43 protein-coding genes and 2 pseudogenes (2 of these 45 only partly in view) are annotated in these 57,671 nt (G+C 48.2%); 19 read left to right on the forward strand and 26 right to left on the reverse strand.

The window, feature by feature from the left end; genetic code table 11:
* From metF to C7Y71_RS05895, 10 genes are all read right to left on the reverse strand, one after another.
* Positions 1-895: the 5' portion of a methylenetetrahydrofolate reductase [NAD(P)H] gene (metF, locus tag C7Y71_RS05850; RefSeq protein ID WP_111899377.1), read on the reverse strand. The gene continues 65 nt to the left of window position 1, outside the view; 895 of the gene's 960 nt are visible here — the first part of the coding sequence; its start codon is at positions 893-895; its stop codon lies off the left edge, out of view.
* A gap of 94 nt (positions 896-989) precedes the next feature.
* The gene (locus tag C7Y71_RS05855) at positions 990-2,726 is read right to left on the reverse strand and encodes a hypothetical protein (RefSeq protein ID WP_111899376.1); all 1,737 of its coding nucleotides are present in this window, start codon (positions 2,724-2,726) and stop codon (positions 990-992) included.
* A 72-nt stretch (positions 2,727-2,798) separates the two neighbouring features.
* Entirely contained in the window at positions 2,799-4,967 is a 2,169-nt protein-coding gene (locus C7Y71_RS05860; RefSeq protein ID WP_111899375.1) for an alpha-N-acetylglucosaminidase, read from the reverse strand.
* A gap of 34 nt (positions 4,968-5,001) precedes the next feature.
* Positions 5,002-5,958, reverse strand: a complete 957-nt coding sequence (locus C7Y71_RS05865) for a YqiA/YcfP family alpha/beta fold hydrolase (RefSeq protein ID WP_111899374.1) — start codon at positions 5,956-5,958, stop codon at positions 5,002-5,004.
* A gap of 242 nt (positions 5,959-6,200) precedes the next feature.
* Positions 6,201-6,401, reverse strand: a complete 201-nt coding sequence (locus C7Y71_RS05870) for a hypothetical protein (protein ID WP_151908885.1) — start codon at positions 6,399-6,401, stop codon at positions 6,201-6,203.
* Positions 6,402-6,421: 20 nt separating this feature from the next.
* Positions 6,422-10,069, reverse strand: coding sequence for a GLUG motif-containing protein (locus tag C7Y71_RS05875; protein WP_151908886.1), 3,648 nt, complete (start codon positions 10,067-10,069; stop codon positions 6,422-6,424).
* A 666-nt stretch (positions 10,070-10,735) separates the two neighbouring features.
* Entirely contained in the window at positions 10,736-10,969 is a 234-nt protein-coding gene (locus tag C7Y71_RS05880) for a hypothetical protein (RefSeq protein WP_151908887.1), read from the reverse strand.
* 20 nt (positions 10,970-10,989) lie between these two features.
* On the reverse strand, positions 10,990-14,385 hold the full coding sequence (locus C7Y71_RS05885) for a hypothetical protein (RefSeq protein WP_146739484.1): 3,396 nt from the start codon (positions 14,383-14,385) through the stop codon (positions 10,990-10,992).
* Between the two features lie 402 nt (positions 14,386-14,787).
* The gene (locus C7Y71_RS05890) at positions 14,788-16,950 is read right to left on the reverse strand and encodes a S9 family peptidase (RefSeq protein ID WP_111899196.1); all 2,163 of its coding nucleotides are present in this window, start codon (positions 16,948-16,950) and stop codon (positions 14,788-14,790) included.
* A 246-nt stretch (positions 16,951-17,196) separates the two neighbouring features.
* The gene (locus tag C7Y71_RS05895; protein WP_111899195.1) at positions 17,197-18,702 is read right to left on the reverse strand and encodes a THUMP domain-containing class I SAM-dependent RNA methyltransferase; all 1,506 of its coding nucleotides are present in this window, start codon (positions 18,700-18,702) and stop codon (positions 17,197-17,199) included.
* Between the two features lie 272 nt (positions 18,703-18,974).
* Between C7Y71_RS05895 and C7Y71_RS05900 the strand changes: the two genes are divergently transcribed.
* A complete protein-coding gene (locus C7Y71_RS05900) occupies positions 18,975-20,525 on the forward strand; it encodes a serine/threonine protein kinase (protein WP_193215853.1) in 1,551 nt (516 codons plus the stop codon).
* Positions 20,526-20,619: 94 nt separating this feature from the next.
* Here C7Y71_RS05900 and C7Y71_RS05905 read toward each other — a convergent pair whose 3' ends face one another.
* Both C7Y71_RS05905 and C7Y71_RS05910 read right to left on the reverse strand, forming a co-directional pair.
* A complete protein-coding gene (locus C7Y71_RS05905) occupies positions 20,620-21,750 on the reverse strand; it encodes an ATP-binding protein (RefSeq protein ID WP_111899193.1) in 1,131 nt (376 codons plus the stop codon).
* 137 nt (positions 21,751-21,887) lie between these two features.
* On the reverse strand, positions 21,888-22,526 hold the full coding sequence (locus C7Y71_RS05910) for a hypothetical protein (protein WP_111899192.1): 639 nt from the start codon (positions 22,524-22,526) through the stop codon (positions 21,888-21,890).
* 148 nt (positions 22,527-22,674) lie between these two features.
* Between C7Y71_RS05910 and C7Y71_RS05915 the strand changes: the two are divergent.
* The 3 genes and pseudogenes from C7Y71_RS05915 to C7Y71_RS05925 form a co-directional block, all read left to right on the forward strand.
* A pseudogene (locus C7Y71_RS05915) lies at positions 22,675-22,866 on the forward strand (helix-turn-helix transcriptional regulator); the annotation flags it as partial.
* Positions 22,867-23,001: 135 nt separating this feature from the next.
* Entirely contained in the window at positions 23,002-24,510 is a 1,509-nt protein-coding gene (locus C7Y71_RS05920; RefSeq protein WP_151908888.1) for a thioredoxin family protein, read from the forward strand.
* 28 nt (positions 24,511-24,538) lie between these two features.
* Positions 24,539-25,702 (forward strand): retropepsin-like aspartic protease, encoded by a 1,164-nt coding sequence (locus tag C7Y71_RS05925; RefSeq protein WP_111899191.1) that lies wholly within the window; start codon positions 24,539-24,541, stop codon positions 25,700-25,702.
* Positions 25,703-25,784: 82 nt separating this feature from the next.
* Here the strand turns inward: C7Y71_RS05925 and C7Y71_RS05930 are convergent, their stop codons facing one another.
* The 8 genes from C7Y71_RS05930 to rplS all read right to left on the reverse strand — a co-directional run bounded on the left by C7Y71_RS05930 (position 25,785) and on the right by rplS (position 33,448).
* The gene (locus C7Y71_RS05930) at positions 25,785-26,507 is read right to left on the reverse strand and encodes a hypothetical protein (protein ID WP_111899190.1); all 723 of its coding nucleotides are present in this window, start codon (positions 26,505-26,507) and stop codon (positions 25,785-25,787) included.
* A gap of 598 nt (positions 26,508-27,105) precedes the next feature.
* A complete protein-coding gene (locus C7Y71_RS05935) occupies positions 27,106-27,627 on the reverse strand; it encodes an NUDIX hydrolase (RefSeq protein ID WP_111899189.1) in 522 nt (173 codons plus the stop codon).
* An 11-nt stretch (positions 27,628-27,638) separates the two neighbouring features.
* On the reverse strand, positions 27,639-28,913 hold the full coding sequence (locus C7Y71_RS05940; protein WP_111899188.1) for a M16 family metallopeptidase: 1,275 nt from the start codon (positions 28,911-28,913) through the stop codon (positions 27,639-27,641).
* 12 nt (positions 28,914-28,925) lie between these two features.
* On the reverse strand, positions 28,926-30,389 hold the full coding sequence (locus tag C7Y71_RS05945; RefSeq protein ID WP_111899187.1) for a lipopolysaccharide biosynthesis protein: 1,464 nt from the start codon (positions 30,387-30,389) through the stop codon (positions 28,926-28,928).
* Between the two features lie 32 nt (positions 30,390-30,421).
* Positions 30,422-31,654 (reverse strand): nucleoside recognition domain-containing protein, encoded by a 1,233-nt coding sequence (locus C7Y71_RS05950; RefSeq protein ID WP_111899186.1) that lies wholly within the window; start codon positions 31,652-31,654, stop codon positions 30,422-30,424.
* A 4-nt stretch (positions 31,655-31,658) separates the two neighbouring features.
* Positions 31,659-32,240 carry an LOG family protein gene (locus C7Y71_RS05955; RefSeq protein ID WP_111899185.1) on the reverse strand — a complete coding sequence of 194 codons (582 nt, stop codon included), beginning with the start codon at positions 32,238-32,240 and terminating at the stop codon, positions 31,659-31,661.
* 194 nt (positions 32,241-32,434) lie between these two features.
* Positions 32,435-32,809, reverse strand: coding sequence for a RidA family protein (locus tag C7Y71_RS05960; RefSeq protein ID WP_111899184.1), 375 nt, complete (start codon positions 32,807-32,809; stop codon positions 32,435-32,437).
* 270 nt (positions 32,810-33,079) lie between these two features.
* A complete protein-coding gene (gene rplS, locus C7Y71_RS05965) occupies positions 33,080-33,448 on the reverse strand; it encodes a 50S ribosomal protein L19 (protein WP_111899200.1) in 369 nt (122 codons plus the stop codon).
* 382 nt (positions 33,449-33,830) lie between these two features.
* On the opposite strand from rplS, the gene C7Y71_RS05970 reads away from it, so the two are divergent.
* Complete coding sequence (locus C7Y71_RS05970) at positions 33,831-36,344, forward strand: TonB-dependent receptor domain-containing protein (protein ID WP_111899183.1); 2,514 nt, start codon at positions 33,831-33,833, stop codon at positions 36,342-36,344.
* Positions 36,345-36,692: 348 nt separating this feature from the next.
* Here C7Y71_RS05970 and C7Y71_RS05975 read toward each other — a convergent pair whose 3' ends face one another.
* Together C7Y71_RS05975 and C7Y71_RS12245 are read right to left on the reverse strand one after the other, a co-directional pair.
* The gene (locus C7Y71_RS05975; protein ID WP_111899182.1) at positions 36,693-37,451 is read right to left on the reverse strand and encodes a hypothetical protein; all 759 of its coding nucleotides are present in this window, start codon (positions 37,449-37,451) and stop codon (positions 36,693-36,695) included.
* Between the two features lie 402 nt (positions 37,452-37,853).
* A pseudogene (locus C7Y71_RS12245) lies at positions 37,854-38,792 on the reverse strand (IS256 family transposase, variant Zn-binding type); the annotation flags it as partial.
* 459 nt (positions 38,793-39,251) lie between these two features.
* Here C7Y71_RS12245 and C7Y71_RS05985 point away from each other — a divergent pair.
* A complete protein-coding gene (locus tag C7Y71_RS05985; RefSeq protein WP_111899181.1) occupies positions 39,252-39,473 on the forward strand; it encodes a DUF2795 domain-containing protein in 222 nt (73 codons plus the stop codon).
* Positions 39,474-39,607: 134 nt separating this feature from the next.
* On the opposite strand, the gene C7Y71_RS05990 is transcribed toward C7Y71_RS05985, so the two are convergent.
* Positions 39,608-40,972, reverse strand: a complete 1,365-nt coding sequence (locus tag C7Y71_RS05990) for a DUF4419 domain-containing protein (protein ID WP_193215854.1) — start codon at positions 40,970-40,972, stop codon at positions 39,608-39,610.
* A gap of 303 nt (positions 40,973-41,275) precedes the next feature.
* Here C7Y71_RS05990 and C7Y71_RS05995 point away from each other — a divergent pair, with 303 nt between their 5' ends.
* From C7Y71_RS05995 to C7Y71_RS06055, 13 genes are all read left to right on the forward strand, one after another.
* Positions 41,276-41,911 carry a GNAT family N-acetyltransferase gene (locus tag C7Y71_RS05995; protein ID WP_111899179.1) on the forward strand — a complete coding sequence of 212 codons (636 nt, stop codon included), beginning with the start codon at positions 41,276-41,278 and terminating at the stop codon, positions 41,909-41,911.
* 81 nt (positions 41,912-41,992) lie between these two features.
* On the forward strand, positions 41,993-43,192 hold the full coding sequence (locus tag C7Y71_RS06000; protein ID WP_111899178.1) for an argininosuccinate synthase: 1,200 nt from the start codon (positions 41,993-41,995) through the stop codon (positions 43,190-43,192).
* Positions 43,176-44,150: an N-acetyl-gamma-glutamyl-phosphate reductase gene (gene argC, locus C7Y71_RS06005; RefSeq protein ID WP_111899177.1), complete on the forward strand. Its 975-nt coding sequence runs from the start codon at positions 43,176-43,178 to the stop codon at positions 44,148-44,150. Before C7Y71_RS06000 ends, argC begins: the two co-directional genes overlap by 17 nt.
* Before the next feature lie 113 nt (positions 44,151-44,263).
* Positions 44,264-44,500 carry a hypothetical protein gene (locus tag C7Y71_RS06010; RefSeq protein WP_111899176.1) on the forward strand — a complete coding sequence of 79 codons (237 nt, stop codon included), beginning with the start codon at positions 44,264-44,266 and terminating at the stop codon, positions 44,498-44,500.
* Positions 44,497-44,775: a Txe/YoeB family addiction module toxin gene (locus C7Y71_RS06015; RefSeq protein ID WP_111899175.1), complete on the forward strand. Its 279-nt coding sequence runs from the start codon at positions 44,497-44,499 to the stop codon at positions 44,773-44,775. The genes C7Y71_RS06010 and C7Y71_RS06015 overlap by 4 nt, the downstream gene beginning before the upstream one ends.
* A gap of 36 nt (positions 44,776-44,811) precedes the next feature.
* A complete protein-coding gene (locus tag C7Y71_RS06020; RefSeq protein WP_111899174.1) occupies positions 44,812-45,939 on the forward strand; it encodes an aspartate aminotransferase family protein in 1,128 nt (375 codons plus the stop codon).
* A 37-nt stretch (positions 45,940-45,976) separates the two neighbouring features.
* Positions 45,977-46,930, forward strand: a complete 954-nt coding sequence (locus C7Y71_RS06025; protein ID WP_111899173.1) for an N-acetylornithine carbamoyltransferase — start codon at positions 45,977-45,979, stop codon at positions 46,928-46,930.
* Between the two features lie 18 nt (positions 46,931-46,948).
* The gene (gene argB / locus C7Y71_RS06030) at positions 46,949-47,719 is read left to right on the forward strand and encodes an acetylglutamate kinase (RefSeq protein ID WP_111899172.1); all 771 of its coding nucleotides are present in this window, start codon (positions 46,949-46,951) and stop codon (positions 47,717-47,719) included.
* The gene (locus tag C7Y71_RS06035; protein WP_111899171.1) at positions 47,716-48,783 is read left to right on the forward strand and encodes a M20 family metallo-hydrolase; all 1,068 of its coding nucleotides are present in this window, start codon (positions 47,716-47,718) and stop codon (positions 48,781-48,783) included. Before argB ends, C7Y71_RS06035 begins: the two co-directional genes overlap by 4 nt.
* A 43-nt stretch (positions 48,784-48,826) precedes the next feature.
* A complete protein-coding gene (gene argH, locus C7Y71_RS06040; RefSeq protein WP_111899170.1) occupies positions 48,827-50,122 on the forward strand; it encodes an argininosuccinate lyase in 1,296 nt (431 codons plus the stop codon).
* A 276-nt stretch (positions 50,123-50,398) separates the two neighbouring features.
* Positions 50,399-50,947 (forward strand): NADH peroxidase, encoded by a 549-nt coding sequence (locus C7Y71_RS06045; protein WP_111899169.1) that lies wholly within the window; start codon positions 50,399-50,401, stop codon positions 50,945-50,947.
* A 152-nt stretch (positions 50,948-51,099) separates the two neighbouring features.
* Positions 51,100-51,657: a TonB family protein gene (locus C7Y71_RS06050; protein WP_193215855.1), complete on the forward strand. Its 558-nt coding sequence runs from the start codon at positions 51,100-51,102 to the stop codon at positions 51,655-51,657.
* A 29-nt stretch (positions 51,658-51,686) separates the two neighbouring features.
* Positions 51,687-53,924, forward strand: a complete 2,238-nt coding sequence (locus tag C7Y71_RS06055) for a glycoside hydrolase family 95 protein (protein WP_111899167.1) — start codon at positions 51,687-51,689, stop codon at positions 53,922-53,924.
* 552 nt (positions 53,925-54,476) lie between these two features.
* On the opposite strand, the gene ypfJ is transcribed toward C7Y71_RS06055, so the two are convergent.
* The 3 genes from ypfJ to C7Y71_RS06070 form a co-directional block, all read right to left on the reverse strand.
* Positions 54,477-55,349 (reverse strand): KPN_02809 family neutral zinc metallopeptidase, encoded by an 873-nt coding sequence (gene ypfJ / locus C7Y71_RS06060; RefSeq protein WP_111899166.1) that lies wholly within the window; start codon positions 55,347-55,349, stop codon positions 54,477-54,479.
* A 313-nt stretch (positions 55,350-55,662) separates the two neighbouring features.
* Positions 55,663-56,049 carry a (deoxy)nucleoside triphosphate pyrophosphohydrolase gene (locus C7Y71_RS06065; protein ID WP_111899165.1) on the reverse strand — a complete coding sequence of 129 codons (387 nt, stop codon included), beginning with the start codon at positions 56,047-56,049 and terminating at the stop codon, positions 55,663-55,665.
* Positions 56,046-57,671, reverse strand: the 3' portion of a protein-coding gene (locus C7Y71_RS06070) for a DNA/RNA helicase domain-containing protein (RefSeq protein WP_111899164.1). 495 nt of this gene lie beyond the right edge of the window; the window shows 1,626 of its 2,121 coding nt (coding positions 496-2,121); the start codon falls outside the window, past its right edge — the gene reads right to left on this strand; it ends in the stop codon at positions 56,046-56,048. Before C7Y71_RS06070 ends, C7Y71_RS06065 begins: the two co-directional genes overlap by 4 nt.

Here is a 57,671-nt window from a genome sequence, read left to right on the forward strand (position 1 = left end):
TGGGCACACCGTGCGCAATGAGTTCCTTACACTGTGCTATACCCCACTCCACTCCAAGATGATAGGCGTCTTCATCAGTTTTGCACTTATAAGCCTCCTTCGTCAACGCTTCGGGCATCTCTACCCGGAAGGTCTTCGGTATAGACGTGAGTTGCGAGAGTTTGGAGAAGGGCTTAATGCCAGGAATAATGGGAACGTCAACACCCATGGCGCGCACCTGACCGACAAAATCGAAATAGGCGGCATTGTTGTAGAAGAGTTGCGTTACACCATAGTCCGCACCGAGTTCCACCTTCCGCTTGAACCAATGCATGTCGCTCTCCATGTTCGGCGCTTCCTCATGCCTTTCGGGATAACATGCCACACCGTAACTGAACGGCACACCTTGTTCTTTCATTGCCGTACCATCGATGAAACGGCCGTTGTTGAAGTCGTTGATCTGCTCAATGAGGTCGGTAGCATGTTCATTCACCTCACCCTCCTGCAGCGGCTTGGAGAGATTGGGCATCTTGGGCTTGTCACCACGCATGGCGAGGATATTCGTCATGCCAAGAAACTGCAAGTCGAGCAACACGTATTCCGTCTCCTCGCGCGTAAAGCCCTGACAGAGCACATGCGGCACTACGGGTATGCCGTATTCATATTGCAATGCTGCCGCCACAGCCACCGTTCCGGGTCTGCGACGCACCGCGTGACGCTGCATCAGCCCATCAGCGCGTTCCTCATACACATATTCTGCGCTATGCGTGGTAATGTTAATATATTTCGGGTCGAATTCGCGCAGTTTGTCCACCACAGTCCTGAGCCGGTCGAGCCCTGTCCCTTTCATGGGCGGCAGCACCTCAAACGAAAAGGCGGTGCGTTCTTCCTGCGCTATCAATTCAATAATCCTCATTCCTTTTGTCCTATCATTAAAGGGCTTTAATACACCCTTAAACGTTTAAAAGGCAAAGTTATGAAAATCTTGCGAAATATGAGGATAATTTCTTTTACCTCTTTTGGCTTTTCTTCACCATTTTCTCGTACTCCTTTTCTCTCTTTTCCGCAACCTTTTCGTACTTCTTGTTCACCTTTTTCTTAAGTTTCTCATCGAGCGGCATCTCGGTATAGGATTTTAATTCTCCCAAAGAAAGAACCTTATAGTCTTTCATCTTTTCTTCTACCATTTCGTTGAGGACGGAGGTAATGTTGTAACTGTACTCGCTGTTGGGGTATTTCTGCAGGAAGTCGTTGCAGTCCTTCGGAGTGGCGGTGTTGGCTTTGAGCTTGTCGCTCAGGATGCCGTGGTCTGCCTTACAGCAGAGGTTCTGGGCTGTCTTGTTGTCTTTGTCTATCTCTAAAACGGCTTTTGCCAGATTCAAGCCCTTAGCATATCTTTGTTCATCTATCGCTTGCAAGGATTCTTTCAGGAGTTCGTTTATCTTGTTCTGCCGAAGAGTCTCTTTCTTCTCGCTGATACGCTTTTGGTAGGCATCGTCGAACACGGCCTTTCCTGTTCCTGAATAGTTGAAAGTACGGTTTTTGACATCGTATGCCAGTTTTCTGTACTGATCCACTTTCGTGAAGTCGGTCTGTGCATCGATGAGTTCTCTGTATTTCATTTCGCACATTTGGATCCAACCATTCTTTGCCACTTCTTCGTATGCCATGGGCGATGTGCTGATGTATGCGTAGAAATCGGCACTCTTTTTCTTTGCCGCCTCTTGCCACGAAAGGTTGTTCCAGCGCGTGCGGATGGACTTCTTGTTGGCTTCGGAAGTCAGAGGATTGTTGTGCAGGTTTTCTAAAACGTAGAGGTCTTCGCTGTTTTTGTATTGTTCCATCTTGGTTTCATTCCACAGCGCTTTCGCCTTGTCCTTTTGCTCTGCCGATGGGAAACTGTTCTTGATGTAATCTTCCAAGCCTTTGATATTCTTCGAAGCGGTAAGTTCCTCAAGTCGCAACTCGCTCCAGCGCGCTGCGGCAGCCTGACGGATTGAGTCGGGGCTGTCACTGTCTAATGCAATTTCATAAACTTCTGCAGCCGTGCCTTCCTGCAGGATATTTGCCCTATGCTGTTCTTCCAACCATTCTTCGTCGTATGTTATCTTTTGCTTTTCGATATTTCCATTCTGATCCTTGCGCTCAGTCCAATTACCGTATTTATCGAACTGGGTGTAAGTGTATGTGTAATTGTCGCTACATGTAGACTGTTCTTTCCATGGGCCACCATAAATCCCCCCTTGATAGCCGCTCCATTCTTCTTTATATACAAAAATATCTTTTTTTACATGATTCTTATTATATTCAAAGGTACATGTTTCTGATGTACAAACACCTGTACCAGTTGGACATTGATACGGTCCGCCATTTAGTGAAATAGATTCTGAATAAAGTTTCCCTTTTTTGAAAAGTAAAGAACTTTTTACATCTACGTTTTGTAACTCGAGACTCTCAGAACAAATCGGTTTGTAGGAATAATAATCGCTAAAATATGCTTTTTCTGTTATGCTATTCCCACTCCGAGTCCAATCATCAGAAGAAATGTTAATCAAATAACCATTATAGGAAGTCAGTTTCCCATTCTCATCAAACTGTATCTCTATTCTCGTGTTATCTTCATCGTCCGTCATAGTAGCCGTCCGCACCTTGCCCTTCAGCCCAAAAAGCGAATAATCCTGAGCAGAAGCAGTGGCTTGGAATGCGAAAATCAGAATAAAAATGTAGAAAAAAGTATGCTTTTTCATGGTTCAAATGTTTTGATGTCTATAATAGGTTAGTGTAGTATTTAGTTCTGTTTTAGGAGGTAATGATTCATTTCATTCCACATAGCCATAATACTTCGAAAATATGCGGTGCGCCACCATAACGGGGTTGCCTGATGGGCGGTCGGGGTAGGAGATGGAAAAGTCGTTGACCCATTTGCTCTCCATTTCGTAGAGTTCGTGGTTGGTGCGCGGTGTCTCGCCGTTGATGAGCCGCCCGAAGAAGTCCTGCCATCGCGGTTTGTAGTAGTCCTTGACGAGTCCGCCCCATGTGCGGTGGCTGTAGTCGTACAGTCGCCCTGCATTGCAATTCTGTTCGTTGCCCCACGTGGTGATGAGCATGCGGGCGTTCCATTCCATCCAGTTTTGATCATCGATAGTAGTGCCAGGCTTGTTGGCTGCCACGCTGCGTGCGCTCCCCGTCCATGTGCCGAGCATGAATGCCGGGTGGCTGTTGAGCAAGGTGTTGATGTCGTCGAAATAATCGAGGAACTTTTTGGCAGTTGACCTGAAGTCATCGCCCACGGGTGTGGAATAGTAGGCGTTTGCCATTTCGAGGAGGGTGCCCATATCGTTGACGAGCGACTGCCTGACGAGGTCCACCACGTCGTACCGGTAGTTGGCATTGGCTGCCAGTTTTTGGCGCTGCGAGAGGAGTAGTGCTGCAGCACGACGCACATGGCGCACCTCATAATACTGCTCACCGGTGCCCCACGTGGAGACGGACTTCACCTCCAGCCCCGGGCGGGCACAGAGTATGGCTTCCGACGGACCTTGCTGGCTCGTCTTGCAGTGGAGCGGTCCTTTCCGCAGCAACTGCCACGCCTCGCGCAGGGTGTCGTTCGTCATGCCGTAGCGCGACAGGACCATCTCGTCCGTCCAGTCGCTTGGACTCTGAATCTTTGCCCAAGGTAATTCAAACAATGCCTCGTAGAGCACAGGGTTGGTCTCTATGCCTTCGGGTGTGGCGCCTACGCCCTTGCACGTTTGCGGATACTGCGCAAGGGCGTTATAGTAGCGCGTTATGGTGCTGTCGAGCCTGCCATGTATGCCGTTGCGACCGCCGAAGTTGTTGAGCATGCAATAAACGAACTCATGCCCCTCGTAACCGCTCTGCCAGTTGGGTCTGCCGTCGCTGAAGAGGTCGAGGACGATCAGTCCGCCCTTGGGTACGCTTTCGAGGCATTCGTGGCGCGGATTGTCGCCCCAGGCCTGAATGACCCATTTGCTGCCGGGCACGGCTTTTTGCATGGCTTGGTATGCCCCCGAGAAAGCCGCTTTCAGGTCGATGCCAACCGTAGTACCGCCTTCATGGAAGAGGTCCATGCTGTAGTATCCGGACGTGCCCATCACCTCAGCCAGTTTCTCATAGTAGAGTGCTGCCATCTCGGCGAATTTGCTGTCGGTGGGTACGAGCAGTCCCGGGCGCTGGAATCTGTGCCATTGCCCGGATTTTTGTTTGGGCAGCCCCATACGCTCGAAATAATCGTGCGGCACCATGCCCGAATAGCCGGGCAATACCGGTTCCATGCCGAACTCCCGCTCACGCTCCAAGATCTGCTTGCCGAGGCGTTCCTGCCGTGCGTACCACCATGGGCGGTTCGGTCCGCCCCAACCCTCGAGGTTACCCATCATGAACCACGCCATAAAGGCCGGTCCCGCTACGAACCTGTTGATTTCTTCCTCGTTGTAGCCCAGGCTTTGCAGCACTTTCTGCCACACCACCTCTGCACCCACGATGGCGAGTGGCATATTGATGCCGTGAAGAGCCATCCAGTCGATTTCCTGCTGCCAGCGCTCCCACGACCAGAATGCCATGGAGTAGGAGAAAGTGCAGTAGTTGAGGTAGTATCTGTAGTCGGCAGTAGAGACGTGGCGTTCTTCTTTCTGCGGCACAGGCAGGGAGGCTTTCGTGAGGTTCACCTTCATGTTGTGCCACGTCAGTTGGATGTGGGCATAGTGGTTGAGGTACCAATTGATACCCGTCGTTAAGGCAAGGATGGACGACCCGCTGATTTTAGGCTTGCCATGCTCTGCACCTATCACAAAGACTTCCTTTGCATCATCTCCTGCAAGCGCGGCATCCACTTCTGTTTCAAACCGCTCCGCCGCGCCGTTGCCGCCGATGCGGTTGAGCATGTCTGCTACCACCTTCGGGTTGCGCAGGGCAGAAGCGGAGATGGCGAGCATGATGCAGAATACGGAGAGGAGAAGTCTTTGCATTTATTTTAATGAGTGGTCGTTATGGTATGTGGCGTCATTGTCCGCCGAGGCGTTCAAAGTAGGTCAGCACGTCCTCCCATGTGCGGAACGTATCGTCGCCGTAGGTCAGCGAGGTGCCGAGGAAACGCGGGTCGGGTGCAGGCGTGATATAATAGTCGCCGTAGAGGAGATGGGCATGGTTGCAGAAGACCAGTCTGTCGTAGGCAGGCACACCGAGATAGTCTTCCACCCACAGCCTGTCTGCCTGCATCTTCTCGGGCGAAATCCAAGGGCAGGATGCCACGACGCGGACGTCGTAAATGGCGGCTAACTGCTCAAAGGCATTCACACTGCTGCCCAGCGGTTTGCCGTCCGCCTTGCGCAAGGCTCCGTCGAGGGCGATGTAGAGAATAGGTCGCTGTCGCCCTTGCTGTCTGTCGTCTATCCACCGCACCACGGGCATCAGGGCATGTGTGCGGACATGGTCGTCGAGGCGGTGCCCACCCTTGAAGCGGATGGCATGACGGTAGTGCCGGCAGAAGAGGGGGTAGGTGTGTACGAGGTCGTCGTCCGTGCCGAAAAGCCCATATACCCTTTCCTGCTCCTCCTCGTCCGTTTTCTCGAAACAATGGCTTGTTACTTCGCGGAAGGCTTCGAGCGTTTTCTTCGTAACAAGGAATTCCTTCTGTCCGTCCTGCCGCGCGTTGAAGAAGGTGTGCATGCCAAGACCGATGTTGGTGCGCAGTGTTTCGGCTATCTCAAAGGCAGGATTGACCAGAATGCGGTCGAAACCGTGCAACTGCTCTGCCAGCATACCGCCCATAGAAGTGCCGATGACAAGGTCGGGTTGTTCGTCCGCTGCCACACGGCGGAGCAATTCTATCGCCTTGAGTGGCTCGGTAGGAATATCAGGGGCAACCACTGTAGTACCCTGCAAATGGTCGCGCAGCCACTTCACGGTGCCCGATGCACCGGAAGAAGCAAAACCATGTACGTAAAGCACCTTGTTCATATTGCAAAAATACAAAAAATATCTTTCTGAAGAATGTTGTTCTTCTTTCACACATAAAGAAAGTGTATCAGAACGAATGGAGTGCGCTATCGCGCAGAAATACTACAAATCTGTTCAAATCTGACAAATCGATTTTCAGACGATAATGTTTAATTTGAGCAAGATTTCTCGCCTTCAGGCGACTCCTTCAATTTTGATACACTTTCAATTAGGTGTAGTAAACGTGGTTTTTTTGGATACTGTTAGTCGTTGTCGTCGTTTACGCCCCACATGTCAGATGATGACCAGAGTTCAAGACCACGACTGCGCTGGGGCACACCGCTGCCCGCACCGCCGCCGCCACTGATGCCGGTGTTGCTGTTGACGTTGCTGACTGCCATAATGTTTGCAGGAATGCACACTGTTGTGAAAATCTCCGGGGATATATATGTTTTCTTTGTCATGGCTGAATTGTATTATAGGGTTAATAGACCACTTTCTTTCCGTTGATGATATAGATACCACCCTTCTGAGGCTGTGCCACACGGCGACCCTGGAGGTCATAGATGGCAGACTGCTTGGTATCGCCCTTCAAGGGTTCAGCACCGTTAATGCCTGTTACAGACTGGTTGCCGTTATCAAAGTCGAGGCTGAAGCCGCGCACGTTGTTTGCTATGCTCCCGTCCACAACGAACCATGCACGGAATGGCATCAGGCGGCGTTCTTCGGTCGGATAGACGAGTTTGTCGCCGGTCGTGAGGAAGAGTTGTGTCTTGTCGTAGGCGCTTACCCATGGGAACATGTATGTGCCCTTGAAGGTTACAGCCCCGTAGCCGGCACTTTGTGCCGTTACTTCTGCGGGTTGTGCCGCGTTGACGGTTACGCCTTTGAAGACAGGGTCGGTAATGTCCGTTCCGCTTGTCCACTTGATGATGTAGGGCTTGCCTGCCGCTATGGCTGTTGTGTCCTTGAACGTCAGGTGCAGCGTACCTGTTGCAGGGTCGAGACCGTTTGTGCCGTCAGTGTCGAGTTCCATGATTGTCGCACCTTCGAGCGGAGTGCCCGTGAGGTCGTCAATGGCGAATGGCAGGCAGAGCGTGTTCCACTCGCCGTCCTTGTAGAGCGTGCGGCCATCAATCGTTACGTCGCGCTGCTCGCCGTCTGCTGCGGCAATATAGCCTGCGTTGTCTAAATTGACCATCTTGTCATAAAGCGTGAGTGTGAGACCGACTGGCGCGATGTGCACCGGCGCGGCAGTCATGGTCAGTTCGTAGTAGTCGTCACCGTAGTTATCGTCATAACCAGCCACAGCGAGCGGTGTGCCGTTGGCAGTGTAGTTGATACCGCCGTAGAGCACGAAGCGCAGTGTTTCGCCTGCACCCACATAGTAGTAGTTGTTCGTGCCGTCATCGTAGTATGTACCGACGATGTTGTCCGAAGCGTCAGGGATAGGTGAGAAATAGATAGCATCGCTGGTGCTGATGGGCCAGCCGCGCATGGCCTGGGTTGTCACGTCGGTGCTAACGTCGTTGTTTTCGTTGCCTAAGCCTTTGAACTTACAGTTACCGATGTAGTAGTTGCTTGTCAGGGTGCCATCGTTCCGTCCGGCGATGGCGCCCTTGCTGGTGCCTACCACCACTGCCGTCATCAGGTCGTTGCTGAGGCTGTATTCCACAATACCCTCAGCAAAGTTGTCTCCTACGATACCACCGCAATGACCGTAACTGTTCGTGCAGTTCACACTTCCTAAGTGTTGGCCGGAAATAGTTCCACTTTCGTTCTCACCCACGATGCCGCCACAATAAGCATAGCCTGTAATGGTGGCATAATTCATTCCGTTTATCGTCCCGTTATTCGAATTGAGGCCTGCAATGCCGCCGGCGCATTTGGCTGTTACGTTTGCACGGTTGTCGGAAACGTTAATGGTGCCGTAATTAGCACCCACGATGCCGCCACCGAAGTCGGCTGCACTTACGCTGACATTGGCACCTGTCTGCATATTGCACCATTCAATGGTGCCGGAATTCCTGCCCGCAATGCTGCCAGCCACATAATCTCCGCTGAAACTGTTGGTGCCTGTGAGTGAGACGTGGCGGACGGTGCCTTGACTCCCTACATGGCCGAACACACCTACATAGTTGCCTCCGCTCACGTTGATGCCGGTCATAGTGCGGAAGTCGCCGTTGTATGTACCCTGGAAAGGCCTGTTGTCGGCATTTCCTACAGGTGTATAGGTCTTGCCCGTGAAGTCGAGATCGTTGACCTGGCGGAAGTAAACGCCCTCGTAGGTCTTGCCGCCGTTCACGAGTGTGGCAAGGCGGTTCATGTCGTCCGTGGTCTTGATGAGGAAGGGCTCGTTGTATGTACCCATGCCTTCCCACGGATGGCAGACGGTGTAGGTGGCGGTGAGCGTGTCGGTGTAGTTGCCCACGCCCCATACCTTGATGGTATAGACGCCTAAGTCCGTGAAGCCCTGGTTAGGCAGGTCGGTCTGGTATTCCGTGCCTACGGCAAGTGTCTTATTGCCCGCCTTCACGGTGAGTGCAGGCTTATGTGCCGCACCGTCGTGATAGACTGACGTTTCGTTCAGCGTGAGATTGGTGAGCGGTGCACGTTCTATGACGAAAGTGTCGGTGCGCAGGCCGCCGTAGGCGCCGATGCCCCAGATACGGAAGGGGTGCTTGCCCACTTCCTTGAAGCCCTCCGCAGGGATGTCGGTGACGAAGTCCGTGCCTTCGGTCAGGTCTCTTGAGCGGCACGTGACGCCTACCGTGGGTTTCTGACTCGTGCCTGTGTAGGAAGCGGAGGCGGGGGTGAGTTTGACGCGCGTGTAGTTGGGAGAGTCTTCATACCTGATGTCCTTCACGCCTTGAGAAACGATGGACACGTTGGCTGCCGGCATGGTGAACCTCCATGTGCCGTCTTCCTGCGGCATCACTTCCACGTAGTTGTTGACGTCAATGTAGGCCTGAAAGTTCCACATCGTGCCCTTGTTGTAACCGTCAACCACAGGTGTGCCGGAGGTGTAGAGCCCGGTGAGCGTGATGGGTGTGCCTGCAGCATAGTAGTTTGTGCCGCCGATGGTCTTGGTGGGCTGTGAGGCTATCTCGCCGTCAATATAACTAAGGAAGTGAACCGTGTAGAGGTGCGTCACGTCGATGCCTGTGTCAGTGCCTTGCGTTGAATTTTCCACGCCAAGCGCGCCGATGGTACAGGCGCCGCCCACGGCATTTCCCGTCAAAGTCGCATTGCCATCAAGCATTCCTACAACGCCGCCTGCATATAGATTACCCGTCACAGAGGCCACGTTGACATTATTCTTTATATTTAAATCTGTCCCTTTTCCATTATCGATTTTTCCCACTATACCTCCCACAGCGTAGTTGCCCGAGACAGATCCGGAATTGACGCAATTTTCAATCCTTGCTTTCCCATATATTCTGCCGACTATACCTCCCACAAAATGCGAAAGTTCATCGTGGGCTGTCACTGTGGCTGCGCTTGTGCAGTTTTCAATTATGCAACAATTGCCCCATCCCACAATGCCGCCGATGTTTTCATTGTTATATGGCTCGCTCGGCTCAATTGTGACACCGCTCTCCACATGACAATTACCAATATAAATCCATGAAGTCTCACTTCCGTCCGCAGAACCCACGATTCCTCCCACGTCCTTACGCGCTTTGAAGGTACTCGTGCCGCCAAGTGTTAGGTTTTTGATTTCTGCGCTGGGGCCTACGTTGCCAAATAAGGCGATGTAGGCATTGTCATCAGCCCATGATCCCGCACCGGCATCGATAGTCACGTTGCGAATGGTATGTCCTCCTCCATCAAAGATGCCTTGGAAATAATAAGAAGCCCCACCCGTTTCCATTTTAACATAACGACCTATCACATTGTAAGTCTTGCCCGCGTAGTCAAGGTCGTTGGCAAGGAGGAAGTATTTATTTCTATAAGTATAGCCGGCATTCACTTGCGTTGCCAGGTAGTCCATGTGGTCGGTGGTGGAGATGATGTAGGGGCTTTCCGCCCTTCCAGATCCGCCGCCGAACTGCGCCCATGCCGCCGAGGGCAGAGCCGCCGCGAGCACTGTCAGTATCAGTGTTCGCATAAGGTTGTGTAGTCTTGTCATGTCCATAATCGTTATTTTTTATTGTTTTTTTCTGTTTACCTAAAATCCGCAAGATGTTTATAAATTAACGGCACGCCTGCATCCCCTTGTCGTAGGAATTGCAGGCGTGCCGTGATGTATGACTTAGCGGTGGTCTGTCGCAAGGCTCCTGCGTGGGCGTCTCTCTCATATACGGGGAGGGATGGAGACGCGGGCGTCTTGTGTGATCATCGGGAAGACGATTTGTCTGCAAATTTACATATTATTATTGAAAAAGAAAAGATAAAATATCTATTTTTGAACTGTTCGTGAGATTTGTTGTTGGTGGCACGGGTGGCGCATTGTTAAAGTAAAGCGCCTTCAGCGCTTATGTTTCCTGACTTGGACAGCACACACCATTCGTCTTGATATACTTCCGACAAGACTACAAGCAGAGGCTTCGCTTCATGAACAACGTTCATTACGCGAACCCCCTGCCTGTAATCTTTTCCGCCCACTTGGGCTTTTTGTTTAATTCAACTTTATGAAGTGACTCTTTCTCAAGAATTTAAGAATTTGAGAATTATTATTCTCTGTACAATCAACTTCTTCTATTCATGACGTTTTATATAATCATGTAGTGAAATAAATTCTTTAATTCACAAATTCTTGAAGATAAAAAATATCTGACAACTTGCGAAACTTGAATCATTCATCTCCAAAAGACGCAAAACTTTCGTCTGTGGATGTGTTGTCGCCAAAGGGCGAGAAGTCTTTTCCGAACCAGTCGCCGGTTCCACGGCTGCGCTGGGGCACACCGCTGCCCGCACCGCCGCCGCCACTGATGCCGGTGTTGCTGTTGACGTTGCTGACTGCCATAATGTTTGCAGGAATGCACACTGTTGTGAAAATCTCCGGGGATATATATGTTTTCTTTGTCATGGCTGAATTGTATTATAGGGTTAATAGACCACTTTCTTTCCGTTGATGATATAGATACCACCCTTCTGAGGCTGTGCCACACGGCGACCCTGGAGGTCATAGATGGCAGAAGGGGTTGCGGAAGGCGCAACGTTCGTAGCTCCAATACCTGTGATGGATGGATTGCCGTTATCAAAGTCGAGGCTGAAGCCGCGCACGTTGTTTGCTATGCTCTCGTCCACAACGAACCATGCACGGAATGGCAGCAGGCGGCGTTCTTCGGTCGGATAGACGAGTTTGTCGCCGGTTGTGAGGAAGAGTTGTGTCTTGTCGTAGGCGCTTACCCATGGGAACATGTATGTGCCCTTGAAGGTTACAGCCCCGTAGCCGGCACTTTGTGCCGTTACTTCTGCGGGTTGTGCCGCGTTGACGGTTACGCCTTTGAAGACAGGGTCGGTAATGTCCGTTCCGCTTGTCCACTTGATGATGTAGGGCTTGCCTGCCGCTATGGCTGTCGTGTCCTTGAACGTCAGGTGCAACGTACCTGTTGCAGGGTCGAGACCGTTTATGCCGTCAGTGTCGAGTTCCATGATTGTCGCACCTTCGAGCGGAGTGCCCGTGAGGTCGTCAATGGCGAATGGCAGGCAGAGCGTGTTCCACTCGCCGTCCTTGTAGAACGTGCGGCCATCTATGATTACGTCGCGCTGCTCGCCGTCTGCTGCGGCAATATAGCCTGCGTTGTCGAAATTGACCATCTTGTCATAAAGCGTGAGTGTGAGACCGACTGGCGCGATGTACACCGCCTTGGCGGGCATGGTCAGTTCGTAGTAGTCTTCACCGTAGTCATCGTCATGACCAGCCACAGCGAGCGATGTGCCGTTGGCGGTGTAGTTGATACCGCCGTAGAGCACGAAGCGCAGTGTTTCGCCTGCACCCACATAGTAGTAGTTGTTCGTGCCGTCATCGTAGTATGTACCGATGATGTTGTCCGAAGCGTCAGGGATAGGTGAGAAATAGATAGCATCGCTGGTGCTGATGGGCCAGCCGCGCATGGCTTGTCCCACCACGTCAGCATTGTTGACACCGCTGTACTTGCAGGCACCGATGTAGTAACAGTTTGTGATAATACCTGACTGGGATTTACCGTTCAGACCTACTATACCGCCGATGTTGCCCGTGCCGCTGACCTGTTTCATCAGGCAGTCGGAAACACTGTGTTGTACGACAGAACGGCCGGCTTGGTTCAGACCCACGATGCCGCCCACGATGTTGCCCGTGCCGCCCACCTTCATATTGCCGAAGTTAGCACCCGAAGTGTTTGCACCATTGCTACCCACGATGCCACCAATTTTACTGTTCGTGGCAGCAGATGCTGAGATGGTGCCGAAGAATGTGCCTTGAACATCGCCGGCAAGGTTATTACCCACGATGCCGCCCAACGTGACAGCATTAGTCACATCGTTATAACCCAGCGTGCCGCTGAACTCGCAGCCCGAAACCGAACCTTGATTCTCACTGACAAAGCCACCTGCTCTGGTACCGCGCAAGGAAACACCGCTACCGGCGCGGCAACCCGACACTTCACCGAAGTTTGTGCCTGCAATGCCTCCTATGCGGGCATCACCCCTGGTGCTCGAGAAGGAACTGTTCTCAAGATACACATTGCGCACTGCACCTTCATTCCCTACATAGCCGAAGAGGGCGGCATGTCTTACATCACCACTGATGTTCACGCCCGTAAAGACACTTGTAGTATAGTTGGTAAAGACACCGCTGAAACCGCCGGTCGGTGTGAAAGTCTTGCCCGAGTAGTCCAGTGTAGCCATCTGCTCAAAATACACACCTTTCTGGTCGTAGCCTTTGTGGGTCAGAGCGGATAGCGCATCGAAGTCGTCGGTGGTGTAGATGAGGTAAGGCTCTGCCATTGTGCCTTTGCCCTGCCAAGGCATGGCGATGACGAAGGCGGTGTCGATGCGTCCGCCGTAGTCATTTATGCCCCAAATGGTGAAGGGGTAGCGTCCGCAGTCCTTGTAGCCCTCTGCAGGAATGTTGGTGATGAAGTCAGTGCCTTCCTTGAGGTATTTCGCGCCACGGCTGTCCCAGATAGTAATCGTTGGACGCACGTTCTCTCCGGTAAAGGCGAGGGGGGTCTGCGTGGACAGCGTGAAAGTGCGCAAGGTGATGTTGGAGGCGATGGTTGAATAGATCTCGACGTTCTTAGCGGGCATGGTGAACGCCCATGTGCCGTGGTCAGTTAAAAGCAGCGTGTACTTCTCATTGTCTGCTGTGAACGCCACGAACTGCCACATCTTGTCTGCGGCAGTGTTGCCGAAGGTATGCAGTTCGGAGAACTCCACGGAGTCTCCCGCTACGAAGTAATCGTTGCCGCCAAAGGTAAAGTAGGGCGAAGTGATGTACGTTCCTCCATCGTACGAACTTGGAAATTTGCAGGAGTAAATGTGCTTCACGGCGTAGCCCTCGTCGGTGCCTTGCGTCGAACCATTCACGCCCATCGCGCCGATGGTGCAGTTGTCGCCCACAGCATTGCCTGTAAATACCAAAGTGGCTCTATTATATCCTACAACTCCTCCTACATCAGTACTTCCCGTTACGGAGGCTAAGTTGACATTGTTCCTTAGATATACATTGCTACTACTACTACCTACATATCCAGCCCTTCCCACTATGCCGCCTATGGCCTGGTAGCCCGACACAAATCCTGAATTTACGCAATCTTCAATCCATCCTATCGGTAAACAGCCGGCTATACCTCCTACAGCATACGAATTATTATAATTATCTTTTATTGTGGCTGCGTTGGTGCAACTTTTTACCTCACATAAATCGCCAAGTCCCACAATGCCACCGATGCATTCAATATTCGCTGGACCTTTCGTCTCGATTGTAACACCGCTCTCTACATGACAATTATGAACATAAGCCTTAGAAATCTTTGTTCCTAACGCCTTGCCTGCAATTCCTCCTACATTTGCTTGCCCTTTGATGGAACTCGTGCCGCCAAGCGTCAGGTTTTTGACCACTCCACCATTGCCTAAGATACCAAACAAGCCGATAGCTGAAGTTCGCCCACTGGCACCGATAGTCACGTTGCTAATGGTATGTCCATTTCCGTCGAAATTGCCTCGGAAAGCATATATCCATCCTTCTTCGTTGTTTTCTTCATAACCTATCACATGATACGTCTTTCCCGAGTAGTCGAGGTCGGCGTCCAGGCGGAAGAAAACTTCCTTGTAGTCGTTTCCGCCATTCACATTGTTGGCGAGTTCCGTCATGTGGTCGGTGGTGGAGATGATGTACGGACTGTACTGTGTACCGCTTCCACCTCCGAACTGCGCCCATGCCGCCGAGGGCAGAGCCGCCGCGAGCACTGTCAGTAAGAATGCCTGCATGAGGTTGTAAAGTCTTGTTTTGTTCATAATTGTTATATTTTTATCGTTTTCTTCAGTTTTATAGAGCAACGGCACGCCTGCATCCCCTTGTCGTAGGAATTGCAGGCGTGCCGTGATGTATGACTTAGCGGTGGTCTGTCGCAAGGCTCCTGCGTGGGCGTCTCTCTCATATATGGGGAGGGATGGAGACGCGGGCGTCTTGTGTGATCATCGGAAAGACGATTTGTCTGCAAATTTACATATTATTATTGAAAAAGAAAAGAAAAATATGGAAAAGAATTATTGGTGTCCGATAAAAGTTTTATGGACTTAGTCATAAGCCTTTCTATATGGGTGTTTTATGGGTAGGGTAATCTATGGGGCTTTCTGCCCGTTTACCGTGCGCCAATAAAAAAAGCAGGTCTGTGAGCCTGCTTTTTGTCGCTATGTTCAGCGAATGGGTTTGAGGTAGTCCTCAAAGTATCGCGTGATACGTTCGTGCAGGTGTACCCTGTCTGTGCCTAAGACGTTGTGTCCGTGTCCCGGGTAGGCGAAGAAGTCGGGATGTGTACCGGCATCTACACATGCCTTGAGGAACGACAGTGTGTGTTGTGGCACACAGGTGGGGTCGTTGTAGCCGATGATGATTTGCAGGCGGCCTTTGAGTTGGTCTGCCTTGTTCAGGAGTGAGGTCTCTGCATAGCCTTCGGGGTTTTCATCCGGTGTGTCCATATAGCGCTCGCCATACATCACCTCGTAGTATTTCCAGTCGATGACAGGTCCGCCGGCAACACCCACCTTGAACACGTCGGGGTAGTTGCACATGAGGCTCGTGGTCATGAACCCTCCGAACGACCAGCCGTGTACGCCGATGCGCTCGCCGTCCACGTAGGGCAGGCTCTTGAGGAATTCCACACCTTTCATCTGGTCTTTCATCTCGTTCTGTCCGAGGTGGCGGAAGGTAACGTTCTCGAACTCCAGTCCTCTGTCGGCAGATCCGCGGTTGTCCATCACGAAGACCACATAGCCCAGTTGCGCCATATAGATTTCCCATCCGCCAGCCGAGTAATTGCGGGCATCTTCCACCATTTGTGCATGCGGTCCGCCATAAACGTAGATGACGACTGGGTATTTCTTCGCGGGGTCGAAGTTGGTGGGTTTGATGAGGCGATAGTAGAGATCAGTAGTGCCGTCGGCGGCTTTGAGAGTGCCTCCCGTGATTTCAGGCACATCGTAGTCCTTCCAGGGGTCGTCGGCGGTGAGGAGGTTCACAGTCTTCTGCTTGGAAGTGTTCACGAGGTCGGTTTTGCTTACAACTTTCGGTGAACTCCATCTGTCGAAGAGGTATTTGCCGTTGGCAGAGAGTTGTGCGCGATGTGTGCCGCTACCGCTGTCGAGCAGTGTGCGTTTGCCGTTCTTCACGTTCACGCTGTAGTAACTCTCGCCGATGGTGCTTGCCTCGTTGCTCTTGATGATGACGCTCTTCTCGCTTTCGTTGAACCCTGTGAGTTCCAGCACCACGAAGTTGCCCGAAGTGAGTTGGCGCTCAAGACCATTCTCCACGTCGAAGAGGTAGAGGTGGTTATAGCCGTCGCGCTGGCTCTGGAGAATGAACTTGTTGCTGTCCCATGGCAGGAACGTGATGGGTGTGAGCGGTTCCACATATTTTGGGTGGGTCTCGGTGTAGTGCACTTTGAGGCGTGCGCCGGTCGTGGCATCGTACGACACGAGTTCCATCTTGTCCTGTGAGCGTGGACTTTCCACCATGTAGATGGTCTTTTCGTCGGGTGCCCAGGCAATGTTTGAGAAATAGCGGTCGGTAGGGTCGCCCGCCTGCAGATATACCGTTTCGCGTGTCGCTACGTCATACACACCTACGGTTACCTTATGGCTTGTCTGTCCAGCCATGGGGTACTTGTCGGGGTCGAGTTCTGCCGGTGTCTTGTCGATGTTCACCTGCGGATAGTCTGCCACCATGCTTTGGTCCATGCGGTAGAAGGCGAGCCGGTTGCCTTTTGGGCTCCAGAACGTACCTTTCGAGATGCCGAACTCATCGCGGTGAACACTCTTGCCGTATTGCAACTCACGCGAGCCGTCGGTGCTCACTTGCAGTTCCTCGCCATCTGCCGTGCGGACGAAGAGGTTCCAGTTGCGCACGAAAGCCGTGTTTCTGGACGTTTTTTCCATTTCCTCGTCGGAAGCGCCTTCGAGACGGCTGGTACGCCACACCACTTCTTTCTTCTCCCAATCGTAAACCACGTTGCCCTTGCTCGTCGGCAGCATGGCTTGCGTCTTGTCGGGATAGGGAAATGTGGCGAGCATCAGGTTGCCCACTCGTTCGTCGGTCAGTGCAGAGTTCACTTCGCCGGCGGTGAAGAGCGTCTGCGGTTCGATGGTCTCTCCTTTCTGATTGCTGATGACGCTTGCTTTGTCCACTTCTGTCTTCACCAGCAAGTCGCCCCACCATGCAGCATACATGTATTGAGGGTATAGGTTCCAAAAGTTGGAGCCGCCGGGAACGAGGTCGTCGAGTGTGAATTGTTTCTTTTGTTGTGCCATAGCGGGAATGGTCGTGAGCAGCAGTGCTGCTACCATGATTTTTATCAGTTTCATGTCCGTATGTTTGTGTATGTCAGATTTTCTTGAACGTACCTATATGAAGTTATCGAAGTTAACGGCTTTGCCTCTTTTCTTTGAAGTTAGCGAAGTTATTGAAGTTATCGCTTCGCTCGAAGTTAACGACGTTACCTAATGCTGATGCCTTTATGTATTGTATTATTTATCGGTCTAAAGTAGCGTCGCTAACTTCGCTAACTTCTTTAACTACGATAACTTCAGAAAGTAGAGTTGTTTTTTTTGTTAGTCCCCGTCATAGTCTTTCCGGCGTCCACCGGTAAATTTCCGTCCTCCGCCTTTATGTCCGGCTCCTCCTTTGCCAAACGGCTTGTTGCGCCGTTCTCTCTTTTCACCGCTGAAACCACCGGCGCGCTCGTCTTTCTGCTTTTCCTCGTGGCGGGCACGCCCTCTGCGGAAGCGTTCGAAGTCGTTGTGCCGGTTGCGCAGTTTTAGGAAGTCGGGGTTAGCATCCACAAAGTCCTGGTCAACGTAGTCGCGCCCTTCGTCTTCAAAGCGTTGCTTGAACGATTCTCTGTTCTGACGGAAACGCTTCTTTTCTGCCATCTTTTCACGTTCCTCGGCAGTCTTCACATCGCCGCCTTTTGCACGGAAGTCGTTGAACTTGCCTTCGAACATTTGGTATTTCCGGAATTCGCAGTCGAGTTTGCCGTTGAAGAGTGGAATCTTTATGCTCGGTTTCAGACCTATCTGGTCGAAGCATTCCTCACGGCTGCTGATGATCCACGCCTCGCCGCCTCCGAACTCGTGTTTCAGGCGTTCGCCGATGATCTTGTACAAACCGAGAGTGTCCTGCGACACGAGGCGCTCGCCGTAGGGCGGATTGGTGATGATGACTGCCTTCTCCTCAGGCTTCACAAACTTCCTGAAGTCGCGTTGCTGCAATTCGATGATGTCTGCCACTCCGGCGCTCTTGCAGTTCTTTGCAGCCACTTCAAGATTGGGGTTGTTGATGTCGTAGCCGTAGAGTTTGTGCTGGAATTCCCGCTCGTTGCTGTCGTCGTTGTAGATGTTCTGAAGCAATTCGGGGTCGAAGTCCTTCCAGTTTTCAAAAGCGAACTTTTTGCGGAAGATGCCCGGATAGATGTTGCGTGCCATCAGGGCAGCCTCAATAAGTATGGTGCCCGACCCGCAGAAAGGATCGATAAGGTCGCAGTCGTATTGCCAGCCGCTGAGTTTGATGAGCGCCGCAGCCAGCACCTCGTTGATGGGTGCTTCCACTGTTGCTACACGATATCCGCGTTGGTGCAGGCTCTCACCGCTGGCATCGAGCGAGAGGGAGCAGTCGTTGTCGGTGATGTGGATGTTGAGGCGCAGTTCGGGGTTCGAAATGCTGATGTTGGGCCGTTTTCCTGTTTTCTCGCGGAAATAGTCCACTATGGCATCCTTCACCTTGTATGCCACAAACTTAGAATGACGGAACTCGTTGCTGTTTACCACGCTGTCAACGGAGAACGACGTGGTGAGGTCCATAATGTCGCTCCATTCCACCTTACGCACGGCATCGTACACATCGTCGGCTGTCTTTGCATTGAAGTGGAGGATGGGTTTAAGAACACGCACAGCCGTGCGCAAGCAGAAATTCGCACGGTAGAGCATCTCTTTGTCGCCTGTGAATGTGACCATGCGGTGGCCCTTGCTGATGTTTTCCGCACCGAGTTCCTCGAGTTCTCCAGCCAACACATCCTCTATGCCTTGGAATGTCTTGGCTATGATTTCAAATTTTTCCATTTCTTGTAGTAGTGGCAATGGCTGCCCAAAGTGGTTATTTCAAATGATTTGCAAAGATACGACGTAGTTCAAGAAACGGCAAATAACAAGATGAGTTTTATTTTTTTTTATAAAAAAACAATATGTTTTGCAGGAAACGCTTAACTTTGCGAGAGAAAGAAAAAGGTTGTCTAATAAAAGCCTGGCGCAGGTGCATGAGAGTTTGCTGATTCAGCATATACAGACCCTCCGATGCAAATGTCGCCGGGAATGCAATGAAAAAACAGAAGACTATGGCTAAATCAGCGAATTTCAATGTAGAAGAAATGCTGCCCCTTGGCACGGAAATCAATCATGGTAAATACCGTATCGACAGTTACCTGTCGCAAAGCCGTTATTCCAATACATACATAGCCACACGCCTCGACGAAACGAAGGAAAAAGTGGTGATAAAGGAATTTTATGTCAGTGGCATTACCGGCAGGGCAGGCAACAATATAACTGTGGGAGTGTATGACGCGAAGTATCAGGATTATTTTCAGTATCAGCGCGAGCGCTTCAAGATAGGTGCGGGCAGGATAAAGAGTCTGGCAAATCCTGCCATCGTCAAGATTCTGGACTGTTTTGAGGACGAGGGCACCGCCTATTATGTGATGCGCATGATAGAAGGCGAAACGCTGTCGAAGAGGATGAAGCGTCTTGGCAAGCCTTTCTCCGTGAATGCCATGAGCCGTTATCTCGACTCCCTGTCAACAGCATTGGAAGACATACATGGCCACAAACTGGTGCATCTGAACATCAATCCCGACAACGTCATCATCGACGGTTCAGACCATGCCGTACTGATAGGCTTCAATCCGGGGCGAGACATAAGTAACGAACTGACTCCCGGTCAGATACCCGAAGAACTCCCCAAAAACGACAATGGCTCTTATTCGCCTTTGGAACAAATCAATGGCGACAATGAGAAAATAGGTGCCAAGACCGATATTTACGGCCTCGGCATGTTGCTCTACAACTGCCTCACCGGTAAGGTACCTCCTACGGCAGACGAAATAGCCGACCCCAACGCCATGAAATACGATGAGCGCGTTACGCCACAGATGCAGCACCTTATCGCCAGAATGACCAATCCCAACTGGGAGAATCGCATGGCAAGCATAGAGGATGTGCTGAGATACCTCGGCACGGAAATTACTTATACCGGAGGTGGCAATGACAACGGTGGTTCGCGCAGAGGGGCACAGATAGTCTTCATCCTTTTCGTTTTGGCAGTTCTGGGTGCCATTGTGTTCGGCATCGTGCGCATGTGCTCTTCAGATTCAGATGAAGATAACATTGTTATCATGGACGGTGGCACACCGGAACAGGTGCACGACATACAGAAAAATGCTGAAGAGAAAAAGGATACCGTGGATGCTAATAAAACCGAAGCAGGGCAAAAGGAAGAAGTGAAAAAAGAGGAAGAAAAACCCGCACCTGAAGCCACAGAGCAGAAGACGGAGGAGGCGAAGCAACCTGAACAGCAACCCGCTCCTGCGCTTTCAGGCGAAACGGAATACCTCAAGAAGAACGACGTATGGTCATCTTCAACAAATGCCAACAGCAAATCGCTCGTATCAGCCATACAGAAGGGCGAAGCCGACGGCATACTCAACCATCCTTATTCTAAACTCAACGACAAGACCCGTCAGAACGGCTATTGGCTGCAAATCGTGGACAGGGTGAAGGAGATGAAGGCACAAGGACGCGATGCCGAACTCAAAGCCGCACTTCAGTCGGTATATAAAGACCCCCTGAACCTGAGAGAAGTCAACGACAAACTCGCACGCATGAAAAAATAGAATTCTGCGTAACGACGTAACAATAAGAAAAACAAATAAGTGCCGCAACGAGTAATCCGTGCGGCACTTATTTGCATCCATGTGCTTTTTGATGTTAGATAAACTCCAAGTAATTATCCTTGTTTACCACATGATATTCTGCGTGCGGATATGCTTTTTGAAAAACTGTCGGGATAGCAGGCTTCTTGTTACCCCATTTGAATTCCAATGCTGTCAAACTATCTGAACTCTCTTCTATAAGGTCTATCTCCTGTTTGTCATAAGTGCGCCAGAAATAAAACTCTTTATGTAGCCCCTTATTGAAATTCTCTTTGCGTCGCTCTCCGATGATATAATTTTCCCACAATGCCCCGACATCCTGCCTGACAGCTATTGGTGAAAAAGATCCGATGATAGCATTGCGAATGCCGTTATCGTAGAAGTACCACTTTCCGGCTTTTGTCACTTCCTTACGAAGGTTGCGCGAGTAAGCACCCAGACGATAGATGACAAAGACTTTCTCCAGAAGATTCAAGTACTTTTCGGCTGTTGTTTTACTCATGCCAAGTTGTTTGCCTAACTCTTCGTATGAAACTTCGCTACCCATCTGAAATGCAATTAGTCGTAGCAAATCGCGCATCTTATTTGAGTTTTTCAGGCCGTCTATTGCCAATATGTCCTTTAGCAGATAAGCGTTGACAATGTCGCGCAGATAGTCAATCTTATTTTCATAATTATCCATCATTACCACTTCCGGATAAGAACCATAGATTAGTCGGTCCTCTATGTTCTGGCGGGTTTCAAAAGCGCTTTCAGTTTGTGCAATTTCCTCTTGCGAGAATGGGGTAAGAATAAATTGAGTGCTACGACCAACCAATGGTTCACCGGTCATGTTAAGTAAATCGAATGAAGAAGAACCGCTTGCCAGCACACATATACCTGGTATTTCATCAACAATCAACTTCAAAATACTGCCGATATATGGAATATTCTGTGCTTCATCGATAGCAAGCAAGTCAATACCGTTTAGTAAATGGCGATAATTGGCTATCGAGCGTTTTTCCAACAATGCCAATGTATCGTAATCTTCGCCGTTGAGCATCATCGTCCGACCGGGAAAATCGTTCACAATTTTACGCATCATTACCGTCTTTCCTACGCGTCGTGCGCCAAAAACCAACACAGCCTTATTGGGAGTGATTCGCGCTGTTATTCTCTCTTGAAGTGTTCTTTTGATTGTTCTCATAAACTTGACAGATTCTGAGGCAAAGATAAAAACATATTTTGAAATGGCGAAATTTACGCAAAAAACGTACTGACAAGTGGCGATTTTTACGATTTTACAGTCCAGATTATTCCAAATGAGTGTCGAAACTATCAGGTTCAGAAACCCATCCAAATGGCATATTCATACCATCCTTGCTGATTCTTACCTTGCGGAGTAAGTTGATAAAGAAGAGAGGAAACACGCTCGTCGCTTTTTTCGCCCCATAGGTCATCCTCAGATATGCTGTGTATTCCACCATTTTTGATAGGTTTACCTGTGACGTAAAATACATTTGGTTCGCCGCCCTGTATTTGTAGCAGACCATAATCAAGTGCTTCGGTCATAAAACTTTTATAATCTTCTTCATCCGAGAAGTATATTCCTGCACCAGTGTCAGTACATGCTGAAAATTCTAAGACACAAGCATGCTTTCTTATCTTCTCAAATTTGCTTATCCCATTTGTATCCCTTTCACACTCCAAGTAGTTTGCGTTTCGACCATAAACTATACTGATTTCGTCTGGATACACATTACCATCATCATTGTTACTATAATCTCCATCGTAGTAACTATAATTTAGAAGAGTAAGACCCGCAGCATCAGCTATTGCTTTAGGTGGTAGTTCTTCATTTTCTTGAATCTGTTGTAGTAGTGTTAGCAGAGTGTGAAATGTAGGTTTATTGTCGGTCTGCGCCGTTACGCAGCTTGATAGCGGCACGCAGGTGGTAAGGAAAATGAATATTATTCTTCTCATATTTAGTGTATTTTATAATGGATATTTATTATCAGCAGAACCTAATAAAGGTTATTGCCTACAAAAGTATAAAAAAAGCACACTGTAGAAAGTTTGCAGATATTTGGAACGCCCCACCTTTCTGGTATTATGAATATATGTCAGTATTTGGTATTATTGCGAATTGCTTCGCGACCGCCGTAAGGAGAAGAAGATGACACAACAACAGCTGGCAGATGCCGTAGGAGTGAAGCGTTCTTATATCGCCCGTGTAGAAAAAGGAGAAACGGATGTGCAACTGAGTAGTTTCCTGCGAATTGCCATGGTGTTGGGTATACAGTTGGTGCCCGTTCTGCGTTAGAGATTGTATAGGGGATGTTTTGGAAACTGCGTGAAAATACCCTTTTGCTAAAAAAACTAAAAATCGGATGAAAGCGGCAACTTTTGTGTAACTTTGCGCACTTTTGTAATAAAAACGAACGGAAAATATTCAAGTATGAAAAGACTACTTACTTTAGTTTTTGCACTTCTTGCCGCATTAGGCATAGCAGTGCCCGAAGCCTCTGCACAGCAGGGACCGAGCACTTACGAATGGGCTGAGCCCTATCGTAAGGAAGTAAAGATGAATTACGTTTATTCCTTAGAGGATGCCTTGAAATTGGCAAAAAAATCGAAGAAACCCATCTTTGTGAATTGCTTTGAGGACTGGGCTGTGCCCTGCCATCTGGCTAACCACTATTTCTTCAGCAACGAGGAGTTGTGCAAATGGATGGACGAAAACTTTGTTTGCCTATGGCTCAACACGCGGGCATCCGAAAATTTTCCCTTCCGCGAAAAGTATAAAGTGAGTGCAATGAGTTGCTACATCGTACTGGACCGCTTCGGCGAGGTGATACAGATGTACCGTGGTTTCAACAATTTGCCTACTGATTCCGCAAAAATGCCCGAGGCGTTCATGAACAATATGAAACTCGCGCTCAACGAAGAAACTTCCCTACGTGGTACGGCGAAGAAATATAACGCCGGCGACCACTCCAAGGAGATGACCTTCAAGTATCTTAAGGCGATAGAAGCAGCAGGAGAGGATAGTCTGATCAATGTGATGAGACCGGTATATTTTGAGATGCTCACGCCCGAAGAATATGCCCTGGAGGAGAACTGGACCACCGTGCGCCATTATGCACGCGACATCAATTCGCCCGTTTTCAAATATATCACGGAAAACCGCGAGGCGTTCGACAAGAATATAGGCCAGAAACGTGTGGACGACGTCCTCGCCTCAGGCTTTGTCAGCGAACTCATGCCCTACGTCATGGGTGAGAAGGCCTACGACAGCAAGCATGTGCTGGATATCTATCTCGCCATGAACAAGGCAGACATAGCAGATGACAATGACTGCTTCGTGATTTACGACATCGTAAAGACGCATGGTGAGCACAAATATGCCGAAACCATCGAAAGCCTGAAAAAACTCGACCTACGCAATAAGCCGATAATCGACATGTCGCTCAAATTCCCCGACCAGACACCTGAGGAAACAAAAATGCTCACCGAATACTTCAAGGCACGTCAGATGGAGTATGGCAGTGAGAGGAGTTCATACTTCCGTGCTTATCGCGACATGGTGGAAAACCTCAACCGCGTAGGTGGAATCAAGTTTGAGACAGGTACCCTCGAGACAGTCCTTGCCAAGGCGAAAGCCGAAGGGAAAATGGTGTTCGTGGACTGCTACACCACATGGTGCGGTCCGTGCAAGATGCTCGCCAAACAGACATTTACAGACGCCACGGTGGGCGACTACTATAACGAACGCTTCGTATCCATTCAAATCGACATGGAGCGCGGCGAAGGTCCCGAACTGGCAAAGCGCTTTGGTGTGGCAGCATATCCCACATTGGTTTATCTCAACAGCGACGGCACAGTCATCGCAAAGCAAGAAGGTTTCAGACGACCTGCCGAATTCCTTGCAGCAACAAAGAAAGCGTTGGAGGAGGCAGGTAAATAATCGGTAGTAAACTATTATTCAGACTAACATGAAGCGCAAATTATTGATGCTCTGCGCTGCATTGGCAGCCCTGTTACCTGCAAAGGCTTTTTATATGGAGACCTCTTACGGCATGGAAAACGGCAAGATGGTCGTAACAGCCGCCGTAAATGGGGTGCGGGGCAAGTTTATTGTCGATACCGGTGCGCCCTGTTGCCTATCTGCCAATTTTGCAAAAAAATGCGGCATACCCGCAGAAAGCGGCATACCTCAGCAGTCGTACGACTCGAATGGCAACATCGTGATGTCACATGTGGTGCAGGTAAGGTCATTTGCTTTAGGCGGTGTGGACTTCCAGCAGTTGCAAGCCATGAGAATGGCTCCGAACAGCGTCATAGACCAGTTTGGCATAGATGGCATAGTGGGCTACAACCTTCTCAAGCAAGGCAAGGCGAAATTCGATGGTCGCAACCGTCGCTTCATAATGTCGGATGATGATGAGAAACTCGGTATCGACTATAATTGTGGTGTCGTCATGGTGCCCGACCATTTTCTGGCACTTATCCCCGTGAGGATGGGTGTGCAGACCGACACCGTGATGTTCGACACGGGGGCGGAGAGCCTATATGAGATGTGCACCAAGACCTACGACAGGGTGCGCAGCGCAACGGCAGACATCAACCTTCTCGCCACAGGCAAGGGCACACTTTCGATGGGTGCAGCAGGAATGGAGGACGCATCGGTAAAGTACAGGCTCAAGATGCCGGAATTCAACATAGGTAACAGTGCTTTCGCCAATGTTACTACTATTACTACTGATGCCCACGACTCCCGTATTGGCAGCGAATTGCTCAAATTTGGCGACGTCATCATAGACTACGCTGAAGGCATCTTCTATTTCCAGCCTTACGAGCAGGAGAAAGTGCCCGATTGCTATCAGCCTGACTGGAACGTCGTGCCTGTCGTGATGGGCAACAAGGTGGTGGCAGGAATGGTGTGGGAAGTGCCGCAGAAAGGGCTTAACACCATGCCGCAGCCTGACATAGTGGCAGGCGACCAGATTGTAGCCATTGGCGACACACGTTGCGAAACAGTCGATATGCGCATGGCTACGACAACAAATCTTTTCAACATGAATCCCTACGGCACTAAGATTACGTACCGCAGTTCAAAAACGGGAAAAGAGGAAACAATGACGATAAAGATGCAGTAATGAATAGATACTTTATATATAGAGATTGCCCACAATGCCGATATGAATTGGCATTGTGGGCTTTATTATGGGTTATTTTGTTTTACTGAACATAGCCACTACCAAGACACACACCACAATTTTTCCTATGGTGGGAGTGTGCAGACATAGTTCTGTTGCATGTAGAGCAATATCTGTCATTCCCCCTTCCTGTGTAGTCTGGTTGCCAAATAATCTCATCCATCCCTTTTCCACTTCCCCCGCAGCTTGGACATTGACGCCTGCCGCTAGAACTTGAGGAACTTGAATTTGAATTGTTATAATTTATGCCGCCATTATTTAAGGGCATATTCATTTGAGCTGCAAAGTAATTACTTATGTTGTTGAAAAGTTTTCTGTCATTTTGATAGAATTCGCCACGTTTAACTCGTGAAAGATATTCTCTAGCATTAAACCCCCAAGCTACTGCATTTTCATATTTCGAAATAATTATTTCTTTATTCGTTTCGCGGGAAAAGTTGTCAAGATTGGACCAATTTATCGCCAACATTATTTCAGAAGTCAATCCATATAAAAAGCTTATTTCGCCACTTTTAATTCCTTGCGCCAAAAGATCTAATTCGGCTTTTCTTGCTGCGTCATTAGCTGCTCTATAATCCCCTTTTGCAATATAAGACTTAATGTTAATTTTAGCACCCATGAGTTGCCCTTGATTATAAGCATCTTGGTAGGCATTTGGGTTTGCAAAAGGGTTAAAGGGATTAATCCATTGGGCATTAAGGCTTAAAGCCTCAAAAAGCATCAGAAAAATGAATATTTTTTTCATGATTTATATTTTTTTGCCTCACACAGCACCGAAATGAGATTTTGTTATTAAATGAATGAAGCGTGGTGCTGATATGCTTCACTCTGATGGAGGTCGTGAGAATAACCTTGTAGAAAGTAAAACAATAATAGCCCACGCTTTATGCGCGAACCATTATACTCACTTGTCTACTTAGGAAGTTTCTCACGTTTCCATCACAAGACGAGCATAACGCTTCGTTGTTATAATCACTGATTGAGTATTACTCAATCGTGGCACAAAAATACATATTTTTTATAAAAAATGCAAATTGGATTTTTTATTGGTAAAAAAAGGAGACAGAGAAAAAAGTCTCATTAGAGGTATGTGAATACAAATTGTGCGACTTTTTGAATGCGAAAGAATTTACACAGCATTGTCTTTGATGTTTAACGCTCATTATTAAAAACGTTTGTAAGTTGACTTCGTCCATTCGTATTTCGCGTTTCAAAAACAATAGTCTTTCACGTTCTAAATTATAAAAAGTAAGTCCCTCATGTCATCAACATAAATACTCAAAGCAACTATATAAACGGGTTTGCCGTTGTTTTCTAAGAATTTACCAGATACCAATAGATAATTATGAAACGAACTCCCTGAGGAAACGCTCCACGCTGCGGCTGATGCTGGGCAGCCCGAATTGCTCGGGACGTATGTCGCCGATGGGCACCCATCGGAGTTCTGCCACGTCATCGTGCGCTTCGGGTGTATCACCTTCAATCCTGCACAGGAACATGGCGTCAACGGTATGAACGTTAAACCCGGAGAAAGGATAGACGTTGTGCGAAGAAAAGAGATAGCGCAATATCTTGGCCTGACAACCCGTTTCTTCCTTTATCTCTCGCAGACAGCTCTCTTCGAGTGTTTCGTTCGGATCGACGAAGCCGCCCGGCAGGTCGAGTGTGCCCTTTGCAGGTTCCAGCGCACGGCGGCAAACGAGCAGTTCTTCCTTGTCGTTCAGAATGAATGCCGCGGTGGAGGCTGAGGCGTTGTGATACAGTGTGAAACCACAGTCGGCGCAGCGTTTTGAGCGGAAGTCGTTTACGGCGAAATGCTGGCTGCCGCAGTGTGGGCAGTAGTTGAAATGGTCGAGGAAGTGCATGAGTTCCGTGGCTATTTGTATATCAGGGTTGAAAGGCGTTCGGGATTGAAAATATCATTGGCTATGCGCTGCAGGTCGGCTGGTGTTACATCGTCGTAGAGGGCGCATACTTCTTCGATGTTTCGGAAGATGCCGTATTTGGCGTAGAGGCGTCCCATGGAGACGGCATGGTTCTCAAAATGGTCGCGTGCTATTCGCAGTTGACGCACGAGTTGCTGCCTGGCAGTGCGGAGTTGGTTTTCGGTGATGGGTGCTTCGATGAATCTGTCCATCTCGCGGCGTATGAGTCTTTGACAGCGTTTTATATCCTTTTGGTCGCAACCGAAATAAACCGACCACACACCCGCGTCGGGATAGAATCCGATGTAGGCATCGACGCTATATACCAGCCCTGCCTTTTCCCGCAGTCGGACGTTGAAGCGGGAATTGGGGGCAGGACCGCCGATGATGTTGTTGAGCAATGTCAGCGCATGGCAATCCTTATCGTTGCCGCCTATGGTGCGACAGCCCATGAGCACATGTGCCTGATGCGTTTGTTTATCTGTCTCGCGTGTCCAGCCTTTCTCTGTGGAGATGGGGAGGGCTTTGGGAATGGTTGTTACGATTTGCTGTGGTGTAACAGGGAAATCGCTTGCGGGTAGCAGGCTCTCCAGTGTTTTCACCATTCGTGCGAAGTTGAGGTCGCCAAAGGCATAGAACACACAGTTGCGAGGATGATAATAGGCATCGGCATAGCGGTGGGCATCAGCCGTGGTGTATTGCTTGAGCCTTTCTGCCTTGCCCAGAATGTCGCGCCCGAGAGGATGATTGGGAAAAATCAGTGTCTCAAACTCGTCGAAGATAAGGTCGGACGGGGTGTCGAGATAACTGTCTATCTCATCGCAGATCACTTCCTTTTCGCGGTCAAGTTCTGCCTGTGGGTAGGTGCTGTGGAAAACGATGTCGGTCAGAATGTCGGCTACATGATGGAAGTCGCTTTTCAGCGCCGTGGCATAATACACAGTCTCCTGTTTTGTGGTGAAAGCGCTCAAATCGCCGCCACGCCGCTCCAGGAAGCCGTTGATTTGGTAGGCCTTGCGGCTCGTAGTACCTTTGAACGTTGTATGCTCTATGAAATGCGCCATGCCCGAATCGGCAGCATCTTCATGACGGGTACCTGCCCCAACAACGATGCCACAATAGACCACCTCCGTATTGGCTGGCTCATAAATGATGCGCAAGCCACAAGGGAGAGTCGCTTCATAGTAATCGGGGCGGCTTGTCTTTAATTGCTGTCCTTTTGTCATGACGCTAATTCGTTATTTCTTAAATTTCTTGCCAATTACGGGCAGTTTTTCTAACCCAATGTCATGATAGAGCAAATGTCCTATGAAGAGCAGTATCAGAACGGTGTTGATACCGATGCGACATGCAGCGGGCCATTCGTCCGGTAGAAGCGCCATGACAACATAAAGTAAGGCTGCAACACCCACGTAGATACCTATGCTCTTCAATGGGTAGTTGATGGGGTAATACTTCTGACCAAACACATAACTCAGCACCATTGCCGTGCCGTAGCCGGCCACACCAGCCCATGCGCACGCCATATAGCCGTAGTATGGGATGAAAAGAATGTTGGTTATGATAAGCACAGCGCAACCTGCACCACTAAAGTAGGCACCCCAGATGGTGCGGTCGGTCAGTTTGTACCAAAACGAAAGATTGAAATAGATGCCCATCATAATTTCGGCAACCATGACGATGGGCACCACCTTCAGCCCTTGCCAATAGTCGGGTGCGATGATATATTTCAGGATGTCCATATATCCCATCACGAGCAGGAAAGCGAGAAGCGTGAAGATGACAAAGTATTTCATCGCTTTGGCGTATGTCTCGCGGTTGTCCTTGTCGCGCGACTTGCCGAACACAAAAGGCTCATAGGCATAGCGGAAGGCCTGTGTAATCATCGCCATAATCATGGCTATCTTGAAGCAGGCACCATAGATACCGAGTTGCTCCTTGCCGAGGTCGCCCGTAACGATGCGTGGGAAGATGATTTTGTCCGCAGTCTGATTCAGTATGCCGGCTATGCCGAGAATAAGTATGGGCCAGGCATAGCGCCACATCTTCTTCATCAGCGCCTTGTCGAACACCCACCTGAAGCCTGTCAGTTCCTTGTGAAAGAACAAAACGGAAACAGCAGAACAGAAGAGGTTGATGCCGAAAACATAGCCCACGTCAATGCGGAAATTATCGATGAAATGGGGCAAAACTATGAAATAACCCAGATTGAGTATGATGTTCAGGAAAATGAAAATCAACTTTAGTGCAGCGAACTTGATGGGTTTCTTTTGATAGCGCAAATAGGCGAAAGGAATGCAAAGGAATGCATCTATCGCTACACAAATGACCATCATATAGACGTAGGACGGGTGGTCGGCATAGTCGAGGAAATTGCTGATAGGACTGATGAAAAGTAGTATGAGTGCCACAAAACAGATTCCCACACTGCCCACGGCTATCAACGAAGTAGAATAGACGCGCATGGGGTCGTGCTCGCCTTTGTTTACGAAACGGAAAAAGGTGGTTTCCATGCCAAAAGTGAGCAGAACCAGCAGTAGTGCCACATAACTGTATATTTCCGTAATGACACCATAGCCGCCGCTCTCTGCACTGATCTTTGCGGTGTAGAGCGGCACGAGCAGGTAGTTCAGGAAACGGCCTACGATGCTGCTCAGCCCATAAATGGCGGTATCTTTTGCAAGTGATTTTAGATTTGCCATAATGATAATGATTTGTTTGTAGTGGCTACCTATTATCCAAAGAAGAGATAGCAAATACCCACAGCGGCTATCATTCCTGCTAAGTCGGCAAGTAAGCCGCAAGTTACGGCATGTCGCGTCTTACTGATGCCCACTGAACCAAAATAGACGGCGAGGATATAGAAAGTGGTGTCGGTAGAGCCTTGGAAGATACAACTCAGGCGACCGGCAAACGAGTCGGCACCGTATGTGTTCATGGCATCTACCATCATTCCTCGTGCCCCACTACCACTTAGCGGTTTCATAATGGCGGTTGGGAGGGCTTCCACCCATTGTGTGTCGAAACCGCAGGCGGTAACACACCATTTAATGCCGTCGATGAGCCAGTCCATAGCGCCTGATGCACGGAATATGCCGATGCCTACGAGGATAGCAATAAGATAAGGAATGATTTTTACGGCTGTCGTAAAACCGTCTTTGGCACCCTCTATAAAAGCATCATATACGTTCACTTTTTTCCGTAAACCGGCTATAAGGAAGAGTATGATGATGGAGAAGAGGATAACATTTGCGCTCGTGGTGCCCACAGTGTCCATAAGCGTGCTGTTCATCGTACTGAATCCCCAGATGATGCCGGCTATGAAAAGCGTAGCGCCGCCAAGTGTGAGGAGCAGCGTGCGGTTGAACAGGTTGATGCGTTGGTACAGACAGGTAATAATGATGCCTGCCAATGTAGAGAAGAATGTGGCAATGAGTATGGGAATGAAGATGTCGCTCGGTTGTGCCGCACCTGCCTGTGCACGATACACCATCACACCGATGGGGATGAGTGTGAGACCTGAAGTGTTGAGCACAAGGAACATAATCATCGGATTGCTCGCCGTGTCCTTTTTAGGATTAAGTTCCTGCAATCCCTCCATGGCTTTGAGCCCGAGGGGAGTGGCGGCGTTGTCCAGACCAAGCATGTTGGCAGAGATGTTCATGAAAATGTTGCCGATGACAGGGTGGTTCTTCGGAATGTCGGGGAAGAGTTTTGCAAATAAGGGACCAAGAAATCTTGCCAATGCGTTTACCACACCGCCTTTCTCACCAATCTTCATAATGCCGAGCCAGAGCGATAACACACCAGTCAGATACAGCGATATTTCAAAACCATTCTTCGCACTATCGAAAGTGGAGTTCATGATGTCTGGAAATACCTGCGTATCGCCAAAGAACACGAGTTTTATCACCGCTATAGCGAAAGCGATGAAGAAAAAAGCCAACCAAATGTAGTTGAGTACCATTTGTTTATAATTTGCAACCTATTACGGCTTGCCATGAATTTTCTAAATCGGTAATGACACGTGCAAGTTCATCCACCGTAGTAGCCACACTGACCACTTCTTCAAATTGGCGTGTGATGAAGCCTTTCTCGCAGAGGTCTTTCAAAAGAGTGATGAGATGATCCCAGCAGCCTGCCACGTTGTAGAGCACGAGGGGACGTTGTCCCTGTATGCCTATAGCACTCACACCCAGCACTGTGAAGAGTTCGTCGAGTGTGCCGATACCACCTGGCAGAGCAAGGAGTACATCGCTCTCCTGCATCATGATGCTTTTGCGGTCGGTAAGGTCGGCGCAAGGGAAGCAAACATCGATGAGTTCACTCTCCAAATGGCGCTGCGTGATGATTTGTGGCACCACACCATACACCTTACCGCCGTTGCGTTTCGTGGCAGCAGCAATCACTTCCATAAGGCCTGCACGCGAACCGCCATAAACGAGTGTGCGCCCCGTTTTGCCTATCCATTCGCCCACTTCATCAGCCGCAGTTTTGTAAACTGCATCGATGTTAGTGCGAGCGGAAAGAAAAACGCCTATTTTCTGCATCATAATAAAATTTTTTCAAGTTTCGTAAGTTGTCAAGCATTATAATATCAGGTTGTTGTATCTTCAAGAATTACAGAATTATAGAATTGATTCTCACAACACCTTTTCAGAATAAGTATAATCTTAGTTTTGTTTCAATTCTTGAAAACCCGATAAATAACCACTTGCGAAAGTTGAGTAATTCTTTTGAAACTGAATTATTTCACGGCAATCGCTTCTATCTCGAGACGCGCGTTCTTGGGCAGTGTCTTCACTGCAACAGCAGAGCGGGCAGGTGCCGTACCTTCAAAGAATTTCGCATATTCTGCGTTCATCTCAGCGAAGTCGTCCATATCGGCAAGAAAAACACTCGTCTTTACCACATTGTCCATCGTCATACCTGCCTCAGCAAGTATGTTCTTGATATTTGTAAGCGACTGGCGTGTCATCGCTGCAATGCCTTCTGCAAATTCGCCCGTAGCAGGATTGATGGGTAACTGACCTGATACGAATACTATGCCGCCTGCCTCAATGCCTTGACTGTAAGGACCGATAGCAGCAGGAGCCTTGCTTGTGGATAATGCTTTCTTCATTTTTCTGAATTTTATCTGTCTTTGTTACTAATGCTATATAAAATTGCGCAAAGTTAACAATTTATATTTATTGGTGTCTGGTAAAAAATAGAAGAAAGAGTCTCTCATAGAGTATGAAAGAGTATGAATACATGTAGGGGCATTTCAAAACAACCGGCTTGCGTTCCAAAACAACCGCGTTCCAAAATGTCTGAGAATTCTGTCAGGCAGCAATAAAAAAACGTCTGCGAGCCGAAACTTGCAGACGTTGTTTTTGTCTTGAGTTGGTGTTTATGCCTCCTTGGCAATGGCAACACGCTTTTCCTTGATGCGTGCCTTCTTACCAGTGAGTTTACGCAGGTAATACAGTTTAGCGCGGCGAACTTTACCAACTTTGTTCACTACGATGCTCTCGATGGCTGGAGAGTCGATGGGGAAAATACGTTCCACACCAACTGTGCCCGACATCTTGCGAACAGTGAAGCGCTTTTTGTTCTGATGACCTGTGATTTTGATAACAACACCGCGGTACAACTGTACACGCTCCTTGTTACCCTCGACGATTTTGTATGCCACTGTAATAGTGTCACCTGCTTTGAATTTTGGGAACTCCTTGCCAGTAGCAAATGCTTCTTCAGCAACTTTCAATAAATCTTCCATTGCGGATTCTTTGTTTTGTTGTTTATCGTCTCGAACACAACATTCGCAGTTCTCTCTTTTGGCGCTGCTCTTTCGCGCGCCCTGCCAGAGGTTATGCCGAAAGCGGTGCAAAAGTACAACATTTTTTTGACCCACAAAACGTTTGACGGAAAAAACTTAGGTAAAAGTCTTCGTAAAGTGTACAAGGGCGTTCAAGGTGTTCAAGGCGTTCATGTTCCTATATATTTGAACACTTGAATACCTTGAACACTCCTGAAGAATAACCTAAAGAACAGCAGTAAGCGAATAAAGTGCGTCTTTATAGGCGGTTTACAAGAAGAATGCCGTAACTTTGCACCATCAAAGAAAGAGAATCTTTACTTGTAAATAGAATCAAAACAATATGAAACAAAAGAGTTTATTGGTGTTTCTGCTGGCATTTCTTGCATTGGGTGCGGCAGGACAGACAAAGATCAGCGGTATGGTGGTGGATTCGGTGAGCCGTGACCCGCAGCCATACGTTACGGTTAGGATATTTCCGTCGAACAATGACGAAGTGCCGCTTTCCACGTTCCTTACCGATGAGAAGGGCGCGTTTTCACACGAAGTGTCGAAAGCCGGCAATTATAACCTGGTGGTCAGCGCCATAGGTAAGAAGACGCGGAAAGTGGAACTCTCTGTGGGTTCTGCAGGAGATTTACGCCTTGGCGAGATTGGTCTGATTGAGTCGAAGTCGTCCGAAGGCACTGCCGTGGTTTCTGCACAGAAGCCGGTGGTAAAGATGGAGACCGACAAGATTACATACGACATGGGTGCCGATCCCGACTCCAAATCGACCACGATGCTCGAAATGCTGCGCCGTGTGCCCCTCGTCAATGTGGACGGTCAGGACAACATCACGGTGAACGGACAGTCGAACTTCAAGATATACGTAAACGGCAAACCCAACCCGATGCTCAGCCAGAATGCCTCTGCCGTGCTGAAGGCCATGCCTGCCTCCTTTGCCAAGAATGTGGAGGTGATTACCAATCCCGGTGCGCGCTATGATGCAGAAGGCACCGGCGGCATCATCAACATCACCACAGCCAATTTCGGCGGTCCAGGCGGACAGGGCGAAAGCATGGAAGGCTATTCCGCCGACATTACGGGTGCAGTAACCACCCGTGGACAGATGGGCAGCGGTTTCTTCTCGATGCAGAAGGGCAAATTCTCGATGAGTGTCAATGGTTCTCTGCACAATGGCAGGTCAGGACTCGGCGCTATGGATTTTGACCGCGTGCAGTATGCTGAGACGGGCGATATAACTACCACGATGCGAAACGCTCAGAGGACTCACAACCGCTTTTATCGCGGCGGGCTGAGCCTGAGTTATCAGATAGACTCGCTCCGCCTCCTCACTGCTGCAGCAAACCTTATGGGTTTCGGCAACAATCAGAAATCGGTGGGCAGCATGGGTATGGCTGCCAGCGGAATGCCGCTCATGAGTTATAATCAGAATGGTAGCACCCGCATGCACTTCCGCTCCATCGATGCCAATCTCGACTATCAGCGCACCTTTGCCAACTGTCCCGAGCGTATGCTGACCCTATCCTACCAGTTCAGCGCATCGCCCAATCGCAACAAGAGTTTTACCGATTTCAGCGATGCCGTAACAATGATGGCAGACATTGACCTGACCGACCGTTTCAGCGACAACAACATGCACAGCACGGAACATACAGGGCAGGCAGACTTTACCACCCCCGTGGCAGAAGGGCATCAGTTGAGCGTGGGCCTGAAATTCATTGGCAGAAAGAACTCAAGCGACTCCAAATACTACGACGTCATCGACAATGTACTCGTGCCCAATGCAATGAACAGTGTGGACTACCGTTTCTTCAACGACATTGCAGCCGCCTACACGGAATATGAAGGCAAAATGGGCTTGTTCAAACTGAAAGCCGGTGCGCGCTATGAGCATACCTGGCAGCGTGTGCGTTATGCCGACCGTCCGGAGCAGAACTTCTCGCTTGACTACGGCAACTTCGTACCCTCCGCCACATTCTCGTTCAACCCGACGCCATTGCAGAGCATAGGACTGAGTTATGCCATGCGCATCAGTCGCCCGGGCATAGACCAACTCAACCCCTACCGCGACATGAGCGACCCAACAAGCATCAGATATGGTAATTCCGACCTTGATGCCGAAAAGACGCACCAGATCAGTCTCGTGGCTTCTTCATTCACGCCGAAATTCATCATCAACCTGAATTTCCACTATAATTTCTGCTCTAACGGCATTGAGAACTACAGTTTCTATGACGAATCGCACGTGCTCAACACCACATTCGGTAACGTGAACAAAAACCACGACTTCGGTGTCAATGCCTTCATGAACTACAAGCCCACAGCAAAGACAAGCATCATGATGAATGCCGGCGGGTCGTATGTGGACCTTCGCAGCGGTGCGCTCGACGTACACAACAGCGGCTGGCAGGGCAACCTGATGGTAGGTTTGCAGCAGACGATGTGGTGGAACCTCAAATTGAGCCTCAATGCCATGGCGATGACCAAGCGCCACGTGCTGCAAGGCACTATGGGTGGATTTGGGGGCGTTATGGGTAGCCTGACCAAGAAATTCTTCGGCGAGACACTCTCTGTGGGCATCTCCGGCTTTATGCCATTCGACGGGAAGAACATACGTTTCAAAATGAACACGTCCGACAAGACCTTCTCCAACCGTATGAGCATGCGTATGCCTGTGGCACAGATAGGCATCACCGCCACGCTCCACCTCGGCAAGATGAACATCAGCACCAAGCGCGTGAGTCGAGGTATTTCGAACGACGACGTGAAGGCATCCGACCAGCAAGGCGGCGGCATGAACAGTGGCGGTACAGGCATCTCGACAGGCGGCATGATGAATGGCGGCATATAGGAATAGTCAAAATAATACAAGTTTCTGAAGTTATCGCTTCGCTTGAAGTTAACGAAGTTATCGAAGTTAACGACGATAGTGTTGGACAGATGAATAACGAATGAAAGAAGAAATTTCCATTAAGTAACGTCGTTAACTTCGAGCGAGGCGATAACTTCAATAACTTCGTTAACTTCAAGCAAAAAAAATGGCAATTATATAGGGTTTGACCCCAACATGACTTAATGCAGTCATCAATGGCTGCATTTATTCAAATTGGTAATAAAATTTCCATAATAATCCACATATGATAACTTACTTATATTCAATACAACTATAAATGGATTAGAATGTATTTTTATGTTTAAGTTAAAATTGAATTTCTTCAACATTTATAATTACATCTGAAGTTATATTATTCATTGTAAATATACCATAAGGGTAATTAGGATCAAGAAAAAGACTTTTTTCCTGCGGTATTGCTGACACATCTAATGTGATTAATGCATATTTTCCTGTGTTTCCTAAACTATTGTTTGCATTATTTAGTTGAATACCAATATCTATCATTTCTTGTCTATTCATTGAACCTCTTAAAAAATAAATACGACTTGGATAATTGAAAAGTTCATTTCTTAGTCTAGGAGAAAAACCTATGTTTTGAATTTTTTTTAAATTATAGTATGGTGTCAAATGTAATAATGTAGTTTCCTCTTTTCTAATATTATTACTTACGTTATTTTGAAATTTTGGTTCAAATTGTAAAGTAACCAATTGATTTATTGGAATATTATCTTCTTTAGGAAAACCTAAATAATACCCACAATAATCCATTGCTTTTTTAATAAGTTCTATATTATTTCCTATTGATGGAATCACAACCAAAATATGTTTAATTCCATTATCTGCGTTAATTTCTTTAATTTGGTTGTTATGTAATCCAAAATAAGATCTCACATACTCTATTGTTTTATCAATAGGATATATCTGTATTAAACCTTCATTTATAGTTGAACCTAATGCCATTGTTAAAGGGTTTGTATATGATGCAGCCTTCTGAATTGTGCCATAGTCAATCCAATATTTCATTAACTCTTCTTTGGATAGTTGAGATAAAAATTCCTTCATTATTTCATTTCTTCCTTTATTGCAAATATAATACAAATTTTGAAATAACCAAATTTTTGAACTGTTTTTATCAAAAACAGAGTCATACCATATATAATTGCCAAAAAAATAATTCACTCCTACAAGTTAATAAAGGCGTATAGGTCAAAATGCAGGCTAAAATCTTTGTAACATGATGATTTACATTTAGTTAAATCGTTTCAAAAGTTTTCAAGCCGATTTGGTTCGGAGTAAATCGCGCTATGGGTCATTTTGCAGGCTGAAAATTTAGCATCGTTTTGACCAGATAAAATAGTTATTTATCTTTGCCTTGCGATACGAAGCGTAACGGAGCTCTGCTGGGGAGCAACTCCGCCAGGAATAGTATCGCCGAATATGCATAATGCATCTGTATGGAGGTGGTTAGATACCGCCTCCATTTTCATTATGCAATTTCGCGTATGCCAAGAAAAAACCATTCATGAAACGTTTGCGATTTTCTTCCGACATATCAGGATGATTGCGCAGTTTCTTCTTTAGGTCGGTAAATGTTCCCTCTATTAAGTTATTGGTATTGGGCATACCATCAACTTCCTCATAGGTAAACAACCATTTTATGTAGAAGCTTATAGTCACCATAGCTGAACGTAGCCTTCGGTGTGTGAATACGATCTTTCCTGTAACTTGATTCGTAGTTTTCTCGGCTAAGAAATCTTTCCATTTTGCTTTCCATTGCTCAAATTCAGATTGGAAAGTGTCTTTATCCATATCCTTTAACCTATAAGCTAAGTCCAATAACTCACGAGAGGCGGGCAAATGTGGTTTTTTAGTCAGTTTGCGTCTGATTATGGCTACGAGGTGGAACTGGCACATCTGAAGAGGGTAATCACTCAATACACTGAACAACTTTTGCAGACCATCTATCACTATGCCTTTTATCCTATAGCCTTGCGATTGGATATAGGCCACGGCTTCTTCGTAGTCTGCTATGTGTTCATGAGAGATATGACGCATGTAAAGGAGCCTGCCGCTGCCTGCTTCCAATGCCAGTAGTACACCTGTGTTGCGACCAAAGTAAGTTGCATCTATATGTACCACACCTTCACCTTGCAATGATGGCTGAATCCAATCTATCTTGACTTTACGTAGCCTGCGCTTTATTGTTGAAGCACTTTTGTGAAACAAATTTGAAATTTCGGCCACTGTCTGCTTGTTATGTAAGTATAAGTGCCAAACATCACTAGAACAGACTTTATGACCTCCTCTGAACTGCCTACCACATGCCATGCATTTGTACAATTCTACGCCTTGGCGCAGCCCGTTCTTCTTTAATATAGGCGAATGACAAGACGGGCATTTTTTTGTTCATATTTCAGTCGGTTTGAAGTATTTCAAATGAACACAAATATAGTTATCATCGGACTTTTACGCAACTTTCAGCCTGCAAAATGACCCATAGAGCGTCGTTGATCAACTTTCAGCCTGCAAAATGACCCATAAGCCTAAAGGTTTAGAACATATCTTGAATTACTACTCCCTCGTTGTCGTTGAAACAGCGGGGAGTAGTGTGTTAAGAGGCCATGAAGCCTGATATTCGTATCCAGAAAGTCTTATGAATAATGGCAAAGGTTTGTAGGGTGACGTATCGTCAAAGTCAGAAAAATGATGTGAAAAGGGGCTGCGAAAAAAACTTAAACAAAATTTATATGTAAATTCTTTTGTTTTTTCATATAAAACACTATTTTTGCGGCGCTTTTCGGAAAGAAATGCAGAAGATTAAAAAAACAGGATATTAACAAAACATTTAAACAAAGAAAGAATATGTATTGGACGCTCGAACTTGCTTCAAAACTTGAAGACGCTCCATGGCCAGCAACCAAGGAAGAACTGATTGACTATGCCATGCGCTCTGGAGCGCCGATGGAAGTAGTAGAGAACCTTCAGGAAATAGAGGAAGAAGGCGAAGTATATGAAACCATAGAAGACCTATGGCCCGACTATCCCGACAAAGAGGATTTCCTCTTCAACGAGGATGAGTATTAAGGATCTAATTTAGAGTTGACGAGTTTAAAACCAGCGAGATAAGCAACGGCAGTTTGTTTGTCTCGCTGGTGTTTTTATTACTATTATGTCATCTTACCTCACCTTCGTTTTTAACTTTCGTAAGTAAAAAAACTCTATTGAATCTTTATATTGTGGAATCGCTTTCTTATGTTTGCTTTCTCTTCTTCTGTCATCTTTCCAGATATAATGAATTCGTCGATAGTCATATTGTCCATCCATTCAGGAAGTACCACTTTGTCGGTAAACACAAGGCGCAAAGACTTGATATATCCCAACTGAGACAACATTTCCGGAACCTCCTTGATGCGCAGTTCTATGCCCCTACCATTTTCATTATTCTTCTTGAGTTTATTTAAGGTGTAATCATCGCCTTCTGCCACGCGGACAAGCCATCCTATCTTTGGAGTCAGTATGTTGTTTGTCGTGTCAACCTTTGCTCCTATAAATCCTGCCCAGAGTTCCATTGGCATTTCGCTGATGAGATTACCGTTTGCTGGATTGATGGTGCGGTACTTGAAACGCACTCTTACATATTCTGACGGCATGTTCTTCTTATGATTTATCTTGTCAAGGGTCTGTCCATTCTCATCCGGAAAGAGTTTCAGCAACCAACCATCGAGTTCTGTAGGTTTTTCGGGAATACAACCTCCGCCTTTTAGTTTATCAATACTCTGTTTTCTTACGATACCTTTCCAGAATACCTGGTTGGGATGCCCGTCGGCTGCTTGTATGAACTCCTTGAGTATAGGCTCAAGTTCGTTTACCCATGGTTCGAGCCCGTATGCTTTCAGTTGCATGGTCTTCTCGAGTACCCGTTGCCAGTCGCTGACGGTTCCTTGTAGTGTGACGGAAGGAATCCCGCAGACTATGCGATATATGATATATTCAAAGTATGACTTCACGCTCTCCATCAGCGTGATTTGCGAAGCCACACGCTCAACCTGTCCAGTCGTCGTAAAGTCTGAGGTAACTATCTTGGCTACGTTGTTTTTTGTGTATTTGTCTATCTGAGATGAAATGTTATCAATAAGAGATGGCCAGTCAACGTCTTCAGTCAATAGATCCTTTTTGGTTTCAACCACCAAGTCCATTTTCCCCTCGTGGTTTACCAATTTGGGACGCATTTCTTCTGTATGAGCATTCACGTACCGGGCAAAACCCTGACAGATAATGAGCCATATCATATCAGGGGAAATCGTAAGCGACTGATGGTTGGCGTATGCTTCTACAACAGTTTTGTAAAAAGCATCCTTACCCATGGGGTATAAATTGTTTTCCATAGCAAAACTCGTTGCAATAATGCCAAGTACTTCATCTGAGATTTGTTCATCATTAAGCATATTGTCAGCAATGTCTCCTCCAGTGAACAGTTTGTGTCTGTATCGGTCATTGATAGGCGTTAAATCCTCATCAACGACGAAAGTGATACTTCCGTCTGCTCTGTTTATAATTTTTATGTCTTCCGCGTGTCCCGTCATTGTCAATAAACTAATTAGGATAAAAGTAAAAATGCCCTGTCTCTTCATGGCTATTCGTTTTTTTTGTAATTCAATGCAAAGATATAATTTTTTTTAATCTGACATTAAAAAATGAAGGAAAATGCGAATCAAAGTTTCAATTTGTCAATAAAAACGTTATGAATATGTCATTTCTATTGGTTTTCCTGTTGTGAATCACTATGGAATGGCTATTTTTTTGTAAATTAGCGCCGAAATTTGGAAATAGAATTTTGAAGGGATCATATTTTGGAAAAATCCCCATACACTTCAAATACAAAAATTATGGAATCAAAGGATATCGTAGTAAGACATGCTACCGCTTCCGACACACACTATGCCGAGCGTATTTGCAAATTGATTTACGAATCAGCCTTGAATCGCGGCACAGGCATAGCCCGTCGTACTCCTGAATACGTTTCTTCCCGAATGGAGGAAGGCAAGGCTGTCGTGGCACTTGATGGCGACAAGGTGGTGGGCTTCAGTTACATAGAGACCTGGAGTCACGGCGATTATGTGGCAACGAGCGGATTGATAGTCGATCCTGACTATCGCGGTATGGGTATAGCCACTCGCATCAAGGAGCAGACATTCGCCTTGGCGCGCCTGCGCTATCCGGAAGCAAAAATCTTCAGCATCACAACGTCGCTGCCTGTCATGAAGTTGAACACGCGCCTGGGCTATAAGCCTGTTACACTTTCAGAACTCACACAAGATCCGGAATATTGGAAAGGTTGTGAAGGTTGTGTGAACTATGATATCTTGATGCGAAACAACCGGCGGGTGTGCCTTTGCTATGGTATGCTTTTCGACCCGAAGGACCCTGACAACCAGTCAGAAGGTAAAAAAGGGTCATTCTTCACACCGTATATCATGAACATCAAGAACAAACTCAAGGCTATATTCAACCTGAAGAAATAGTCCGTTCTACTAATCATCAAGTTAATAATTTACAAATAAATATCCTCCCTCAACAACGGGGTTTGAAAGAAATATTGCATTATGGAAAGAAAGAAAGTAGTACTCGCCTTCAGTGGCGGATTGGATACCTCCTTCTGTGTGAAATACCTCACCGAAGAGAAAGGTTATGACGTATATACTGCCATCGCCAACACAGGCGGTTTTAATGCCGAGGAATTGAAAGTGATAGAACAGAAAGCACTCGCCTTGGGGGCTGTGCGTCACGCTACACTTGACATAGAGCAGACTTATTACGAAAAGAGCATCCGATTCATGGTATATGGCAACGTGCTTCGCAACGGTACATATCCCATCTCTGTGTCTTCAGAACGTATTTTCCAGGCTATTGCCACCATCAACTATGCCAAGGAAATAGGTGCAGATGCTGTGGCACACGGATCAACTGGTGCAGGCAATGATCAAGTACGTTTTGACCTCACATTCCAGATACTTGCACCAAACATAGAAATAATCACCCCTACACGCGACATGGGGCTGACACGTGAATATGAAATCAACTATCTCAAAGAACATGGCTACGAAGCGGACTTCACAAAGTTGGAGTATAGTATCAACAAAGGTCTTTGGGGTACAAGTGTAGGCGGTAAGGAAACACTCGACAGCAAACTGACCCTTCCCAATGAGGCTTATCCCAGCCAGTTGGTGGCAGAGGGTGAGGAAACGCTCAAACTCTCGTTCGAAAAGGGCGAACTAAGCGCGGTGAATGGTCAGGTTTATACCGACAAGGTGGCAGCCATCCGTGCAGTAGAGGCTATTGCAAGTCGTTTTGCCATAGGGCGCGACATGCACATTGGCGATACCATTGTAGGCATCAAGGGACGTGTAGGTTTTGAAGCCGCTGCACCCATCATAATTATCGCTGCTCACAAGATGCTTGAAAAGCATGTTTTGACAAAGTGGCAGCAGTATTGGAAAGAGCAAATCGGTACATGGTACGGCATGTTCCTTCATGAAGCACAGTATCTCGAACCGGTGATGCGCGACATGGAGAAAATGCTCGAGAGTTCACAACGCAACGTTACTGGCACAGTGGAAATCATACTCCGTCCGTATGGTTATACGCTCGTTGGTGTGGACAGTCCGCACGACTTGATGAACAACGATTTTGGCGAATACGGTGAAGTGATGAAGGCATGGACACCCGACGATGTGAAAGGCTTTACAAAAATCCTTGCAAACCAGATGAAGATTTACTTCAATGTCAATGGAGAGGAAGATTAAAGCTGGAATAATCGGGGGCGCAGGATATACTGCGGGGGAATTGATAAGAATTCTTATCAATCATCCATGCGTGGATATATCTTTTGTACACAGCACAAGTCAGTCTGGTCTGCCAATTTCAGATATTCATGAAAGTCTGGCAGGAGAGACGGATATGATGTTTTCCGCCGAAGCAGACCTGACGGCTATTGATGTGGTTTTCCTTTGCATGGGTCATGGCAAGAGCCGTGAGTTCTGGACGAACTATTCGCGTCCCGAACACTTGAAGGTCATCGACTTGTCGCAGGACTACCGTGATGAATCAGAGGGCTATGTGTATGGCCTTCCCGAGTGGCAACGCGAGCGCATAAAGGCAACAAGTCTTCTTGCTAATCCGGGATGCTTTGCCACAGCCATACAACTGGCATTGCTTCCTTTAGCCCAGGCAAAACTGTCAGGGAATGAAATCAACATAACAGCCATTACCGGCTCCACGGGAGCGGGAGTGAAACCTGGTGCTACGACCCATTTCAGTTGGCGGAACGACAACATCTCAGTGTATAAGGCATTTGAGCATCAGCACCTGAAGGAGATTTGCCGCAACCTGTCGCGTCTCTCGAGGACCGCAGACATGCCCGCCATCAATTTCGTACCCATGCGCGGCGATTTTGCACGCGGCATCTTTGCTTCGTGCTTCACCGATTGTTCGTTGAGCGAAGAGGAGGCAGTTGCATTGTACAAGGGTTTCTATCGCGATGCCGCCTTCACGGTGGTGAGCGACAGGAACATCAACCTTAAGCAGGTAACGAACACTAACAAGGCGATAGTTCATGTGGAGAAGCATGGAGGCAAGTTGCTCGTTCTCAGCGCGATAGACAATCTGCTGAAGGGTGCAAGCGGGCAGGCGGTGCAGAACATGAACCTCATGTTCGGACTTGATGAGTACACCGGCCTTCGCCTGAAAGGCAACGCTTTCTAAGAATAAGTAAATAAAAGATTTCTATACCGTAAGTATGAGTGTGCGATATTTGGTAGAACTCAGTTCCCGGTGTATCTTTGAAGCAATTAGAAACAAGTAGAAAAAAAACGATTATGACCGCATCACAGATAAATGCAGAATTGTACCGCCAGTTGAGCATCATTGCAGAGGATGAGACTTTGATGAAGAAACTGGTGAAATATGCCAAAAAACTTGTGGCAAAGAAAGAACAAGACTCCACACTGATGACTGAAGACGAGTTTTTCCGTCGTGTGGATGAGGCGAAGAAAGGACCAGCAAAATCATTCGATAGCATAGAAGACCTTGACCAATATATTCGCAGTTTATGAAAAAATATATTGTCGAAATCAAGGAACAAGCAGAAAAGGATTTAATTCGTCTGTTAAAGAATGAGCCTAATGCATATAAAAAGGCACTTAAACTCATAGGAGAACTGTATGAGCACCCTATGACCGGAACTGAAAAACCGGAGCGCCTGCGAGGCGATCGGGCTGGTCAGTGGAGCCGACGCATCACATCAAAACATCGGTTGATATATGAAATCCACGATATGCAGGTAACCGTAATCGTTCTTACTGCATACGGGCACTACGATGATATTTAGTGAACATCAAATAAATAATCATGATTTGAATCTATAATGACACTATTTCCTGTTTACAGCCTTTACGAAGTGGAGCCCGTTCGTGGCAAGGGGAGTTACGTTTATACAGCCGACGACACGGAATACCTCGACCTATATGGCGGTCATGCTGTCATCAGCATAGGTCATGCTCATCCGCATTATGTACAGATGATTTCAGAGCAATTGGGGCAGTTAGGATTCTATTCCAATAGCGTTGAGAACAGCCTTCAACAGCAGTTGGCTGACCGATTGGGAAAGGTAAGCGGTTACGATGATTACCGGTTGTTCCTTGTCAACAGTGGTGCTGAAGCCAATGAAAATGCCGTGAAGGTGGCATCGTTCGCCACAGGCAGGAGTCGTGTGCTCGCTTTCAGGGGTGCATTCCATGGCCGCACGAGTGGTGCAGTGGAGATGACCGACAATCCGAAAATCAACTCTCCCTTCAACGCGACGGACAAGGTAACCTTCGTGCCGCTTGGCGACATAGAGAGCGTGCGCAGGGAACTCTCTTCGGGTGAATACTGCGCTGTAATCGTGGAAGGCATACAGGGTGTGGCAGGCATACGAATGCCGGGCGACGACTTCCTGCGTGAACTGCGCGAGGAGACCCTCCGGCAAGGCACCTGCCTCATACTCGACGAGGTGCAGAGCGGTTACGGGCGCACAGGACGTTTCTTCGCGCACCAGTGGGCAGGCATACGTCCTGACCTCATCACCATGGCGAAGGGCATGGGCAACGGTTTTCCGATAGGCGGTGTGCTTATAGCGCCGCAATTTGAAGCCACGCCGGGTATGCTCGGCACCACATTCGGCGGCAACCACCTCGCCTGTGCGGCAGCCATTGCCGTGCTTGATGTCATTCAGGATGAGCATCTTGTGGAAAATGCCGAAAAAATGGGCGACTACCTGATGGAAAGGCTCTCTGCGATGAAAGGCATAAAGGAACTACGCGGACGCGGACTGATGATAGGTATCGAAATAGAAGAATCGGCATCTGAACTCCGTAAGCGCTTAGTATATGAAGAGCATGTCTTCACAGGCGGTGCAGGACAACACACCGTGCGCCTGCTTCCCGCGCTCAATATAGGAAAGAAAGAAGCCGAAAGTTTTATGACGCATTTCGAGAAAGTGCTCGGCGCATAACACAATATGACAATCCACTTTTTTGCAAAATAACAATATGAAAAGATTTCTCTCACCAGCCGACATAGGCGACCTTCATCAGGCATTGCAGGAGGCACTTGCAATCAAGGCTGACCGCTATGCCAATGTGGAACTCGGGCGTAACAAGACGCTACTGATGATTTTCTTTAATAACAGTCTGCGAACACGTCTCAGCACACAGAAGGCCGCCATGAACCTTGGTATGAATGTCATCGTCCTCGACGTGAATCAAGGGGCTTGGAAACTCGAAACTGAGAGGGGAGTGATAATGGACGGCGACAAGTCGGAACATTTACTTGAAGCCATTCCTGTGATGGGATGTTATTGCGACATTATAGGCGTGCGGTCCTTTGCCAAATTTGAGAATAAGGAAGACGACTATAGCGAGAAGATCCTGCAACAGTTTATTGATTATAGCGGACGTCCGGTATTCTCCATGGAGAGTGCCACACGCCATCCGCTGCAAGCCTTTGCCGACTTCATAACCATCGAGGAACACAAACGCACTGAGCGTCCGAAGGTGGTGCTCACTTGGGCTCCGCATCCCAAGGCGTTGCCCCAGGCTGTGCCAAACTCTTTTGCTGAATGGATGATTGCTGCAGGCTATGACCTGACCATTGCGCAACCCGAAGGTTACGAACTCGACGAGAAATTTACGCAAGGCGCAACTATCACACACAATCAGGATGAAGCGCTCGCGGGAGCCGATTTCGTCTATGCAAAGAACTGGGCTGCCTATTCCGACCCGAACTATGGAAAGGTGTTAAGCAAAGACATGAGTTGGACGGTAAGCAAGGAGAAAATGGCGCTGACAAACAATGCTTTCTTTATGCACTGCTTGCCGGTGCGCCGCAACATGATTGTTACCGACGATGTCATTGAGGCGCCGACAAGCCTTGTCATACCCGAGGCTGCCAATCGTGAAATTTCTGCAACAGCCGTGCTGAAACGAATGCTTGAAAGCCTGTAAATAAGCGTACTAACACAAATGATAACGGTCGTAAAGATAGGTGGAAACGTGATTGACAATGCTTCGGCTTTGTCAGGTTTCCTCGACGTTTTTTCGAAATTAGAAGGCCCGAAAATGCTCGTTCACGGCGGCGGAAAACTCGCCACACGGTTAAGCGCACAGATGGGGGTAAAAACGAAAATGGTTGAAGGTCGTCGCGTCACAGACAAGAAAACGCTCGACATCGTGACGATGGTATATGCCGGGTTGACAAACAAGAACATAGTGGCAGCCCTTTCTGCAAGGGGTGTGAAAGCCGTTGGCCTGAGCGGAGCAGATGCAAACGTAATTCCTGCAACAAAGCGCGCCCCAAACCCCATCGACTTTGGATACGTGGGCGACATCAATCCCGCTGAAGTAAACACGGATTTTATCAAGACTTTGCTTGATGCGGACATAGTACCTGTGTTCTGCGCCCTGACCCACGATAGCCATGGAAGTCTTCTCAACAGCAATGCTGACAGTGTGGCTTCTGCAGTGGCGATTGCAACTTCACATATTTCTGCAACAAGACTCGTGTTCTGTTTCGAGAAACCCGGGGTGCTGCTTGATGTGGAAGATGACAACAGCGTTATTCCGATAATAAATCGGTCGAAATATGCTGAACTGCGTGCCAAGAATCTGATTTTTGAAGGCATGCTACCGAAGATAGACGGCGCTTTCAAGGCAATAGATAATGGTGTAAAGGAAGTCATCATAAAATGTGCGGATAGCCTGCTTTGTAATACTGGCACAACCATACAAGAATGATACAACTCGACGAACTTTTTTCCGATGCTCTCCTTTTGCTGGACCGCCTGATTAGTACACCCTCGCTCTCATGCGAAGAGTGCAACACTGCGGACATCCTTGAGCACTTCCTTTCGGAAAAAGGACTTGCCAATGTGCAGCGCGTGGGAAATAATGTGTTTATGCGAGCGGCAGCATGGGATGAAAGTAAGCCGGTGTTGCTCCTGAATGCCCACCACGACACAGTACACCCTTCGCCGTCATACACACGCGACCCGTATGAGCCGGCGCACGAGGATGGCTGCATTTACGGGCTCGGGAGCAACGACGACGGCGGCTCTGTCGTAGCGCTCATAGCGGCTTTTCGGCATCTATATGAAACACCACTCGCCGCCAACCTTATTCTCGCTATCTCTGCAGAAGAAGAAGTCAGCGGAAAGGATGGTATCTCGTCTGTCTTGCCATATCTTGGGCGCATAGACATGGGGCTAGTGGGTGAGCCTACCGGTATGCAGGCAGCCATAGGCGAACGTGGACTTGTGGTGCTTGACGGTCTGGCAAAAGGCAGACGCGGTCATGCAGCGCGCAATGAAGGCATCAATGCGGTCTATATAGCCATCGAAGACATCAATCGTCTTCGCGATTTCCGTTTCGAACGGGTTTCGGAACTACTTGGCGATATAAAGGTCAGTGTTACGCAGATTTCGGCAGGGAAACAGCACAATGTTGTGCCGGACGAATGTAGATTCGTGGTGGATGTCAGAACGACTGATGCTTACAGCAACGAAGAAACAGTATCGCTCTTACAGTCCGTTTGCAACAGTACGCTTATCCCACGTTCAACGCGCTTGAGTGCTTCCGGTATCGACCGGACACACCCACTTGTGCGCACAGCACTGCAGTTGGGCAGAACCACTTATGTGTCGCCCACAATGTCGGACATGGCCCTGATGCCTTTCCCTACATTAAAGATGGGACCTGGCGATAGCGCAAGATCACATAGCGCCGACGAATACATTCGCGAAGAAGAAATCCGTGAAGGCATACACATCTATATTGATTTTCTTAAAAAATTGCAATTATAACCCCGGGCATTGCACCCATCCTTTATACACTTTATACACAAATATGAAACTCTGGGACAAAGGCTATGAACCAAACCAATGGATAGAAGAATTTACCGTTGGACAGGACCGCGAATTAGACCTCGAATTGGCGCGATACGACGTAGAAGGCTCTATGGCGCACATCCGTATGCTCCAAACCATAGGATTGCTTACCAGCGAAGAACTCGACTTGCTGCTCGGCGGTTTGAAGCAAATAGCCGATGAGATAGAAGAAGGAAAATTTACCATAGAAGAAGGCATAGAAGACGTTCACTCCGAAGTGGAATTGTTGCTGACAAAGCGCTTGGGCGATATAGGTAAGAAAATACATGCAGGACGCTCGCGCAACGACCAAGTCCTTGTGGACCTGAAACTGTTCTATCGTGCAGAGATTAGAAAAATGGCAGAGAATGTTCAACATGTGTTTGACCGTCTGCAGGAACTCAGCGAACGCCACAAGGACGTGCTCATGCCTGGCTATACCCACATGCAGATTGCCATGCCTTCGTCCTTCGGATTATGGTTCGGCGCATACGCAGAGACACTTGTGGACGACCTGCAGGTGCTTCGTGCTGCATACGACGTAGCCAATCAGAATCCGCTCGGCAGTGCGGCAGGATATGGAAGTTCTTTCCCGCTCAACCGCACGATGACCACACAGTTGCTGCATTTCCGTGATTTGCACTACAACGTATGTGCCGCACAAATGAGCCGTGGCAAGACAGAACGCGTCTTGTCTTATGCCCTGAATGCCATAGCATCAACAGTAGGAAAATTTGCCATGGACGTGTGCCTTTTCAATAGCCAGAATTTCAGATTCATCACACTGCCACAAGAATATACGACTGGTTCAAGCATTATGCCGCACAAGAAAAATCCCGACGTGTTCGAGATTATGCGTGGCAAGTGCAACCGCCTGCAAAGCATAGTGGGCGAAGTCTCGATGCAGACCACTAATCTCCCACAGGGCTATCAGCGCGACTTGCAGTTGCTGAAGGATGTAACCTTCCCCGCAATCAGGATGATGAACGATTGCCTCGAAATGCTTCATTTCATGCTTGGGCATATAGAAGTGAATACAGACATCCTTTCCGACCCGATGTACGACTATCTCTTCACTGTGGAAGACGTGAACCGCCTGACGCTTGATGGCATGCCCTTCCGTGAGGCATATCGCACAGTCGGCATGCAGGTGCAGCATGGCGAATATCAGCCCACAAAGGAAGTACACCACACCCACGAAGGAAGCATAGGCAACCTTTGTACCGACAAGATACGCGAAAAGATGAAAAGCGTGATGAAAGCCTTTTCAGATTGAGGACACCCCCATTTTTCGGTCTAATGACCGATTTGGGTTTATCTTGCGCCAAGAGAGACACGCCGAGGTTACATATTTACAGGTTTCACCTACCCTACACTTTTATGCAGAGAGATTGAGGGCGATATAACCTGTAACTATGTTTTTACGGATCTATATTCCGCATAAAAATTCCATTGAAAATAATATGGCGTTTGAAGAGATATATTATAGGACTTTTTTTTATCTTTGCATTTGAATTATTATTTAATTTTACGAAACATATAGACTAACAACATGAAGAAGAAATTTGTTTGCACAGTATGTGGTTATGTTCATGAAGGGGATGCTGCTCCCGAACGTTGCCCGGTATGTAATGTTCCTGCTTCTAAGTTCAAAGAGGTTAAGGAAGACGAACTGAACTTTGTTTCCGAGCATGTCATTGGCGTTGCTGCCGACTGCGATGAAGAGATGAAGAAAGACCTTAATGCCCACTGGATGGGTGAATGCTCCGAGGCGGGACAATATCTCGCTATGGCCCGTCAGGCTGACCGCGAGGGTTATCCCGAGATTGCTGCTGCTTTCCGCCAGTATGCTTACGAGGAGGCCGACCATGCCAGCCGTTTCTGCGAACTCCTTGGCGAAAACGTATGGGACACCAAGACGAACCTCTACAAGCGCATGATTGCTGAAGCAGGTGCCTGCGAAGACAAGACTCGCATTGCAAAGCGCGCAAAAGAACTTGGTCTTGATGCCATCCACGACACAGTGCACGAAATGGCTCGCGACGAAGCACGCCACGGCAAAGGTTTCCAAGGGCTCTACAAGCGCTATTTTGGAGAATAAGCCTAATTTATAGGACACCCCTAAAGTTATGAAAAGGCGGTTGATGTCGAATGATGTCAGCCGCTTTTGCTTTGCGATGTAGATTTCTTGAGAATAAACAAGGAGGGGTGCCGTTTTTTTTCTATTTTTGCGGTAAACAAATCTATCATGATATGTATCGGTTAAGGCATATACTCAAAGTTTTTTCTTTCTCTCTGCTTGTTTTCGGGCTTTGTCCTCAGTTGCTGCATGCACAGTCCATGCAAGAACTGAGACATTCGGCAGAACTTGGCAATGCAGAGGCACAGTTCGCTCTTGGCGATTGTTATTTCCATGGTAATGGAGTGGAACAGAACTATGCGGAGGCAGAGATGTGGTATCGCCGCGCCACGGCGCAGTGGTATGCCTTGGCTAAAATGCGTCGCGACGCACTCAATCTGAAGAGCGAGGCATCTTTCAGTGGCAACTGGAGTCAGTTTCTGCTCAGCCACTTGAAATATCCTGATAAGGCCTTGAATGAGAACGTGCAGGGTACGGTGATGGTAGAATTCATCGTAGAGACGGACGGTTCCGTTTCTGATGTTAAGGTGCTACGCAGTGTGTCAAAGGAGTGTGATGATGAAGCGGTCCGTGTAGTGAAACTCGGCAAATGGGGTCCGGCTGTCGATAACAACGACCAGAAAGTGCGCACACGCTTCCTGCAACCCATCACTTTCCGTCTTGAAGAGTAATTAACCCGACTATAGCAAAACAAGATACGATGAGAATATTTTTAGTTTTCATAATGGCTATTTTTGCCAACACCGCACTCCTTGCGCAGCAGGCGCGGATGGAGTTATGGTATGATAAGCCTGCCACAGACTGGATGACGCAGGCTTTGCCAGTAGGTAACGGCGAATTGGGTGCAATGTTCTTTGGCGGTGTGGAGCAGGAGAACATTCAGTTCAATGAAAAGACACTTTGGGAGGGTAGTCCCACAGTGCGCGGGGCGTACCAAGACTTCGGACTTATTACGCTCGACTTCCCCGGCTACAAGGAGCAACTGAACTACCAGCGCGGTCTTGATCTCGACTCTGCCATAGGTTATGTGCGTTACACTTCGCATGATCTGGATTTCCGCCGCGAATACATCGCCAGCCGGAGGAACAAGGTGGTGGCAGTCAGGATTACCACGCCCGGCAACAGCGGCAGGCTGAATTTCTTCGTTGATATCAACGACGCACACCATGCAGAGAGAACACTTGAGAACTCCACCTTTACCCTTCGCGGAGAACTGACACACCTGAATTATGAGGCCCAACTCCGCGTGGTCAATGAAGGTGGGTCTGCCATCGCCTCACAAGGCAGGATACGCATAGTGAATGCTGATGCCGTGACCCTCATCCTGGCAGCAGGCACTAACTACGACATTGCCAAGGCAAACTACATCGGACAGACTGCAGAACAACTCCACAGCACTATCTCGCGCCGCATCAGCATGGCAAGCCGTAAGGGCTATGACAAGTTGCGCCGGGAACACGTGGCAGACTACAAGGCGCTCTACGACCGTGTGAAACTCGACCTCCACTGTCAACAGCCTGAAATGACAACGGCAGAACTCGTGCGGAAGCACACCGAAAGCAACTATCTCGATGCACTTTATTTCCAATATGGCAGATACCTTGCCATCTCATCGTCGCTCGGCATGAACCTGCCCAACAATCTGCAGGGCATCTGGTGCAACTCCAACACTCCGCCATGGGAAAGTGATATCCATACGAACATCAACATACAGATGAACTATTGGCCCGCAGAGCCCACCAATCTGGCAGAATGTCATGAGCCGTTCATCAATTACGTAAAAACCGAAGCACTCCGCGACAGCGGCAGTTTCCAGAATTTAGCCCGACAGGAGGATTGTCGCGGGTGGACTGTCTGCACACAGAGCAACATCTTCGGACAGACCGACTGGAACATCAACCGTCCGGCAAATGCCTGGTACTGCATGCACCTCTGGCAGCACTACCTCTTCTCGCAGGACAGGCACTTCCTGAAAAAAACGGCATGGCCCGTCATGAAAGTGACATGCGAATACTGGTTCGACCGGCTGAAGGAAGTGAACGGCAAACTGCTCTGCCCTGACGAATGGTCGCCCGAGCACGGCCCATGGCAGGACGGTGTGCCATACGCACAACAACTCGTCTATGAACTCTTCGCCAGTACGCTCGAAGCCTGCAAGACACTGAAGTCAGACCCCGCTTTCGAGAATGAACTTCGCGACAAACTAATCCGCCTGGACCGTGGCATAGAAATCGACGAAAGAGGCGAGATAAAAGAGTGGAAGACAGACAAGGAGAACTTGGCTGAACGCGACAAGGAACATCGCCACATGTCGCACCTCATAGCGCTCTATCCCGGCACACAAATCAGTTTTATGCAAAATGCCGACACGGCGAATGCTGCCAAGCGTTCCATGCTGTCGAGGGGCGACGGTGGCACAGGTTGGAGCCGCGCCTGGAAGATATCCCTCTGGGCACGCCTGCTCGATGGCAACCATGCTCACAAACTCCTCAAGGCGGCATTAGCCCTCGCCACGGCGAACAACGTGCAGATGGGCGGTTTTGCAGCCGGTGTTTACGAGAACCTGTTCGATGCTCACCCACCCTTCCAGATTGACGGCAACTTCGGCGCCACGGCAGGCATGGCAGAAATGTTGCTTCAGAGCCATCTGGGCTATCTGCACATCCTTCCCGCTCTGCCCGATGCCTGGCCCAAGGGTTCTGCAGAAGGCCTGCGCGCTGCCGGCAATTTCACGATCAGTCTCAGTTGGGACAAGAAACAGCCCACTGCCATAACCATCCTCTCGGGAAGTGGGAAAGCATTGGATATCTGCCTCGACAATGCCGACCGCCTCAGCAGCATTACCGATGCCAGCGGCAGGAGCATCAGTTTCACGCGCAACGGCAACCGAATATCCTTCCCCACGAAATCAGGAAAGACGTATCGACTGGTATTCTGAGAATTTTTTGTCCGGTAAAAAAACAGGAACAGAGAATGAAGTTTCATAGAAGTATGTTGATACAGGTTTTAGCCGTTCTGAACGCGAAAGCAAATTTAACGCGAAGGCATCATCGCTGACTCTTTGACGCCAATTATATCTTCGCTTCGCTTGAGCGGCGCGTATGCCTACGGCGCAGTATAGTTGAAAGTGAACAGTGGACAGTTGATAGTTTTTCGGCGCAAGGTCTTTGCGTCTTCGCCGAGCGAAGCAATGGCTGAATTCGTGTCAAAGACAGGGCGAAAAAAAGTTCGTGTTAATTCATGTCCTTCGCGTTATAAAAACTACAATGCTCATCGCGTTCCAAAACAAACCTATGTGTTATAAAAAGTAAGCCCATCATCAACGAAAAAAAACTCAAAAGAACGATGTAAACGGACTTAAAGCAGTTCTCTTAAAACTTTTACCGGACACCTATAATTCTGAGACTATACTGGCGAACATATTAAACAACGGCGGGAGGTACAAGTGAGTACTTCCCGCCGCGTTGTATGCGTATGCTTAAGGGGTGTCCTATAATTCTGCGTCGCTCTTGCTGTATGTGTCGCCAAGGTCCATGTTGCCTGTCTGCAAACCGAGTTTCAGCCATTTCATGCGCTGCGCACTTGTGCCGTGCGTGAAACTTTCCGGCTGTACACGGCCCTGCGCTTTCTGCTGCAGATAGTTGTCGCCGATTTTATGAGCGCAGTCGATGGCTTCCTCCAAGTCACCTTCTTCAAGCGAATTGTGCAGGCTCTGTTCGTGATGGCCCCACACGCCGGCATAGAAGTCTGCCTGGAGTTCGATGCGCACGCTGACCTTATTCGCGTCCACCTTGTTCATGCGCTGCATGTCGGCATGCTTTTCACTGAGTGTGCCGAGGAGATGCTCCACATGGTGCCCCACTTCGTGTGCAATGACGTAGGCGTATGCAAAGTCGCCGTCAGCACCGAGTTGCTGTTTCATCTGCGAGAAGAAAGAGAGGTCGATGTAGAGACATTCGTCGCCGGAGCAATAGAAGGGGCCCACTGCTGCCGTGGCGCCGCCGCAAGCGGATTGCACACTACCCGTAAACAGCACCAGTTTCGGCGGGGTATAAGTCAAGCCCCTCTTTTTAAACTCTTTCTCCCATACGTCCTCCGTGCTGGCAAGCACCTGCTTTGAAAACTTTGCAAGTTGCTGTTCCTCTTCGGTGAACTGCTGCGGATTGACTTCCTGTGTTGGACTTCCCAACTGGCTGAGATCTATTTGCTGCAGGGCTGCTGTAGGGTCACCACCCGAAAACAGAGCAAACAAAACACCAATTATTACCGCTCCGATGCCACCACAGGCAAGAAGGCCACCCGATGCGCGACGCCCGCGACGGTCTTCCACATTTGTACTTTCACGTCTTCCTGTAAGTTTCATAATTCTAAAATTTTGGGGTCAAAGTTACGTAAAGTCGAATGAAATGCCAAATTCATTTGAGTATTTCTGAGACGCAGTAACTTCGGTGAAGCCAAAGTTACGTAAAGTCGAATGAAATGCCAAATTCATTTGAGTATTTCTGAGACGCAGTAACTTCGGTGAAGCCAAAGTTACGTAAAGTCGAATGAAATGCCAAATTCATTTGAGTATTTCTGAGACGCAGCGGGTGTCAACAAGATTTGGAGTGCGCTGCCATGCAGAAATCCTGCAAATCACACCAAATTTAAAAATAAAATATCAAACGCTCTGTCGCCTAAGGATACGCAGATATTTCCTTTACCACATCCCTGTCGGCGGGCAACCACTCCACGCTGTCCAGATCGTCCTTCGTGAGCCATCGTGCCGCCTCGTGCTCTTTCAGTTTTAGGCACCCACTCTCCACGCGGCACAGGTAGCAATGCATGGTCAGGTGGAACGCGGGGTAATCCCAATCTATTGTCTTCACGAAGCGCTCCACGACAATCCGCGTTTCCAGTTCCTCCCATATCTCGCGGCGGAGCGCCTCCTCGGGCGTTTCGCCCGCCTCCATCTTGCCTCCCGGGAACTCCCAGAAGTCCTTCCACTCGCCATAGCCCCGCTGTGTGGCAAGAATCTTATCTCCCTTATGGATTATCGCGGCTACTACTTCTATGCGTTTCATAACTCTTTCAATCCGAGTGATTTCAAATACTCATAAGTTCCATCATAGAACTCTGGCAAGCGCGTTGGGTCTTCAGGGAATCCCTCTGGTGTAAGACGGCTATTGCCTTTAGGAATACAGATGATGATTCCCTGTCGAGCACGTGTTAGCAATACGCGATAAGCATTGAGCATGTACTTCTGATTCTCTTTGTTATTCTCAGGATTCCACTTATTCTTGCCGTTGAACTTATAAAAAAACCATTCCCCATCCACATATCGCATATCAGCATCCCAAAGCACACATGCATAGTCAAGTTCCAGGCCTTGAACCTGAATCTCAGTTGCAGCATCTTCCAAATAGTTGGAAGAACGGATATCTGTTTTGTCTTCAAGGAACCAATGCACAGCATTGTCTTCGTCTTGTGCAAGGATATGAACGGCCAACGGCTTGAAACGCGCAGCCACCTTGGTTACAAGAATGCCTGTCTGCTGAGTACCACGTGCTTGCTTTCTTAGCCAATTTCTTGCGGTATCCATACTACGGGTCAAAACAATCGGATATTTCCTGCTATCGACATCTTTGTAGAGTTCTGCGGCATCTGGGCGGAAAGCAAGCATTGACTGCACAAATGCAGAGAGCGTTTCCGCTCTAAAAGAACGAAGACTAACAGCAAGATGCAAATCTTCAGCAAAGGTTACTTTATCGTTGTCCTGCAACAGTTCGTTTACACGCCCTTCAGCGTATTCAACATCCGTCAGTTTGTTTGAGATATAAACATACCAATGTTTAAACATAGAATTCAAGGCCTTAATCCACTCTGTGATACCTGCCTCACCTGTATTGATTTCCTGTCCACCTCCAACAAGGCAAACAATGACCGCCCAGTCTTCACGTTGATCAAGCGACCAAATCAAGAACTCTGCTTCCGACATCGGGAAATTAGGCACCTTAAGTTTGTTGCCGTATGTACCACCTCTTTTCAGATAGTTAGCTATGCGTTTGTGCGTCCAACTGCGCTGAGCTTCATCAAAGATAGCCACATGCTCCACTTCACCATAACCAGTATGCTCCAAATGAATAGCTTTCTCTGGATCAATCTCAACGATGCCATTCTCCACAGGATTCTTAATCTTAGCCAGCATGTTGTCACGATAGCGATGAATAATCTGAATGAATTCACTCACTTCTCGCCTTGAAGCAGAAAGAGTCTTACGTTCGCCTTTCGCTACACATTTCTTCTGATTATCACGAGCCAGCGCTTCAGTCAATACAGCCACAAGAGGTCCATTGCCAGACAAATAAACAGCACCATTCTCCTTATCCAACTCGCCATCTTTATAAGTTTGTTTAATAGCTACATCCAATCCAACCAGGGTTTTGCCCGCTCCTGGTACACCTGTCACAAAACAAATACTTTTCTTTTTTTGATTTTTACTTTGTTCAATAATCTGAAGGATGTAATTGATAGTTCGGTCAGTGGAAACCTTATCTGCTTCATGACGCGTGATATCCTCTACTGAATGATTCTCATAAAGAGCGCGAGCAGCCTCAATTATTGTAGGAGTAGGAGTATAAGGACTGATAATCCAATTATCTATCGTTCCAGAGACTGAGGCATTCTCATTATTTATAACATTTAT

The organism is Pseudoprevotella muciniphila (genome assembly GCF_003265305.2).
In the GTDB taxonomy this organism is placed as follows: Bacteria; Bacteroidota; Bacteroidia; order Bacteroidales; family Bacteroidaceae; genus Alloprevotella; species Alloprevotella muciniphila.

Bases quoted from the DNA above. Each gene is read 5' to 3' on its own strand.
- C7Y71_RS05895 (WP_111899195.1), bottom strand. From the start codon at position 18,702: ATGGAAAAATTTGAAATCATAGCCAAGACATTCCAAGGCATAGAGGAT.
- C7Y71_RS05975 (WP_111899182.1), bottom strand. From the start codon at position 37,451: ATGAAGGAATTTTTATCTCAACTATCCAAAGAAGAGTTAATGAAATAT.
- C7Y71_RS06015 (WP_111899175.1), top strand. From the start codon at position 44,497: ATGAAAAAATATATTGTCGAAATCAAGGAACAAGCAGAAAAGGATTTA.
- argH (WP_111899170.1), top strand. From the start codon at position 48,827: ATGAAACTCTGGGACAAAGGCTATGAACCAAACCAATGGATAGAAGAA.
- C7Y71_RS05990 (WP_193215854.1), bottom strand. From the start codon at position 40,972: ATGACGGGACACGCGGAAGACATAAAAATTATAAACAGAGCAGACGGA.
- C7Y71_RS06025 (WP_111899173.1), top strand. From the start codon at position 45,977: ATGAAAAGATTTCTCTCACCAGCCGACATAGGCGACCTTCATCAGGCA.
- C7Y71_RS05945 (WP_111899187.1), bottom strand. From the start codon at position 30,389: ATGGCAAATCTAAAATCACTTGCAAAAGATACCGCCATTTATGGGCTG.
- C7Y71_RS06055 (WP_111899167.1), top strand. From the start codon at position 51,687: ATGAGAATATTTTTAGTTTTCATAATGGCTATTTTTGCCAACACCGCA.
- C7Y71_RS06000 (WP_111899178.1), top strand. From the start codon at position 41,993: ATGGAAAGAAAGAAAGTAGTACTCGCCTTCAGTGGCGGATTGGATACC.
- argC (WP_111899177.1), top strand. From the start codon at position 43,176: ATGGAGAGGAAGATTAAAGCTGGAATAATCGGGGGCGCAGGATATACT.
- C7Y71_RS06065 (WP_111899165.1), bottom strand. From the start codon at position 56,049: ATGAAACGCATAGAAGTAGTAGCCGCGATAATCCATAAGGGAGATAAG.
- C7Y71_RS06035 (WP_111899171.1), top strand. From the start codon at position 47,716: ATGATACAACTCGACGAACTTTTTTCCGATGCTCTCCTTTTGCTGGAC.
- C7Y71_RS05930 (WP_111899190.1), bottom strand. From the start codon at position 26,507: ATGAAAAAAATATTCATTTTTCTGATGCTTTTTGAGGCTTTAAGCCTT.
- C7Y71_RS05880 (WP_151908887.1), bottom strand. From the start codon at position 10,969: ATGACAAAGAAAACATATATATCCCCGGAGATTTTCACAACAGTGTGC.
- C7Y71_RS05860 (WP_111899375.1), bottom strand. From the start codon at position 4,967: ATGCAAAGACTTCTCCTCTCCGTATTCTGCATCATGCTCGCCATCTCC.
- C7Y71_RS05955 (WP_111899185.1), bottom strand. From the start codon at position 32,240: ATGATGCAGAAAATAGGCGTTTTTCTTTCCGCTCGCACTAACATCGAT.
- C7Y71_RS06020 (WP_111899174.1), top strand. From the start codon at position 44,812: ATGACACTATTTCCTGTTTACAGCCTTTACGAAGTGGAGCCCGTTCGT.
- C7Y71_RS05870 (WP_151908885.1), bottom strand. From the start codon at position 6,401: ATGACAAAGAAAACATATATATCCCCGGAGATTTTCACAACAGTGTGC.
- argB (WP_111899172.1), top strand. From the start codon at position 46,949: ATGATAACGGTCGTAAAGATAGGTGGAAACGTGATTGACAATGCTTCG.
- C7Y71_RS05950 (WP_111899186.1), bottom strand. From the start codon at position 31,654: ATGGTACTCAACTACATTTGGTTGGCTTTTTTCTTCATCGCTTTCGCT.
- ypfJ (WP_111899166.1), bottom strand. From the start codon at position 55,349: ATGAAACTTACAGGAAGACGTGAAAGTACAAATGTGGAAGACCGTCGC.
- C7Y71_RS05925 (WP_111899191.1), top strand. From the start codon at position 24,539: ATGAAGCGCAAATTATTGATGCTCTGCGCTGCATTGGCAGCCCTGTTA.
- C7Y71_RS06050 (WP_193215855.1), top strand. From the start codon at position 51,100: ATGTATCGGTTAAGGCATATACTCAAAGTTTTTTCTTTCTCTCTGCTT.
- C7Y71_RS05995 (WP_111899179.1), top strand. From the start codon at position 41,276: ATGGAATCAAAGGATATCGTAGTAAGACATGCTACCGCTTCCGACACA.
- C7Y71_RS05960 (WP_111899184.1), bottom strand. From the start codon at position 32,809: ATGAAGAAAGCATTATCCACAAGCAAGGCTCCTGCTGCTATCGGTCCT.
- C7Y71_RS05920 (WP_151908888.1), top strand. From the start codon at position 23,002: ATGAAAAGACTACTTACTTTAGTTTTTGCACTTCTTGCCGCATTAGGC.
- C7Y71_RS05875 (WP_151908886.1), bottom strand. From the start codon at position 10,069: ATGACAAGACTACACAACCTTATGCGAACACTGATACTGACAGTGCTC.
- C7Y71_RS05855 (WP_111899376.1), bottom strand. From the start codon at position 2,726: ATGAAAAAGCATACTTTTTTCTACATTTTTATTCTGATTTTCGCATTC.
- C7Y71_RS06045 (WP_111899169.1), top strand. From the start codon at position 50,399: ATGAAGAAGAAATTTGTTTGCACAGTATGTGGTTATGTTCATGAAGGG.
- C7Y71_RS05940 (WP_111899188.1), bottom strand. From the start codon at position 28,913: ATGACAAAAGGACAGCAATTAAAGACAAGCCGCCCCGATTACTATGAA.
- C7Y71_RS05865 (WP_111899374.1), bottom strand. From the start codon at position 5,958: ATGAACAAGGTGCTTTACGTACATGGTTTTGCTTCTTCCGGTGCATCG.
- C7Y71_RS05970 (WP_111899183.1), top strand. From the start codon at position 33,831: ATGAAACAAAAGAGTTTATTGGTGTTTCTGCTGGCATTTCTTGCATTG.
- C7Y71_RS05885 (WP_146739484.1), bottom strand. From the start codon at position 14,385: ATGAACAAAACAAGACTTTACAACCTCATGCAGGCATTCTTACTGACA.
- C7Y71_RS05900 (WP_193215853.1), top strand. From the start codon at position 18,975: ATGGCTAAATCAGCGAATTTCAATGTAGAAGAAATGCTGCCCCTTGGC.
- C7Y71_RS05910 (WP_111899192.1), bottom strand. From the start codon at position 22,526: ATGAGAAGAATAATATTCATTTTCCTTACCACCTGCGTGCCGCTATCA.
- C7Y71_RS05890 (WP_111899196.1), bottom strand. From the start codon at position 16,950: ATGAAACTGATAAAAATCATGGTAGCAGCACTGCTGCTCACGACCATT.
- rplS (WP_111899200.1), bottom strand. From the start codon at position 33,448: ATGGAAGATTTATTGAAAGTTGCTGAAGAAGCATTTGCTACTGGCAAG.
- C7Y71_RS06010 (WP_111899176.1), top strand. From the start codon at position 44,264: ATGACCGCATCACAGATAAATGCAGAATTGTACCGCCAGTTGAGCATC.
- C7Y71_RS05935 (WP_111899189.1), bottom strand. From the start codon at position 27,627: ATGCACTTCCTCGACCATTTCAACTACTGCCCACACTGCGGCAGCCAG.
- C7Y71_RS05985 (WP_111899181.1), top strand. From the start codon at position 39,252: ATGTATTGGACGCTCGAACTTGCTTCAAAACTTGAAGACGCTCCATGG.
- C7Y71_RS05905 (WP_111899193.1), bottom strand. From the start codon at position 21,750: ATGAGAACAATCAAAAGAACACTTCAAGAGAGAATAACAGCGCGAATC.